Source organism: Paraniabella aurantiaca (assembly GCF_050309965.1).
Lineage (GTDB): Bacteria > Bacteroidota > Bacteroidia > Chitinophagales > Chitinophagaceae > Niabella.
Genome location: NZ_JBLOSY010000001.1, coordinates 865,071 through 922,741, shown reverse-complemented (window position 1 = coordinate 922,741; position 57,671 = coordinate 865,071). Strand labels below are relative to the sequence as shown.

The following is a 57,671-nucleotide window of genomic DNA, read 5'->3' as shown; positions in this document are numbered from 1 at the left end:
ACTCGCTTTGGGAGATCTACCTTAGGGAAAAGGGTTGCGACGCTAAAATACTCTTTTGAAATTGTCGAAGGAAGGAGTATGCTGGCTTTGGCTAATTGAATAGCCGATTGGTATACCTCGGCGTACTGCCGGGGCTTTGCAATCAGTTTTAAAGGTATTGCTACCCTGATCATGCCGGCATTTTCGCTTTGAAACAGGTCCAATTGCTGCCAGTTTTTCCCGTTCATGGAGGCGATTATAGCCTCCTGCAGTTCCTTGATCAGGCATACGAATATCCTTGCCTGTAAAAGGGTTAATCCACTGGACCGACTATGAGTGACGCGGTTACTTTGATATATTGTTGTTTTATCGGGGAGGGAGATTTCGATGTTATTTTTCCTGGGCGCCTTTTTTGGGTTAGGCATTGTTGAAATAGATAAACGGATCAAAGAGCTCATCATTTGTCATAAAAAACACCAGGTTTTGCAATTCATGAAAATACTTCAGGGAAAAATCAAGGGAATCATCAACAATGACGAAAAGTCGGTTTCTCGACAAGTTCATTTCAAATGTCCGGCCACCAAAAGAAAAGGGGCTGGCAATGCGGTAGCGCTCCAAAAGGTTCTTGTTGAATGTTATTCCATCAAGATCTAACATCTCTTCCGGAAACTCCCGATCATGAAGATGGGCCGTTTTCACCCAATCAAGCGCAATTACAATACCATGGTCAAATGGTGCGTACTTACGTGTAACAATATTCCCCAGCCTTAAGTCCTGAATGCGCATGGTGTTTACCGTTTTTTTTGATTTTTAATTTTCATATGCTCCTCTTCTAATTCAGCCCTCAGCACCGCTTCTTCAATGGTTTCTTTTTTGCCACTTAGTCGCCACTCAATTAAGTCCTTCTTTGAGAAAAAAAGGGGCTTTCCTTTTTTCATAAATGGAATTTCTCTTTTGTGGGTTTTTTGATAAAGCGTTGCCTTTTTCATCTTCAGAAAAGCGCAAGCCTCCTCAACGTTTAAGAGCTCATCCTCAGTGGAATCATTATTGGAGTTGACCGCGAAACCCTGCAACACATTACGAACTGCCTCTTGGACAATTTCTTTGAGTTCTTCCTGGTCAATTTCGATAATAATTCTCCCCATCTATTCCAATTTTGGATGATTTTGTTTGTTTTTGTATTTTTTTTGTTATTTTTATACAAAATATAACATGCTATATACCGTATTGGTATAAATTTAACTAAAATTTGTTTTAAAAGCAATTTTTTTCCATGGATACTACTATAGCGCAGAAGTTAAAAAATGCAAGGATATTATTGGGTGAAAATCAAACAGATGCAGGCATCAAAAGCGGAATACATCAAAAAACGATTTCGTTAATGGAGGCCGGTAAGCGTAAAGAAATTAACCTTAGCTATTTAATTTATTTGCAAAACCGTGGTATTGACTTAAATTCTCTCTTTGATAAAAATCAAGAAATAAAAACTATCGAAAAACAAATAGAAAAATCGGCCCTGGAAAAGAAGATTCAAGAGCAAGAAGAAATGATTCATTTGTTGCGTGATGCAGTAGAACTTAGGAACCGGAAGATCCAGGAATTGATGAGCCTGGATGCCGTGCATCAGTAGCTACATTTTTCTGTTACACGCTTAATAGGCATTCAATTACACAGCTATATAAATTTGGTTGGCGTTATTTAAAAAAGGGTAAACGAAATAATGATATTATTTGAATTTCATTTTATAAAGTTTTGACAATCCGTTGTTTCTGTATTCCCAATCGGAACTGCTTTCTATAATTTTCCTATTATGGCTTGCTTGTCTGTTTTATTCATTAATCTACCAGGTTTTCTTGGTTTAGATTATTTTTTGGTTGCACAAAGAACGATAGAATCGGTAGCGTCAAAAAATTTTACCCACATGCTAACGCAATTGAGGGTAAAATTTATAATCCTAATCTTTCGCCAGGCCAACTACTTACCTGTCATAGGTAATTGTTTTCGGTATAATATTTACCAAGCCTGTAGTTAAAATTTCTTCAATTGTACAGCCAGCACGAATTATCCAAAAGGAGGTCGCTTCCGTTTCAGATTTTGCATAGAATGGAAAGCCTTCTACCCATTCGTCAGTAACAAAACTTTTTGCCCTTGCCTTTAAAAAATTCGGTTGAAGTTGTTTCGCTTCTGTGGGCGTTAAGTTAATCATCCCTCCTGTAGTTAGATCGTCAACTGTAGTTCCTTTGAGTATCATCCAATAGGATTCTTGTCCCAATTTGTTTTTGGCGTGAAAGGGATAACCTTCGACTAGCTCCCCTGTGGCTTTCTTTACCTGAGCTGTTAAAAGCTTTGGTGGTGATGGCTTAAATATGTTTTTCCAGTTACCCATTGTACAAATATAAATAACTGCTACAGAAATTTTAACGGAAAACTGTAATGGATGATTACATTTTTACGAGTTGACCAATAAGTTTTAAGTCATCTACACCAACTTTGAGCTTAACTCCTGATGGATACTCCAAAATAATTTGTTTGGTAATTCCTTTCTGAACATCAAATGGGATTTCAAAATAATGATCAGTAGGAATATCAAATACGGACCTATTTTCGTTTTTCAATACAGCCCCAGCATACTCAAATTCTTTAATTTGCTCGACAGTTTCTCGCAGATTTTCAATTATAGTTCCGGTTTTCAATACCTTTAAATTAGAAAATCGTTTACCTCCCGCATGTTTACTTATTGTGTCTATATAGCGTGAATATGGCCTGAATTTGAAGTCAATTAACCAGGCTAAAAGCTCAATATTCTTTTCCCTCGTGTTTACAGGTTTTTTGAGAAAATTTTGTAGTGGCTTGAATTTGTCAATATCAAACCTTTTTATTCTGCTAGGATGGAGTTCTTCATTTAGGGGACATTCGAAAAATGATTTCAACGTGTGGAGATCAGCTTTGTTGCATTGTTTACTAGTGTATAATAGATGGCATTCCTCCCGCAATTTGGCAGAGGTCGGATACATCAGGTTAATAGAAAGTTCGCCAGACGCTTTTTTTTTTCGAATAATTCCCAAACTTCGATTCTGTAATTGTCCATTTGCTTTTATATTTTTTGTTATTGAATAAAACGCTACCTAAAACAGCTTAATAAAAATGGCCAGCCCTGGACAGAGCCGGCCGTTGCTAACCTATGAAAAACGTATCCATTACTTTCTAATTATCCCTAATGTCTAATATGCTATGCTTTTGGAGCCATTTTCTAAAATCCTTATTGCATTCAGGGGAAAAATGAACGATTTTGCCGTTTTTAAGTAAAATCGTGAAAATACCGGCAGCTTCTATATATTTTTTCAATTCCATAGAACTATGTTCAAAGCCTTGATAGTAGTCATCTTCGAGCATTATTTCTTCAAAAGCTAGTGAAAAACAAATCTACAAAATGACTAATATTAGGAAACGGGAATTTTCCCATTCTTGCTATTATTTAGCACTGTTTTTACTGTTTTTGGCATTTTTCATTTATTACCTTTTTTCTTTGCAATCCCAGATAAGAGCTTTTCTTTTTTTCTTTTAAGAATTGTCTGTTTTCTTATGGCTCTTTCTCTTAGGTTCTCGTCTCTTTTATATGAAAACAGAGAAAGAACATAATGAATTTGTGTTTGTAGCATGACGGAGCAAGTATTCTTCAAACGTGAATATTTCTTTGTGAAAAACTGGCGTTGCAGAATTACTCGGTTTTTTTTAAATGCTGCAATTCGATCAAAGGGAGGTTTGTCATGGTCGGGCTCATTATCTATTTTGCCAAAAAAAGACTTTAAAGAAGGCATTTTCCAATTATATGAAAATTCCTGTCTTTCAACATACGCCCAGGTAACTTCATCCAAAAGGTCAACTGAAAACATATTGCTGGATGCATTTTTAACCAGCGCGATTTCCCGGCTTCCTCCAGAGAATTCGAAGTATCGAGTAAAATAGTCGTATGTCAGCTTTTCTCTATTATCTATAAAAAAGTCGGAAAGGTCAATTTCGATTTCGAAGTTTTCTCTTTTCAACGAATAGATGTACTTTTCTGCAAAGATTTGATATACATTTAATGCCCACTCATTGTATTTAAGTATTTCTTGGCAGATAGCAAGTGCAACTATTTTGGCGCCGGCCCCAGTATTTCCCCAACAAAAATCCTGGTCCTTTGACGCAAGAGATGGGCGCAGCCGTGCAGCAACCTTGTGTGAGATCTTTTTTCCGTTTATCCAAATGGTGCCATTATAACTTTTCTGGCTGTAATAAATTTCTTTTTTTTCAAAAGTGCCCTTATTAAAATCCATGACATACATGTTGTCATTAATTTCATAATCTCCGTCATATACTCCTTTGATAAGGTATTTATTAGATGTTTTACCTATAGCAAGTGGATTTCTCGACATAGGAGGTGGTGTTTACTGTTGAAAGATGTTGTTGACTGTAATTGTAATATAGGAATTTGAAGGGCCTATATCCAAATTTTTAGCCTAAAAATTTGAATATGGTAGTGTCGAATGAACCCATAATATGATCTTTTAGTTTTGAGATCCTTCAACATTCTATTTGGTGATAATGGAACACGGGAAAATCTGACTAATTGTTAAGCCTATAGTTCGTGTAGGATGCGAAAATTGGATGTTGAAAATTTTCGTAGAACAGAATATGAGGGTGAAATAAAAAACGGTGACTATTGGTCACCGTTTTTTGAAGAAAACTTCTGTATATCATATAGGAGGCGGGTGTGAAAGTTGGGGAACAGCGTATAAAACTTTTCCTTGTTCTCTTTCGACATATCCTTTTCGGGATCAATTGCCAATAACTTTATTAAACCGACGTCGGTTCCCAGCGCATCTGCAATTTTTTTCAACGTCGCCTCAGTACCCTGGGTCTTATTAGACTCAAGTAGCGATAAAGAGGTTGGTGAAATATCAGCCAATTTGGCAAGCTCCCCCTGTTTAAGACCAGCTTTCTCCCTAATGGTTGTAATTGCTCTTCCTATACTCATAACATGATTTTTTATAGATTATCGATTATCTCTTCACCTACACGGAATAGCAGGTTTGTTACGATGGACCATATTGGATTCCATGAGGCTTTATAACCTGTTTTACTTAAATTTTCTTTTTCAATGATGAGCTTCTTGTACATTTCACGGTCTTCCGCGCTCATCGTTTTCTTACTTTCTAACTTGGCGATAGCATAATCTACCACCTCTTGCAAATTGTTTTTCTTTTCCATTGATGGAATTTTTTTTAAGGAATGAAATAGTGTTACACCGATCTTTTTTTACGATGCGATCACTGTCTTCATCCTTACCATCATGGTTAGGTGTATGAAGGGATCTTAAGAAAATACGAATCCTGCTGCGCAAATCCGTCTTTGTTGAAGTAAAGACGCTGCCGCGATAGCCGCTTAGCTGTTTATCCAAGATATTTTTTGCTTTCTCCAAAATCCCCTTAAGAATAATGTTGAAATCAACCTGCAGGGCCTCAGAGCCTTGTTTATTAAATTGCTCTCTTAGAGGAAACTTTATGAACAGGTTTGAATCAAAAGACGTGACATTAAGTTCGTGAAATGAGCTCTTTTGATACCAATTTTCAGTTTCCAGAAATGCGGAACCTTCACTAGGAAAAGCGTTTTCCCAATGTTTGTTATAAACATTGCTAGCATTAATTAGTAGGTCTGAAACATAATCATGATTGATGCCGGAATAGGTTTCAATCCTGTTGACTAACGTACTATAGTCAAATACACTAAACTGGTTGGTAGATAAGGTCGAGATATAAAACTTATCGCGATTAGCAATTACGTCATTTAAATGTTCGGTAAAATCCGCCAAAACGCTAGCTTTCTCTTGAAGAAGCTTAGTCACCTCCCTCAGCCGGTCATTATTTGACTTCCAGCTGAGGTACGATATTGATCGTTTATTGTGGTATTTGGAACGTTTAAACATAATTGCTCTGCAAACATACGACAAAAATTTTATAATTCAAAATAATATTTAACCAATGGTTAAAAATGTGTAAGATTGGTTAAAAAAATTTAAGAATAATGACGGCTTTAAACGTAACAAGGACTTTATAATTTTTTGATTATTAATGCTGTATGAAATTTTTTCAGCTTATTGTGGCTTTTACGGCTTAAAAGCCATGAATTGCTTTAGTCATTAAGCTTTTGCCGCTGATTACCAAATCTCACATATTGATAAAAGAATTGTAAAGACACCAAGTTGTTAGCAGGTATTTCAGTTCTCAAATCTTGAAAAAATGCCTTAGCCGTGAACATCTTGGTCCTCAAACGGAATAGAATGGCAGAAGATGGTGTTAAAGTTGTGTTAATAGATTATGTTTCTGCATTGTTTCTGCATGATGACATATAAAAAGGCGTTACTATGTGTAACGTCTTGATTTTTATCGCTCCCCCTGCTGGACTTGAACCAGCGACCCTCTGATTAACAGTCAGATGCTCTAACCAACTGAGCTAAGGAGGAATACCTGTTTTCCCTTTCGGGGTTGCAAAAATAGGGATAATTTTATTTTAAACAACAATTTTTGAAAAATTTTTGAACAACATTTTTCGAGGCATCCGGTCCTATATATCCCCGCTGGCGGCTTCTGCTTCAAGATGTTATTACAACAAATAGCCTGCTCGTGATTCAGATGATTCTAATAAGATATTCTAACTTCGCCTGTCGATTACATACAGATATCCCGGGTTTAGCCAGACAGATCGGGAATTTTTGCAAAAAAGGTTGTTACTGAATGCTTCCACGTCCCGCTTCTGTCGGTTTAAGGTAACAAAGGCAGGTAATTTATTGATGATGATGAAACATTACCGGTGATCCTCATAACGTTTGGCTGGGATTAAACTTTGCAGCCTATTGAGCCAGGCAGTATCGGGCGGGGGCTGTGGGGCAATAGCTTCCTGTAATTGTTCCATGGTCCTGATGCCGGTTACCACGCTGCTCACTGCAGGGTTATAAAGCACGTATTGGGTAGCCAGCGCGGAAGGAATGGTATGGGTTGCCGTTGCTTGTGTCTTCAGGCTGTCGGCTGCGGACTGTACTACTGATGCAGGATGCCCCAAATAGTTCTTTGGCGGCTTACCGGCTAAAAGGCCCTGTGCCAATGCGCCCCTGACCATTACGCCAATCCCATTGGTTTGCAACAGGTCCAGGATGGTTTCTTCGGGCCTTCTATCCAAAAGGCTATACTGCAGCATTACCGAGATGATATTCGATTTATCGACGTAAGCCCTGATTATATTGGGCCGGATACTGCTAATACCATAATGCCGGATCTTTCCACGTTGCACTAACTCCTCAAAAGCCTCAATGGTTTCGTCGATCGGGTCTTCAATAGTTCCTCCATGCAATTGATACAGGTCGATGTAATCCGTCTGCAAACGTCGAAGGCTCTCATCTACTGCCTTCAATATGTAATTTTTAGTAGGGTTCCAGTTCCATCCGCTTCCGTCCTCTTTCCACTGATTACCTACTTTGGTAGCCAGTACAATTTTGCTTCGCACGGGTTTGAGCAGCTTGCCTATCAATTCTTCGTTAGCTCCCTTATCATACAAATCAGCGGTATCAAAATAATTAATACCTGCATCTACAGCGGTATGCACGATAGCTGTAGCTTCTGCATCGGGAGTTTTTGTTAAAGACATGCAGCCGAATGCTATTTCTGAAACGCGCAATCCTGATTTGCCAACCGATCTGTAATCCATGTAAGACTGATGTTATGCTGTTTTTACCGGCAAATTGCCTGCCGTAATATATACCTATATGATGTACCAAGACGTTAAAATTGATTATATTTAGTGGGAGTTATATATATTTACTGGGATTCTAATTATTTAATGCTCACCCTATGACCATAGAGGAAGAAATTAAGCAGAGCAAATTTGTAAGTTCCTACCAGAAACTGGCGTTCAACATTATTCATAGTAGTCGCTGGCTGGAGAATTTTTTGAAAAAACGCTTTAGCGAGCATGATCTTACCATGCAGCAATATAATATATTAAGGATACTGCGCGGCAGTCAGCCCAATCCGCTTTCTACTTTGCAGATAAGGGAACGGATGATCGATAAAATGAGCGACACCAGCCGGATCGTAGACCGTTTGATCCTTAAAAAACTGGTTACCAAAAAAACAAGTAAAACGGATAGCCGTCTCGTAGAGGTTCGTATTACTGAAAAAGGACTGGAACTGCTGACTCAACTCGATGACACTGATGAGAAACTGGCTTCTTATTTATCTAATCTAACTGAAGAAGAAGCTGCGCTCGTGAGTAACCTGTTAGATAAAATGCATACCAAAGCCTAGCCATTAATTCAACTTGGCTATTTTTGTGGCTATGCAAAAGTTGAAAGCCCTGTTATTGGTTGTTTTATGTATTGCCGCAGTTAATCCGGCATGGACCCAGCAATATGAGTTTCGTGGTGTGTGGATCGCTACCGTAATGAATATCGATTGGCCTCCGCAAAATGCAAGTGTAGAAGCTCAAAAAGCAGATTATATAAGGCAATTGGATATGCATCAGCGTAATGGCATGAACGCCGTGATTGTGCAGGTGCGTCCGGCAGGTGATGCTTTTTACCCTTCTCCTTACGAGCCGTGGAGCCAGTGGTTGACCGGAACCCAGGGAAAAGCGCCGGTTCCTTTTTACGATCCGATGGCTTTTATGATACAGGAGGCACATAAAAGAGGCATGGAGTTTCATGCCTGGCTTAATCCTTATCGCGCCGAATTTACCGTGGGCAGATCTTCAATTGCTCCGGATCATATCATGCGCAAGCATCCCGATTGGTTCCTTACTTACGGTACTACCAAATATTTTAATCCTGCTAATATGCAGGTACAGAATTTTGTAATAGATGTAATTAAAGATATTGTAAGGCGTTATGATGTGGATGCCATACACATGGATGATTATTTTTATCCTTATCCGGTAGGGGGCAAACCTTTTCCCGATGACTATGCTTACCAACGCTCCGGTACCAGCCTGAGTAAAAACGACTGGCGCAGAAGCAATGTAGATTCTATCATTAAAAACATCAATATCGCAATAAAAGCCACCAAACCTTATGTGAAATTTGGTGTCAGCCCCTTTAGCGTATGGCGCAATTTGTCTGATGATACACAGGGCAGCGATAGCAAAGGCGGTCTGACCAACTATGATCATTTATATGCAGATATTCTTTTGTGGATGCGCAAAGGGTGGGTTGATTATGTAACACCGCAATTATACCGCGAGATCAATGATCGCCTGATTCCCTACGAAAAAATGGTGAACTGGTGGGCAGCGCATAGTTTTGGCCGCCACGTTTATATCGGTCATGGTATTTACAGGGCTACCGAAGCCAATACCACAGCTGCCTGGAAAAACCCCAACCAGTTGCCGGACCAGATCAAAATCGCACGCTACACACCAGGGATAGAAGGCAGTGTTTTTTACAGTAGTAAGATCTTTAAAAATAACCCGCTGGGTTGGAACGATTCACTCAGGAACAATTACTACCGTGTGCCTGCCAAAGTACCGGTAATGCCCTGGTTGCCCAAACGACCGGCCTGGGAATAAAAACCTCCTGCCATTAATATGTAATGCTTTTGTTTACAGATGCAACGATAATAGCGGGATACTGTTGCCTGCCGCCATTATCCGCGTCTTACTTTTGTGCACCAGGGAGCTCCAGAACCCGTATTGATAGGGAACCATAATCAGCAGATCGGGCTTTTGCACTATTATTTCTTCTTTTATAGCGCTTATGACATCATCTGAAGCTACATCGTGGTAATAATAAGGTACACCGGTCATTGATTCATCAATATCCTTTCTGTGGTTATCTGCGGGTGTTTTAATGACATTTGCTACATTAAAAATTTCTACGCTGGCGCCAATTTCTGCGGCGATATCATGTACTTTTCTCAATACTTGTTTATGCACACCGCGCAATATGTCACAGGCAAAAATGATATGCTTAATTCCGTTGTAAGAAGCACCAACCGGAACCGCAAGAACCGGCACCTGAATCTGGTGCAGGGCTGCGGTTGTGGTATTACCCATTAGCTCTTGTTCAATCGAATGGGGAGCCATTCCCATTACCACCATATCTGCACCTGTGCGATCAATACACTGCTTTAACTCGTCGAAAAAAACGCCGGTGGCAAAATAGGGTAATACTTCAATCCCGAATTTTTGATGTACCGCTTTCGCCTTTTCTTTCAGGTATTCTTTTTTAGCAGTAATGTGGGCATGTAAACTGTCGGCCGGGAGCCTGGCATTCAATACATGTATTGATGCGTTTTGCAGGGAAAAAAGAATGAGTTCATATCCCATTGTTGCTGCAGCCCCGGCTGCGTATTGCATAGCGTTTTCTGCTTCAAGGGAATAATCTGTTGCCACAATTATTTTTTTCATATACGCTGGATTTGTGTTTGTGATAAAATCGATTCCTGATGCCGCTTACTTCATGTTCTGGTTAAGAATGAATATCCCGGTCTGGTAGTTTAAAAATAATGGGAATCCGGCCCGGCTAATCTGATTCCGGTCACCTATACAAAGGATATTGATCACCCACCTGGTATTGGCTGCGCTGCATTATTTATTTGTAACTAATTTGGTGCCTTTGCCACCGGGCTCTATATTCGTGAAAAATTAAAACCTTTTGAAATGAGAAACCTGGCCTATCCCTTACAATTTACTTTTAAGGTTACGACCATTGCGAACGATTTCCAGGCAGTAGATGCTCATGGCAATACAATAGCGTATGTGCGGGAAAAGATCTTTAAGCTGAAAGATAATGTGGACGTGTATGCTGACGAAACCAAGTCGCAGAGACTGTTTAATATCAAAGCCAATCAATGGATCGACTGGAGTACCAGTTATAAAATGACCACTGATGACGGGTTGCCTTTAGGCCGTATTGGTCGCAAAGGCTGGCGCAGCATGTGGAAGGCTACTTATGAAATTTTTGATGGTCAGGATCAGAAAGAATTTCATGTATCGGAAGATAATGGCTGGGTGAAAGTGGCAGATGGCATGCTGAGCGAGATACCTCTTTTAGGTCTTTTTTCAGGTTACTTTTTTAATCCGGGTTATTCAGTTTATGACAACCACGGCACTAAAGTAGCGCAGATCAAAAAGCAAAAATCTTTCTGGGGCCGCCGCTTCACAGTGGATCAGCTCATGCCTATGAACCCCGCGCAGGAAGAACGCGTTGCCCTGGGCCTGATGATGATGATCTTGCTGGAAAGAAGAAGGGGTTAAAAATTCAAAGTTTAAGGTTTGGGGTTAGTAGAATTCGGTTAAAAGTCTGGATATGAATATTACTTATTAACCTATCAACTAATCAACCAGTCATCTTTCCTCACCCCATCAACTCCTTCATCAGCTTGTCAAAGTCTGCTTTTAAACTAGCCAGTTCCTGTTCAACGGTGCTCAGGCGTTCTTCAAGATTTGTTTGGGTTGGAGAAGCCGCCGCCGGAGTGCTTTCTGTAGTATAAGTATCCAGTATATTGGCGTCACCAAACAAATGCATATAACGAGCCTCTTTCTGGCCGGGTTGCCGCTCCAGCTGTTTCATATAGGGCTGGTCGCCAGATGATAATTTTTCAATCACGGCCTGCACTTCGGCGAGGTCGTCAAATTCATATAGCCTGCCCGAGTTACTGTTGATCTCACCCGGTGTAAGCGGTCCTCTTAAAAATAACAAACAGAGCACAGCCAGCTCATCCGGCGTAAACTCATAGTTTAGTGCAATGGTATGACGGTATTTAATTACGCGACTTCCGCCACCGGTTACCGTAGCTGCCAGTCCTTTTCGCTTCAGACGATCCAGTATCAGGGTCACGATCTGCTCATCGTAATTGACCACCGGGTTGCGCGAGGTTTTTTGATTGCAGGCAGCTGTAAGCCCGTTTAATGTCATGGGATAATACTCAGGCGTTGTTTTGGATTTTTCCATCAAAGCACCCAGCACACGTAGCTCTTCACTATCTAAAACCGGTAAAGGCTTTTGTTCTGTCAGTTCTGTACTCATAACCGTAAAAATACATTATTGATCATAAACATCCGGGTTTATAATGGTGGGTAATGGAGCCCCTTTTAATCCGGCAATCACATTCTTTGCGGCCATAATCGCCATGCCATTACGGGCTTCCCGTGTAGCTGACCCAATATGTGGCAGCACACAAACATTGGGCATGGTCAGCAGGGGGTTGTTTTTATCCATGGGTTCAGGGTTCGTAACATCCAGTCCCGCACCCCAAATGGTACCGTTGTCTAAAGCTTCTTTCAGGTCGGTTTCGTTATGTAAGCCCCCGCGCCCTGTGTTGATAAATATGGCATTGGGCTTCATTTGGATGAAAGCCTCTTTATTGAAAATGCCTTTTGTTGCATCCGATAAATTAACATGTAGCGTTAATACATCGCTTTGTGCTAATAGTTCTTCAAAGCTTACATAAGTGGCTTCCAGTTCCTGTTCGGCTTTAGCATTGGGCTTACGGTTATGGTAAATGATCTTCATGCCGAATGCTGCTTTACATTTTATGGCCATTTCATACCCTATATTGCCCAACCCAAATACACCCAGTGTTTTGCCGTACAGCTCCTGGCCTAAATCGGCAATGGGTTCAAAGCCCTGCCACTTGCCGTCTAATATTTTCTTATAGTTAAAAAAAGCCTTACGGCTTACGGCCAGCATTAGCAGGAAAGCAATGTCCGCAGTGGCCCTGCTCAATACATCGGGCGTATTACCAACCGGGATTTTTAAACGGGTGGCTACTTCAACATCAACACTGTCGTATCCTACCGAAAATAAAGAAACTACTTTCAGGTGCTTACAGGTTTGGAGGAAATGCGCATCAATCTTATTAAAGCCAGCACTAACCAGCGCATCGTGTTGCAGGCATTGTGCAATCAGCTCTTCCTGTGGCAGGGGCAGGCTTTCATTATGTATGGTTACTTCATGCCCTGCGTCTTTTATTAATTGAATGCCTGTATCGGGTATTTGTTTGGTAATAAATACTTTCATGTTGTGATATTTTAGATTGCCACCGATGTGCGGATTATATGTTGAAGTGTAATGTGATTTATAGAGGCTAATATCGTCTTTAATTCGTTCATGTACGGTGCGCGTTTCAATAATACTGAAAAAATCGTACCTTTGCAGTCTGCAAATCAGATCTGTAGCATGTAATACCAATTTCTTTTTTTGATTGAGACAGGGTCTTAGCGTTAATGACGCTATCCATTTTTTAATTTTTAAAAGAAAGAAGTATGCTTACACTTCACCATATTTCCTATTTACATCCTGATAAAGATCCTCTCTTTAATGATCTCCATTTTTCTCTTCAGAAAGGCCAAAAAGTAGCATTGATCGGCAACAATGGGGCCGGCAAATCAACACTGCTTAAAATAATTGCAGGACAATTAACACCGGCTGCCGGTGAAATTAAATCGGATGCGGTCCCTTATTATATACCCCAGGTATTCGGACAGTACAATCACCTCACTATTGCACAGGCTTTGGGAGTGCATGATCGGTTACAGGCCTTGCATCATATATTAGAGGGTGATGTGTCGGAAGCTAATATGGATATGTTGAACGATGACTGGACGATAGAAGAGCGTTGTGCTGAAGCCTTGGAGCAGTGGGGACTTTGTGGTTTTAGTATGAATCAAGGTATGGCTACTTTAAGCGGCGGCCAGAAAATGAAAGTGTTCCTGGCCGGCATTCACATTCATCAACCTGAATTGGTGCTTATGGATGAGCCGGGCAACCATTTGGATATTGCGGGTAGGCAGCAACTATACGATTTTATCGGCCAGACCTCCAAAACCCTGATCATTGTAAGTCACGACAGGAAACTATTGAACCTGCTCAACACTATGCTTGAATTAAGTGCCGGCGGCATTACCACTTATGGCGGCAATTTTGACTTTTATAAGGAGCAGAAACAATTGGCAGACCAGGCATTGCAGGACCATTTGCAGAGCAAGGAAAAGGCTTTAAGGAAAGCCAAAGAAAAAGAGCGGGAAACCGTAGAGCGGCAGCAAAAGCTGGATGCCCGTGGCAAAAGCAAGCAGGAGAAGGCAGGCGTAGCCCGTATCATGATGAATACCTTACGTAACCAGGCGGAGAACAGTACTTCCAAATTAAAGTCGGCCCATGTAGAGAAAATAAGTGGCATATCGCAGGAGCTGCAACAATTGCGATCGGCGATGCCGGATATGGATAAAATGAAGCTGGGCTTTGATGATTCTGATCTTCATAAAGGAAAGCTTTTGTTTAAGGTGGACGAACTTAACTTTAATTATGGTGCCGAAAAGGTATGGAAGCAGCCACTAAATCTTAGCCTGTTAAGTGGAGAACGACTCGCTTTAAGCGGACCGAACGGCTCGGGTAAAACCACGCTGATCAAAATTATTCTCGGTGATCTGAAGCCGGAGCAAGAAGTGTTTAGCGCTATCCGGCATGCTGTATATATCGACCAGGAATATTCGTTGATTGATAACCACCTGAAAGTATACGAGCAGGCCCAACAATTTAATACCGGGGCTTTGCAGGAACATGAGATTAAAATAAGGCTGAACTGGTTTTTGTTTGGCAAAGATGACTGGGATAAATCCTGTGCGGCCCTGAGTGGTGGTGAAAGAATGCGCTTGCTGCTTTGTTGCTTAACTATTTCAGATCAATCGCCTGATCTTATTGTACTCGATGAGCCCACCAACAACCTGGACATTCAGAATATTGAGATCCTGACGCACGCCGTGAATCAGTATAAAGGCACCCTGTTGGTGGTCTCACATGATGAATATTTTCTGGAACAGACAGGCATTGAGCGAACTATTAATTTGTAATAGCCGGTCTATATAGGATGGGTGATGCATAATAGCACAAGCGAGCCTGCCCGAAAGAATTTCATTCCCGTCCGAACGGATGTTCATCCGGGCGGGCGGGCAGGCGGGCGTGGCAATTTTGTTGACAACTGTTTACTGAAGAGTCCATAAAAAAATCTGCTGTTTACCGGTTCTATTCCGTTATTCACCGAGTTTTTTATGCCACGCACAGTACTTTGTATTGCCTACTACTACTAACTGCCGATATCTTTGTATCACATTATCAAGCAATGAATATCGAAAATACACAAAGCCAGATGCGAAAAGGGATACTTGAATTTTGTATTCTTTCCATCATCAAACGCGGAGAGGCTTATCCCAGTGATATTGCTGAGGAAATGAAAGGAGCAGGTTTACATATATTAGAAGGGACTTTATACCCACTCTTAACACGGCTGAAGAACTCAGAAATGGTAACTTACCGCTGGGAAGAAAGTACTGGCGGGCCTCCCCGTAAATATTTTTCCCTAACCGAAAAAGGGCAAAGTTTTTACCATGAGTTACAGCAAACATGGGACGAACTTTCCGGGGCCGTCAATACATTAACACAAACATCGTCAATATAAACTACTACTACCAACAAACGAGATAACATGAAACAGATAATCAACATAACATTAGGCGGCAGAAGCATTGCAATAGAGGATGCTGCTTATGAAAAAGTACAGGCTTATACCAATAGCCTCCGTGAGTACTTTAAAAATGAAGAGGGTAGGGATGAGATTGTAGCGGATATAGAGGCGCGTTTTGGTGAACTGATGAATGATAAAATACGCAAGGGCGCTCCGCATATTACGGATGCTGATGTAGAAGAAATGATCGCTACTATGGGCCGCCCTGAAGATTTTGATGCAGCTACACAAGGCCCGGGCCAGGGATACACGCCCAACTTCACCGTGAATGAAAAGCGTCGGCTTTACCGTGATTCCAACAACAAAATACTGGGTGGTGTTTGTAGTGGTATCGCCAACTGGTTGAATATTGATCCTACGGTAGTGAGGGTATTATTTGCTATTGTATCGTTTGGAGGTTTTGGTACGGGTATTCTTATTTATATTGGTTTATGGATCTTTTTACCAGCCCGCAACATTGATACGTACAAAGGGAAGAGGATGTTTCGTGATCCGGATAACAAATGGTTTGGCGGTGTAGCCGGTGGCATGAGCGCTTATTTCAACATCAACCCCAATACCATTCGGGGTATATTGGCGTTGCCGCTTATCATAAGCATTTTAAACGGAGTAAATGTGTTCGGTCACGATTTTGATTTTTTTCCTAACCTGATATTTAGTGGTCTGACTGGTACTTTTATTTTCATCTATATCGTTTTGTGGATAGTATTGCCCGAGGCTTTAACGCCATACCAGAAAATGGAAATGCGCGGACAAAATATTGATGTGAACACCATCAAGCAGAATGTACAAAATACAATGGGCGATTTTGGCGAGCGCATGAAGACCTGGAGCAAGGAAGTGCAGGAGTCGGCAGAGAATCTTGGTAAACGTGCCGAAGAGTTTGGGCAAACCAGGGGAAAACAGTTCGGTCGTGAATTTACTTATGTGGCACAGAAGAGTGGCAGAGGTATTGGTTATGTCATTGCCATGATCTTTAAGGCGATCTTTATTGTCATCGGTGGTATCATTGCTGTATCCTTACTGGCTGTATTCCTTACTTTCCTGTTTAGCGGTTTTGCATGGGCGCCGGTAAATAATTTCTTATGGACCAGCGAAACACAGCAAATGCTGGGCTGGGGCACGCTGATCCTTTTCATAGGAGCACCGATAGTGGGTTTGATAATCTGGCTGATCAGAAGAGTAATCAGTATTCGTACACCGGGTAATTATTTAAACTGGACGTTTGGCGGTTTATGGGCTATCGGCTGGGTATGCCTGATGTTCTTCCTCGCCAGCATCTCAACTGATTTTAAAAGATATGAATCAGCAGAAGAAACAGCAATTGTGCAGCAACCATCGCAGGGGAAATTAATTTTTAAGGTAAGTGAGCCGGAGTTGGTATACGAGGGCAATTTTGGCTGGTTGAACGATAACGGCAACGAATTGGAAGGATTTAGTATTACAGCGGACACTTTGAAACTGTCTGCCGTTAATCTTGATTTTCAAAAAAGCGAGGATAGTTTTTATCACGTAACTATTGTAAAACAGGCAATGGGTAAATCAGATGAGGAAGCTTTAGCCCGGGCAAAAAAAATAAAGTATATGGTGAGTTCGGCTGATAGTATATTGGACTTGCCAGCAGGCTTCGCCGTGGATAAGGGTAGTAAATACAGGGCACAGAATGTGTTAGTAGTAGTGCAGGTGCCGGTAGGTAAAAAGGTATATATCGACAACACGGTTTTCTCCAAACTGAGTAATGTTAATATCGAATTTAATAATGGTAGAAGAAGAATTCGAAGCTCGAGAGACATCTCCAACAATATCAGGAGGTATCGTTCTAATACAGACTACACGATGCAAAGCGATGGCAGTCTGAAGAGTGATGATGACACGGTTGTGGTAAAGAATACCGGGAAAGCAGGTGATGATAATTATCGCTGGGATGGTGATTCTACTACAACAGATTCCGCAAAAGTGGTTCCCCCCACTGCGCCGGCGCCTCCACCGCCTCCCGGTGCTGATACGGCCGAAGTGTACCATTATAATCAAAGTCCTTCGAGAAGTAAAAGTAAAGAAGAAATGACCAGAGAGCTGGAGCAAAAGCAAAAAGAGATAGAAGCTTTAAAAAAGAAACTGGCTGAATAATGGGTTTTTTAAACTACAATAAAATGATCAGGGCGTTACTATTGCTAAGTATTGTTATGTTAGCCAACCTGGCTAAGGGACAGGAAAGGAGAACCTCTGAACTTTACAAAACATTAAAGAACAGGGACAGCCTGATTTTTGAAGTAGGGTTTAATCAATGTGATCTTTCTCCCTATGATACATTAGTTAGTGGAGACCTGGAATTTTATCACGATAAGGGAGGTCCTACTTACGGCAAAGCGGCTTTTATCGCATCGGTTCAAAAAAATATATGTAACGGAAATGTAAAGCCTAAACGCGAATTGGTAGATAGCAGCCTCAAAGTATTTCCCATGTACAACAATGGCGTATTGTATGGCGCTATCCAGGAAGGCGTGCATCTTTTTTATATAAAAGAATCTAATGGCTGGAAGCACACCGGAACCGCGGCATTCACCCATTTATGGTTAATAGACGATGGACACTGGAAGCTAAAGCGTGTTTTAAGTTATGATCATCATTGATCAACAAAACAGCCCATGGTTTAAACCATGAGCCGTTTTGTTGATTTCGTTCAAGTTCTAAAATTTATAGGCCAGTCCTAACCCGTTTTTAGTAGGTTGAACGGACATTTGTCCACCGCCGTATTTTTTCATTTTTTTGTTCCCAATCGCCCACATGGTAATACCTCCGCCCACTGAAAGTGCGCCAAAGACAATGCCCACAGCGCCGGCAACTATTTTTCCATCGCCATCGGTAAGGTCACCATCATAATAATCGCCATTGAAGTTGTACCCGCCGTTTTGGTTATTACCATCAATGATCAATGCCGTTCCACCAATGATAAGCCCTGCTCCCACACTTGTAAGAATAATACCTCCTGTACGCATCTTTTTAAACTTGCGGTATTTTTCCTCATTATAATTAAAAGTGGTTGCCGCATTGTTACTGAAAATGCTTTTATTGGAATGCTCAATAGTAAGCTTAGCAAAATCCCGTTGAAAGGCTGTATTGCCGGTACTGTTATTGGTTTGAGCCTGCGCTGTATAAAGGCATAGGCTTGCAATGGTTGCTGTTAGCAGCTGTTTTGTTTTCATGTTGTTAATGTTTAGTTGAGGCACTAAAATAGCAATTATTTATTTTACCATGTGTTAGGGTATTGCTAATGTGCATTTGCGCATACGATTGTGCAGATTGATCAATCCCTTATTGCATTAACTACTTTTGCTATTTACATCTTAATCATCCCGATTGGACCTATTATGTTTCGAAAAGTTTTTAATACGCTATCACTGTTTATCCTTTTGTTTGCCGGTTCAATGTCTTCCACTTCAGCGCAAACTATTAGCAATACGATTATCTCTTCGGCTAAAACGGTTAACCCAACCACAGTGGAACTGCAACTCAGCAATGGCCGGCATATGCTCGTAGATTTTTATGCCGATCATATTTTCAGGTTATTTATTGATAGCGCTGCAAAACAGCTGCGCGTACCAGAAGCGAAACCAGAAGCGCAGATACTCGTGGATCAGCCGCGTAAACCGGTTACGAAACTGTCGCTTACCGATCAGGGACAATATTTTTCAATATCTACCGGCAGTATCACTGTCAGGTTTGATAAAGCGTCATCGCAGTTTTCAATATTAAAGGGTGATGGAACAACTATAGTACAGTCTATTGAACCGGTAAGCTTTGAAGCAGCAAAAACGACTGTAAAGCTGAAGGAAGCTGCTGATGAATATTTTTATGGAGGCGGTGTACAGAATGGCCGTTTTTCTCACAAGGGTAAGGCGATAGCTATTGAAAATCAAAATAGCTGGACAGACGGAGGTGTTGCATCACCTAATCCTTTTTACTGGAGCACGAATGGATATGGCGTAATGGGATACACTTTTAAAAAAGGAAAATATGATTTCGGTTTAAAGGAAAAAGGTGTGGTAACGCTTGATCATGAGACCAATTATCTCGACCTGTTTTTTATGGTGAATAAGGGAGCCGTTGCGTTATTGAATGATTTTTACCAGCTGACCGGTAACCCGGTATTGTTGCCCAAATTTGCCTTTTACCAGGGGCATTTGAATGCCTATAACCGCGACTACTGGAAAGAAGATACGACGGGTATTGTATTTGAAGATGGAAAGAAATATAAAGAAAGTCAGAAGGACAATGGAGGTATCAAAGAATCGCTGAACGGCGAGCTGGCAAACAACTATCCCTTTTCGGCCAGGGCGGTAATTGACCGCTATAAACGCAATGATATGCCACTGGGTTGGGTGCTTCCCAATGACGGATATGGCGCAGGCTATGGCCAAACGGGAACCTTAGATAGTAACGTGTTGAATCTTAAAAATTTTGGGGACTATGCCCGTAAAAATGGCGTGGAGATAGGATTGTGGACACAAAGTGACCTGCACCCGAAAGATGAAGTTAGCGCGTTACTGCAGCGGGATATTGTAAAAGAAGTGAGGGATGCGGGCGTTCGTGTTTTGAAAACAGATGTGGCCTGGGTGGGAGCAGGGTATTCTTTTGGTTTAAATGGTGTGGCGGATGTGGCCAGGATCACTTCTCAATATGGAAAGAATGCACGTCCCTTTATTATTTCGTTAGATGGCTGGGCCGGCACTCAGCGTTATGCAGGCATTTGGAGTGGTGATCAAACCGGGGGACAATGGGAGTATATCCGTTTTCATATTCCTACTTATATCGGATCTGGGTTGTCGGGGAATCCCAATATCAGCTCTGATATGGACGGTATATTCGGAGGCAAAAACATACCGGTTAATGTACGCGATTTTCAATGGAAGACTTTTACACCTATGCAATTGAATATGGATGGATGGGGATCGAATCCCAAGTATCCTGAAGCATTGGGTGAACCTGCTACTTCCATCAACCGCAATTATTTGAAGTGGAAGTCGGAGCTGATACCTTATACCTACTCAATTGCCAGGGAAGCCGTAAACGGGTTGCCGATGATCAGGGCCATGTTTTTAGATGAAACGACTCCTTATACATTAAGTGCTGCTACCCGCTACCAGTTTATGTATGGCCCGTCATTCCTTATAGCTCCTGTATATAAAGATACCAAAGCAGATAAGCAAGGCAACGATATCAGGCACGGCATCTACCTGCCTAAAGGAACCTGGATAGATTATTTCACCGGTGAGCAGTATGAAGGAGGCCGCGTGATCAACTATTTTAACGCACGGCTCTGGAAGCTGCCTGTATTAGTAAAGCCGGGTGCTATTATTCCCCTGGCCAATGCGAATAATAATGTACAGGAGATCAATAAAAATCTACGCATCTATGAGTTATACCCCGCAGGTGTTTCCGCATTTACGGAGTATGATGATGATGGCATAACGGAAGCTTATCGTGCTGGTAAAGGTGTTACAACTGATATTAGTATGAGCGTCGCAAAAGATAAAGTCTCTATTGTTATCAACCCCGCCAAAGGGCATTTTGAAGGCTTTGTAAAAGATAAAGAAACGGTGCTGAGGATCAATGTCTCTCAGCCTGCTAAAAAAATAATGGTCCGTGTAGGTAGTAAGAAAGTGAAATTGAAACAGGTGGCATCTGTAGCTGATTTTAATGTATTATCCAATGTGTATTTTTATAATGCGGCGCCGGAGTTTAACCGTTTTGCTACCAGCAGCAGTGATTTTGCAAAGCAACGAATTACAAGAAATCCACAGGTATGGGTAAAGCTGGCGGCTACGGATATCAGTAAGAATAAAGTGGAAGTGACTTTAAGCGGATTTGCTTTTCATATTGAAAATCAGTTTAAGAAAACAACCGGGGTATTGGGCTCTGTTGCCGGCTTCACTGTTATCGATAGTAATGCAAAGGCATTCAGTTTGCAACCCTCCTGGAAGAAGACATATAATGCTGATTTTTATGAAGTGCTGTTCAATAATATGTTGTATTCACATATTATTGATACCTCCTTTTTACTCGAAGAGCTGCAACCCGAATCTGACTATAGCTTCCAGGTAAGAGCTGTAAATAAAACCGGCTCCTCTGCTTGGACAGCCGCAACAGGCAAAACCAAAATGAACCCCTTGCAGTTTGCTATTAAGGGTATTTCAGGTTATAGTACGGCTGCATCTCAGGGTGGTGAGGGCGTTAGTAAGTTATTTGATTTTGATGAGGATAATAACTGGCATACGAAATACGGAGAAAATGCTATACCATTCGACCTGGTGCTGGATTTGAAAAGCGTTAATCAACTGGATAAGTTGCAATACCTGCCCCGTAACAGTGGTTTTAACGGTGTGATCCTGAAAGGAAAGATCTATTATAGTATGGATAAAAAATCCTGGACAGAAGCCGGTATGATTGAGTGGAAGCGAAGTAACGAGGTTAAAGAATTTGCTTTTGCTGCAAAACCAACAGTCCGATACATTAAAATCCAGGTTACAGAAGGTGTAGGCAATTTTGGATCAGGCAGGGAGATCTATGTATTCAGAGTGCCTGGTAGTGCGAGTTACATTCCGGGCGATATTAACAATGATGGCAAAATCGATCATAATGACCTCACCTCTTATACAAACTATACCGGTTTGCGTAAAGGAGATGGCGACTTTGAAGGCTATATCAGTAATGGTGATATTAATAAAAATGATTTAATAGATGCGTTTGATATTTCCAATGTAACAACACAGCTGGATGGTGGAGTATCACGGGACTCAGTAGGAAAACTGAACGGCAGTTTGGTGTTAACCGCTGATAAGGCCAGCTATAAAAAAAGCGATAACATTGAAATAACAATAAAAGGGCAGAACCTGGCCAGTGTAAATGCTTTGAGTTTTGCATTGCCTTATGATGCACAGAAGTATGAATACATTGGAACACAAACGATCAACACCGGAGCAATGGAGAACCTTACTTACGACCGGTTGCATACGAATGGTACAAAAGCCCTGTATCCTACTTTCATTAACGTGGGTAAAAAGCAACTGTTAAACGGCAATACCGAATTATTGATCATTAAGATGAAGGCTAAACAGGATCTGAAATTTGATTTGAAAGCAACAGATGGCATACTTGTGGGCAAAGACCTGGATACAGTTAGATTTTAAGTTCACTATATGACAACAAAGGCGATATGCGTTTTAATGCATATCGCCTTTTTAATTAAATGAGCCGCCTTATTGCTTTACGGCAAAGGTATATTTACCCGAACCGGTTTCCACCACCGTATAACCATCTTCCTGGCCTGTAATTTTAACGCCTTTTGATGAAGATAAGGGCGCGTTGTTCTCTGTTATCTTGCCTATATCAGTCCCGGGAATATAGATAGTCGCTCTGGTGTTAGCAGGAATTTCAACCTGCATACTTATCTGGGTACTGTCTTTTTTCCATGCATTACTTAAGGTGCCGTAATAAGTTTGTAACGATGCACTGGCATGTGTGAATTTGCCACCGATATGCGGTTTCACCTGTATATGCTTATAGCCCACGCCATCTTCATAGGTGTCCAGCCCAACCATTTTCCTGTACATCCAGTCTCCAATAGCACCATAGGCGTAATGGTTAAAAGAGTTCATCGTGGGTGTTTGGAAAGAACCATCTGTTTTAATACCGTCCCATCTTTCCCAGATGGTGGTAGCACCCATCTTCACCGGGTAAAGCCAGGACGGGTAGCTATCCTGCATCAACAAAGTATAAGCCAAATCGCTATGTCCGAATCGGGTCAAAACGTGACATAAATAGGGCGTGCCCAGAAATCCTGTTGTGAGGTGGTTGCCGTACCTTTTAATGTTTTCTACCAATCGATCGGAGGCTTGTTGGCGGCTGTTTTCGGGCAGCATGTCAAACTGCAAGGCCAAAACATAGGCTGTCTGCGTTCCTGAAACCAACCGGCCGGTTGCTGTAACATATTCTTTATTAAAGGCGGCTTTTATTCTTTGTAACAAGTCTGTATAAGTGGTCACATCTGCATTATTTCCCAGCACCTTAGCGGTATTGATCAGTAGCTGTGTAGAGTGCGCATAAAAACATTGGGCAATCAGGTGTTTATCTGTAACAGCACTGCTACCATCGTTATCATCAAAGGGACGGTAAAATAACCAGTCACCAAAATGCCAGGTAGTGTTCCACAGGTCATCTTTTGTAGTGCGTCGTACACTTTCTACAAAGGCTTTCATGCTATTGTATTGAGTGGCTAATATGCGTTTGTCTCCGTAAGCGATGTACATATCCCAGGGTACAATAGTGGCTACATCGGCCCAACCCGCGCTATTACCGTCTTTACCTAAAGCGTTGGGGATTACATGCGGTACCAGTCCATCTATCTGGTCTGCCTCCACATCGCGCATCCATTTGGCAAAGAAATTATTGACGTTCATATTGAAGGAAGCTGTTCTTGAAAATGCCTGCGCATCACCGGTCCAGCCCAGGCGCTCATCCCTTTGCGGACAATCGGTAGGCACATCCAGGAAATTGCCTTTTTGCCCCCATTGAATATTGTGTTGCAGCTGGTTGATCAGCGAGTCTGAACTATTGAAAATGCCTGTTGGTTTCATATCCGAATACAGGGCGTAGGCGGTAAAGTTCTCCGGTTTCAATTCGCCGGGGTAACCTTCTACTTTCACATACCTGAATCCCTGCCAGGTAAAGTAAGGATGAAAGGTTTCTGCACTTCCACCTTTTAAGATGTACTTATTTTGAGCTTTCGCGGCGCGCAGGTTTTCTGTATAAAAGTTTCCCTTTTTGTCCAATACTTCTGCATGAGATAATAACACGGAATCGCCCGCTTTACCGGTTACCCTCATCTCTACCCATCCAACCAGGTTCTGTCCGAAGTCGATAACTTTTTCACCCGCAGGCGTCGTGATTATTTTAAGTGCTTTAAACGATTCCTGCTTTTTAACCGGTTCGTTTACGGTAGTGACAATATTGGTAAGCGGGTAATCTTTTACCTGTACGGCAGTCCAGTTATCGTCGTCATAGTCATTCGTATTCCAGTTTAATTTTTCTTTACGGGCATCAATAGTTTCGCCGTTATAGATCTCCGAATAGGTAACAGCGCCTGTTTCCGATTTCCAGCTGCCGTCGGTAGCAACCGTTTCTTTACTGCCGTCAGTATACTCAACATTAACCTGCATCAGCAGCCCCAGTGTTTTACCGTAAATATTACCATTGTTCTGCCATCCCAATACGCTACGGTACCAGCCGTTGCCCAGCATTGCGCCAACGGTATTAACGCCTTGTTGTAAAAGATGGGTCACATCATAAGATTGGTATTGTAATCTCTTGTTGTAAGAGGTCCAGCCCGGAGTGAGCCAGGCATCGCCAATGCGTTTGCCGTTAAGGTAGGCTTCATACATGCCATGTGATGTGATATAGGCAGTAGCTGATTTTACTTTTTTACCGGTAGAAAAGCTCTTGCGGAAAAGCTGCGAAGGTCTTGATGGCGTCTCTGTTATGCGAGATTCAATCCACCGGGCTTTCCAGTCAGCCGGGCTTATTAATCCCATTTGAAACGAAGCAGGGGCGCTCCAGGCAGAGCCTTTGCCGTTCTGATCCCACACTTTTACCTGCCATTGATATTTCTCATTGGTCAGTAAGGGGCTTCCTTTGTAAGCTACATGGACGGATGAATCGGAGTTGACCCTGCCTGAACTCCACACGGTGTTCTTACCATTGCTGACTTTGATCTCGTAAGCACTTTGTACGGTATTTCTTTGTGGGCTCCTGATCTGCCAGCTAAAACGGGGATCAGTAGTGGTTAATCCCAAAGGATTGGTTTCATTTTCGGTCAGGAGCTGGCTTACGGAAGCCTGTCCTGAACATACGGCGCCGAAAGCGACCAGCGCGGAAGCAAGCACGACAAGTTTTTTCATCAGCAATAATGTTTATACGATTTAAGAGGAATTGTATAAAAATAAAGCAATAATGCAATAACCTGTCGTTCTTTACTAAAATGATTTATTCCTCTTCTTTGGTATTCAGTGCCTTCCACAGGGCATCCTTCAGTTCTACCAATCCCTTCTGTGCTACAGATGAAATAAAGAAATGGGGTATATTATCAGGCATCTCAGCGCTGATGGCTTGTTTCAGTTCCTCATCCAGCATATCACTTTTACTGATGGCAATCAGCATCTCTTTATGTAACAGCTCTTCGTTATACTGTTCGAGCTCGTTCAACAGGATCTCGAATTCTTTCCGATGGTCGTTGCTGTCTGCCGGTATCAGGAATAGTAATACAGGGTTTCGCTCTATATGACGAAGGAAACGATGTCCCAGTCCCTTACCTTCTGCTGCGCCCTCAATGATACCCGGTAAATCAGCAATGCAGAAGCTGCGCCCATCGCGGTATTCCACAATACCCAGGTTAGGAGTGATAGTGGTAAATGCATAATCGGCGATTTTGGGTTTCGCTGCAGTGATAACTGAAAGTAGTGTAGACTTGCCGGCATTGGGAAATCCTACCAGTCCTACATCTGCCAGCACTTTTAATTCTAATACTTTCCAGCCTTCAACACCCGGCATGCCTGGCTGCGCATGTTCCGGTGCCTGGTTAGTGGGAGTGGCAAAATTGTGATTACCCAATCCCCCCTTTCCTCCTGGCAACCAAATTACCTGCTGACCATCTTCCAGTACTTCTGCCTCTTTTTCGCCCGTTTCTTCATCAATAACAATGGTACCCAGCGGCACTTCCAGGATAATATCTTTACCGCTACGACCTGTGCATTTATTATGACCGCCACTTTCACCGTCTTCTGCCAATATGTTTTTGTGATAACGCAAATGCAATAAGGTCCATAGGTTGCGGTTCCCTCTTAAAATAATATGGGCACCCCGACCGCCATCGCCTCCGTCAGGTCCGCCTTTGGCAGTAAATTTATCTCTTAAAAAATGCTTAATACCAGCTCCACCATGCCCACTGCGGCAATAAACACGTATCTGGTCTACAAAGTTACTTTTCTCCACGTTCTAATAATTAATAGGCGGCAAAGATACGCCGAACCTTCAAAGTGAGGGATAAAAGCCTGAAATGCCTATTGCATTCCTGCATATTCAAACCCTTTTTCAGTAAGCCGGTAGATGAATTTGCGTTGGCTAACCTGGTTGTTTTTGTCAACAAAAGGAATATGAAGTTCATGTTTGGACTCGTTGTAAGCTATTAATTTCAATGGCCTTTCAGGACGATCGACCACACTAAAAAAGTCAAAATTGATACTTATAGAGCTGAGGGCGTTGCCGTTAGTGTGAAAAATTGCGGCTTTATCTTCCAGTTGGTTACCATTAATAGTGTAAGCTGTAATAGTTTGGCTATGGTCTTTATTTGAAAAAATGGCATTGGTAATTACCAGGTAATAACACTTTCCCGCAATCGCCACATTATATATATTAGAACAATAACTCCCGATGTCGCCATTAACAGGGCGCATTTTTGAGTGTACAATACCCTTATGTTTCCATTGGTAGATGGTTCGGAACTCGTGCATAGTACCACCCAGCCAGGTGCCCCAGCTATAAATTTTCAGGTTTTTGTCTGGTGATGTTTGGATAAAACAAAAGTTGCTATCAACAAGTTGCGAAAAAGGGTATTTGAATGTTGCAGGCTGAGTTGTAATCAGGTGTTTAAACTCATTTTCAAACTTATTGGAATATATAGCGGCACTATCGGGGTCCGAATAATGAAGCCCCAAAATTTTTGAGTACAGGTTGGCGCAATGCAATTCCTTTTCGGCCATACGGGTTGCCTGTGATGAACCCTGGTAGCCCATTCCTGTAAAAAAAATCAAAAAGACCAGGAATCGCCAGTTCATGTACGGATTTTGTTACCGGGTTGCTTGGATAGGGTACTGTTTCCTGCAGCGTCGGCAGTTATTTACCTTTCTTTTTTGCTGCAGCATCCAGTTTAATATTATCTCTTACCTGGTTCCAGTAGTCCCTGCCGTAAGAAACAAAAATTTCACTTCCCGCCGGAATAGCTGCTTTGGCTTTAATATAAACCCGGTTATCTTCTTCGTAGTATTCTGCATTGTTCTTTAGTCCGGATACCCGCGTAAGACCTGCTGCGTCATTGGCATAGCGTCCCAGGGACTTTAGATCCTTTGATGCGTCAATTACATTTTGCTCGTCAATAAAGTAAATGTAGGGGTTGTCTGCATCGTCTTCTACATCAGCCCAGGTGGCACGGCGACCAATATACTCGGTGATGACGGCTCCTTTAGGAACATCAACAGCTGTAAATAATCCTTTACCTGATTGTGGGATCGTTGAGGTTTTAACTTTTAAATGCTTCGCGGGTAAACTCATGCAGTACCAATATTTGCTTGCGAATATATTACAATGTTCTGCACAAACGCATTACCCGGCTAATAAGTTTTTCCGACGGCATCACAAGCCACTTTAAGCAAGGCGTTATCGTCGTTGGCATCATGTCCCATTTCCCAGAACATGAACCCGCCCCCGTTGGTTTTCACCGATAAAGCTTTTTGTTTAGTGCTTTCGTGGCCTGTATAGTAAGTGGTAAAGGTTGTGCCATCGGTACGGGTAATAGTGGCCGAATCTGATAAGTGAACAGGCGAAGGTCCAAGCTGGGCGCCCGTTGATAATATTGTTTTAAATGAGGTAGATACCTGTGTTGCACCGGAGTTGCGACCATAAGCAGGTATGCCCAGCACAAATTTTTCTTTAGGCATACCACGGGTGTTGATCCAGTAGTTGGTGCAATAATTGACCAGGTCCATATTACTATGGTGTTTATACGGAACACTAGTGCTGAAATCGTCGTACACCATTACATTAAAAAAGTCGGTATACGCAAATACCTCATTTTTCAACCCATCTCTTACCGCACCTGCATATCTGCCCGGGGTAATGGCGGCAGAGAGGTAATATTTGCCATCGGTATGTAGCGAGTCTGAAAGTTCCTTCATCAACAACGCAAATACCGTATCCGTACCGTCGGTGGTTCTTGGGTACTCATAATCCATATCTATACCGTCCAGGCTCAGGCTGCGGGCTTTATTCATCAGGTCTTTTACCAGGGTCGATCGCCGGGTAGCGTCTCTTAGCAGGATAAAATTAGCAGCTGTGGCATTAACAGACAGGAACACTTTGGCCCCATTGGTTTTGGCCTTCGTGTACAGTGCATTGAATGTAGCGGAAGCCGGCACATCTACTGTAGATGATGCATTAATGGGCGCAAATGCATAATTGACCACATTGCACATTTTGAACATACGGTCAGGGTATTCCGTCACACTCCTGTAACTAGGAAAGTACTGGATCACCATAAAGCCCATTGCCGGAGGTGGTGTTATTAAATGGTATTTAAACGAGGTGGCCGTTGTTGCAGGGTTTTGTGCATTACCCAGGCTGTTTTTAGGCTGTACATACCAATAATAGTTGTTGGATAAAGTACCGGCCGGGAGGTTATACACATAGAAGCTATCGGTTAGATTGCTGGCAATGACGGTTGCTGTGGCAGCGCTGGTACCTAAAAACAGGTCATAGGCCGTAGCGCCATTTGCATGCTTCCATTGTAACGTTATGCTGTTCGTTAAAGTAGTTGCACCGTTAGCCGGACTAATATTAGTCGTCGTTGCAGGAGCGGTGCCATAGGTAAAAGAGGTGACAGATGAAGCGCATCCGGTAGCTTCTTTATTATTGGCTTTAGGAACTACGTACCAATGGTAAGTAGCATTAGCGCCTGAAGGCAAAGTATAATTATAAGAAGAGCCTGAAACGTCGGGAGCGACCAGGTTAATTGCTGAGGGTGAAGTTCCTATGTAAATGTCATAGGAGGTGGCGCCGCTTACCGCCTTCCAGCTAAGGGTTACAGTGGGTGTGCTTACACTGCTGCCATTGGCCGGGGCTGTATTGGAGGTGCAAGATAGTAGTGCGTTATCAATCACGTCTTTCTTACTACATGAGTAAAGCACAAGGCTTATTATTGACGCAGCCGCCAAAAAATTAAATATTTTCTTAATCATAAGGTAAAAGGGTTGGTAGCCCTATAAAAATAAATCATTTTAGGTGAAATAAATGCAGCAAAAGGCCCTGATTGTGAAATTGTATTCAAACGTGGATATTTGATGAGCGGTTCGGGTTAAACCGATCATTTCGTTTTCTTTGTAAGTTTGATGCGCTATTTTATAATGTGCACGCGTTTTCTATTCAATTCAAATTATATGATAATGTTTAAAAGATCTCTTGTGGTGGTGCTGTTGCTGATAGCAACGGTTTTTAAATCCTTCGCAGATGAAGGCATGTGGTTGCCCCATTTATTAGGGCAGCAGGTGTATAACGATATGGTGAAAAAAGGCCTGAAGCTGACTAAGGAGCAATTATATAGCGTTAATAAAAGCTCGTTGAAAGATGCGATCATCATTTTCGGTGGCGGATGTACGGGTGAAATAGTAAGTGCAGAAGGTCTGATCTTTACTAACCACCACTGTGGCTACGGGGCTATTGCGGGAGCCAGCACCGTTGATCATAACTATCTGAGGGATGGTTTTTATGCAAAAAACAAGGCCGAGGAAATTAAAACGGCATTAACGGTTCAGTTCCTGGTGCGTATAGAAGACGTGACCAAAGAGGTGACGGATGCACTTGGAAATTTGTCTGGCGCTGAGCGGGCCAACAAGCAAATGGAGGTCGTAATGGCCATCAATAAAAGATTCAGCGATGCAGATAAAAGCATCGAGTGCCGTGTTAGCCCCATGTTTAAAGGCAACCAGTACCTGGCTTTTGTTTACGAAATATATAAAGACATTCGCCTGGTAGGCACACCTCCGGAGAGTGTAGGTAAATTTGGTGGCGATACCGATAACTGGGAGTGGCCCAGACATACAGGCGACTATTCTATTTTCCGTGTATATGCGAACAAAGACAATAAGCCCGCTACTTATGATGCGGCAAATGTGCCTTTAAAGCCGAAATGGTTTTTACCGGTTTCGCTAAAAGGGGTGAAAGAAAATGACTTTGCGATGATCTGGGGGTACCCCGGCGGTACCAATCGCTATGAGTCTTCTTACGGTATTAAGCTGGCTACAGATGTAAATAACCCTACCTTGGTTAAGGCCCGTGACATGCGGTTGAAATACATGTTTGAGGAAATGAAAAAAGATCCGGCAACAAAACTGAAACTGGCTTCCAGCTATGCTGGTATTGCCAACTACTGGAAGTTTTTTGATGGAGAAACCAAGCAATTGCTGAAATATGATATTTATGGCCAGAAGAAAGCGGCAGAAGAGAAGTTTAATACCTGGGCAAAAGGCAAGCCTGAATACCAGAATCTTTTTGCAGACTGGGCAAAAGCATATGAGGATTGGAAGCCTTATGCGGAAGAAAGAGTGTACCTGAATGAAGGTATTTTAGGTTCTCCCTTAGCGGCTTTTGCTGCAAGTGCAAGAATGGCTGCTACCGCCAAAAATGCAGGAACAGACGAGGCAAAAAAACAGCTCAATACCCGGAGGGCTGCCTTCCTGGAAGCCGAGGACAGGCCTTCTGATGAAAACATACTGGCCGCATCCACTAAAATGTTTTATGATAATGTAGAAAAAGACCAGCAGCCTAAAGGCTTTTTTGAAGCTTTACAACAGAAGTATGGCTCGCTGGATGACATGACTACTTACAAAAAATACGCAGCTGACGTATTTAAAAATGCTGCAGTATTTGATGATGTTAAATGGGCCGCATTGGTAAACTCTGGTAATGCAGAGCAAATCAATAACGATCCTGCCGTTAAACATGCTGCCGCATTTATTGATAACTATCGTTCACGTTTTGATCCGGCGTATCAGCAATTCACTATTAAAAACAATGACTATGGAAGAATATACCTGAAGGGTGTATTAGAGATGGATGCTGCTAAAGCAAAGATGATGTATCCCGATGCTACATTTACGATGCGCGTAAGCTATGGACAGGTAAAACCTTACAAGCCCAAAGATGCTGTTTCGTATGACTACGTTACTACATCTAAAGGTTTATTGGAGAAATATGTAGCGGGCGATTACGAATTTGACCTTCCTGCAAAGCAGATTGAGTTGATTAAGAAGAAAGATTTTGGTCAGTATGCAGACCCGGTTCGTAAAGACCTGGTGATCGGCTTTATATCTTCCAACGATATCACCGGTGGTAACTCCGGTTCTCCGGTGATCAATGCTAATGGAGAGTTGATCGGTTTGGCTTTCGATGGTAACTATGAGGCTTTAAGCCATAAACTGGCTTTTGACAAAGATCTGAACAGAACCATTAATGTTGATATCCGCTATGTATTATGGTGTATTGATAAATTAGGTGGTGCTTCCAATATCATCAAAGAACTGAAACTCGTTAAATAGTTTAATTTTTCGTACTCTTTTGGAGAAAGGATAGGCTTCGGCCTGTCTTTTGTTTTATGGGCATCGTGTTTTAGAATGTTGGTTAACCGCAGGAGAACGGGAGAGGCGGAGGTAACGCAGGATAAGCGGAGACAACGCAGAGGGGTTGAATTACGTATTTTACTTTCCTGGGTAGCACGATAATCTCTGCGTATCCTTCTCGTCCTCGTTTCTTCGCGGTTAAGATATTTACCGTCGGAAAACAAACATAGGAAATCAGGTTCAGCTATATCAGAAACAGTGATACCTCAGCGTAAATCTCTGCGCGTTCATTTCTTTGCGGTGAAAAAAATGAAGATATCTGCATTTTAGCACGTCTGTTGTTTCGAATAAAAAATTTCATGTAAGTTTAGCGTATGGATAAAGCACTGATCACGAAAATAGAACTGCACAAACTATCTGTTCCTTTAAAAGAGCCATTTATTATATCATTAGGACCGATTTATAGCGCCGATAATGTGGTAGTAGTAGTTCATACCGAAACAGGTATTACCGGCTGGGGAGAATGCAGCCCGTTTATGAGTATTAACGGGGAAAGTGCGGATACTGCCCTTGTAGTAGCAAAATATTTTGAGAAGATATGGATAGGGAAAGATGCCTTACAAATTGAGGATCGTGTAAATGAATTGGATAGTATTATCTATGGTAACAACAGCGTCAAGAGCGCATTTGATATGGCGTTATACGATATTGCTGCGCAGGTAGCCGGTCTACCTTTGTATCAATACCTGGGTGGATCGAAAAGCAAAGTAATTGAAACAGATTATACGGTAAGTGTTGGAGATGCAACAAAGATGGCCGCGGATGCATTAAAAATAAAGCAGGCAGGTTTCCCGGTTATCAAAGTAAAAATAGGGAAGGGTGGTGCCAGTGATGTAGAGCGCATCCGGGCTATACGTGAAGCAGTGGGATATGAAATACCTTTAAGGGTAGATGCCAACCAGGGATGGGGATTTGAGGAAGCCATTACTACATTAAAAGCTTTGGCACCCTTTAATATACAGCACTGTGAAGAGCCGTTGCCCCGATGGGCCTTTATGCAATTGCCCGAAATACGCAGGCAAAGTCCCGTTCGTATTATGAGCGATGAGACCTGCTGCGATCACAATGATGTGCAAAGGTTGATTGACTTAAAGGCCTGTGACCTGATCAATATTAAATTAGGTAAAAGCGGGGGCATTTTTAAAGCCTTAAAGATGATCAGGCTGGCTGAAGCTTATGATATCAAGATCCAGATCGGCGCTTTCCTGGAGTCGCGTATTGCTATGACGGCTTTTGCACACCTGGCTTTATCGAGCGATCAGATCATTTATTTTGATTTTGATACAGCACTGATGTTTAGTGAAGATCCTGTTGAAGGGGGAATGATATACAAAGAAAACGGGGTGATTGAAGTGCCTGAAGAGGCTGGTATTGGTGCCCGGTTAAAAAACAAGTGATGATCAATCAGCCTTTCTAAACTACCCGGTAATTTTGTTTTGTGGACTATATAAAGGAATATAAACAATTTGTAAGCAGCTACTATTTTAATGAAGCCATTCGTATTACCATTGGTATTACGTTGCCGGCAATCGTGTTCAGCTATTTTGGTAAGCTTGAAATAGGTTTGATACTTTCTCTCGGCGCAATGGCCGTTAGTGCTTCGGATATACCCGGTCCCATACACCAGCGACGCAATGGCATGCTGGCAACGGTGGCGCTTATTTTTCTCTCATCGGTAATAACCGGTTATATCAATCACCATCCCCTTTTACTGGGAATAGGACTCACTATATTCTGTTTTTCCCTGAGTTTTATTGGCGCTTATGGCGCGCGGGTTAATGCTATTGGTTTCGCAGGTATCCTTATCATGATCTTAACCCTCGATATGCGTGCCGAAGGAGCAGACGTGCTTATTCACGGGCTATTCCTGATCGCGGGGGGGCTCTGGTATACTATGCTTAGTTTGGCGTTATTTGGCGTGCGACCTTATAAGATCATCCAGCAGGCATTGGGTGATAATATTATTGCCATTGGTGATTATTTTGGCACAAGGGCGCTTTTTTATGATAAAGACGCCGATTACGATAAGATCTATAAGATGCTGATGGAAGAGCAGCAGCAGATACAGGATAAGCAAACCTTGCTGCGCGAAATGCTTTTCAAGAGCCGCAATATTGTAAAAGAGTCCACCGTTACGGGCCGCACGCTCCTGATCATCTTCACAGAATCGATTGATCTGTTCGAAAAATCATCTGCCACCTTTTATAATTACGAGGCAATGCATAAGCGCTTCGATGATAGTGGCATTTTAAGCGATTTCCAGCGGATGATCTATGTAATAGTAGATGAGTTACACCAGATAGGCCTGGCCGTGCAAAGCGGTCGTCCGCCGCGGGCTACCCGGAAACTTAATAACGAGCTGAAACTATTACAAACCAGGTTCGAGGAATTTGCCAATCAATACCGGAACCCCGAAACCTTCGACTCACTGGTAAATATGCGTAAATTGCTTCAGTCCGTTGAGGAGATTACATTACGTATTTATACCCTGCACCATTACACCCGTTATGATCGTAAGAAGATCAAGGAATATAAGCTGTCTGGCAATTATGAGCATTTTGTAACCAAAACAGACCTGGATATTGAAATACTGAAAGAAAACTTTTCTTTAAAATCCAATAGCTTCAGGCATGCCATCCGGGTAACGCTGGCTTGTATACTGGGTTATGGGGTAGCTAATTTGCTGGAGCTGCAATATAGTTACTGGGTGTTGCTTACGATCATCGTTATTTTAAAACCTACCTATAGTGTTACCCGCCAGAGAAATTACCAAAGGTTGATAGGAACTTTTGTGGGCGCGTTGGGCGGGTTAGCGCTATTATATCTTATCCCAACGCAAAATGGCAAGTTTGCTGCCATGATCTTTTTGATGATCATCACCTATAGCTTTATGCGCACCAAGTACCTGGTGAGTGTGATTTTCATGACAGCGTTTATCATGATCTTTTTTTACCTGCTCAATAGCCATAACTTTTACGAGATATTCAAAAGCCGGTTAATTGATACTACGGTAGGATCGATCATTGCTTTTATAGCTGCTTATGTTTTGGTGCCTTCCTGGGAAAAAACGCAGTTGAATACCTATATTACCAGTGCATTAAAAACATCAAAAAAGTACTTTGAAACAGTGGCTGCTACGTTCGCAACCGGGGCATTGAACGACCTGGAGTATAAGCTGAGCAGGAAAGAGGCGTTTATAGAACAGGCCAATTTATCCGGCGGTTTTACCCGCATGATGAACGAGCCTAAAAGTAAGCAAGGCGATTTGAAAAAGATCCATCAAATGGTGGTATTGATTTACACTTTGAATTCACATATTGTATCATTGGCCGGCTTTGCCAGGGGCTTTAAGAATAAGTATGGCGACGAAGATTTTCATGCTATTAAAGATGATATTACGGCGGAGCTCAATGAAGCATTACTGCACATAGAGCACAAAGAAGTTACTGAAGCTCAGCATCATGCCCCCATAGAATTAAAGGAGGAATTGGATGAACTGGTATCTAAACGAAGGCTGGAACTGCAACAGGGCCTCGTTGAAACCGAGACCCGCAAAGTGCTGGTAGAATTTAAGCCCGTTGTAGATCAGTTCCTGTTTATCAGCCGTATTGCGGGTGATATTAAAAAACTGGCCAAGAGCTTTTAGCGTTTAAATGTAAGCAGTCCGTGTTGGCTACCTGTAAAGATGTCTCTGAACACCCTGTTGATATCGGAAGAGGGGTTTGTAGCTGCAAGCCCGCAGTAAGGGTAAATAGCTGTTACCGCAGTTCTGCAATGATGCACCAGGTCCCGGCTTTTATCTGAGATCCTAGTGATACTTTTTTTGGAAGGCTGCCCTTTGGAAGTAAGTTCGTTCCAGGATATTTGAACCCATTGATAAAGCAGCTCTGCCAGCCGGTCTGTTTTTTGTTGTTCTGAATGAATACGCTCTGTCGCAATAGTATAAGCTGCCTCACCTATTTTTGATTGTCTCTTTTGAACGATTTCGAGAGCCAGTTCTATGAAGCGTCGCGTCATACCTAATGTGTTAACGGCTATGGTAGATTCAGCCAGCGGCATAAACGGGTATTGGTAAATGCTGTCCTTTAAACTTGCGTGAGCGGCATCAATAACAAAGCTCTGTCCGAAAGGTACTTTGAGGTTTTTAACACTGAAGCTATGTCCGGCGGTAGCAACCAGTCCCATAGCGTACCAGTCTTCGTGGATGATAACATCTTTTTTATTAAAGAAGAATGATCTCACTACCGGGCTATTGTCTTCATTTAATAATGGCTGCCCGTCTTCTTCAATAGTACAGTTCGCGGTAAAATGAGTAAGATGGGGTGCGCCGGTAGCATACCGCCAGAACCCGTTTACAATGTATCCATCTTTAACTTTTGCAGCTACCCCGCTTACTGCGCCGCTGCCACCAAAACATACTTTGGGAGAGGAGAAAATAGAGGTAGCTTTCTTGTTGTGTATATAGCCTGCAAAAAGATTCGCACCTGCGCACAATGTTATGGCCCATCCCAGGCTGCCGTCAATATAAGCCAGTTGCTCTTCATATCTTAATGCTTCAGGGAGATCCAGCTCAAGCCCGCCATAAGCCTTGGGTAGAAAAAGTTTAAACCATTTTTCTTCGTAGACGATCTTTAAAACAGCATTAGATAAATATCCTTTTTTTTCGGCTTCTTTGCACAATCTTCTTAATACATCAATTCGCTCTTTATTCAAAGCTAAGGGCTGTTTTTTGTTCATTCTTTTTAATGGTTTTATTCCAGTCGATATAACCTAATACCGCAATAATGAAAAGGAAAAGGGTTAAAAGGGCGTAGAGGGGCAATCCTTTATAAAACAATAACGGAATAGCAAATGCATTACTGATGTTCAACAGGATCCAGTTCTCAATTTTTCTTTTTGCCAGCAGCCACATACCCGCCCAGGCGGTGGCACTCACCCAGGAATCAAATACAGGTACCGTTGAATCGGTAAATTTTGTTAATACGGTGTATAAGATCGCAAATGCAATTACAACAATGCCCACCGTTTTAAACCATTCTACTTTGGTTGCGCGGGTAATGGGAGGCGCTTCATGATCTTTTCTTCTTTGCCACCACCACCAGCCATATATACTCATAACCAGGTAGTACATATTCAGGGCGCTTTCAGCATACAATCCCGAATGGAAAAAGATATAGGTAGATATGATAACAGAAACAATACCGCAGGGATACAACCATATCTTATTGGCGCGCGCCAACAGCACTTCAGCCACGCCAAAACTTACACCCAGCCATTCCAGAACCGGTACGGCTTTTAGCTGCTGTAAAAAAAGTTGAAACCATTCACTCCCGTTCATAACAATGCATATTAAAACCCACGGAAGTATAATAGAAACGGTACAATCTATTCCCTACGCCGGCATTACCCGGATCAGGTTATTGGGTATGATCTCAGCCCGTAATATTAAGGCACCCCATGAGCAGGACAAAGATAAGTGATGATTATTAAGAATGCCGATTTTTGAGGAGCAATCCAAATTTTAGCTAACATCATACCGATTCAAGTGAAGACATCTCCTGAAATACGGGAGCTTTGCCCTTACATACGGAGGTCCGGTCAGGCGGGCTTCGGACAAAATTTAAATTACACCCATTTTTTTATAGCTTTCTACCGGCGGGATTTTGCCTGTTGGAGAAAAAAGACAGGATTTCGACTGTCTCAGCATTTATTCTAAAGTAAAGCGTATTTAACTTTAAGACATTTACTTTTCTAACGCCTTTAAATTCCGACTCTGAAAATAGATAAGGGTTATGCTGAAGAAGTATTACTACAGATTCGATTTTATGGGCAAGGTGGTTTAACTCTTTTACTCCGAATTCAGATTCGAGATATTCTACTGTATTTTGTAATTCGCTGATGGCATTGTCAGTCCATACTATTTTATAGCCACTTTTCATATAGTTTGCGTACAGTAGAATGGTTGGTTAGCTTTCCCTGGTTTGCATCTGCTATTCCTTTTTTTATCGATTCTTTTTCAACATCAGCAATCAGGTCCCATTGCAAAGCCGTTTCACCATTTTTTAACTCGATGAGCTTATTCAGAGTAATATCATCCTCTAATGTCGAGAGCCATTGAATCAACTCTAATTTTTTATCTGCAATTTGCCCTTCCATACTTTAAAGTTACATTTTTCTATTTATAAAATGAAATGCCATCTGGATATGGTGGGCATTAATAGCAATGAAATCTTACCCTGGCATGGAAAAAGATGACAGCACTTTGAAAGAGCGCGATACTAATAATTGAATTAAAGCCAGGCAATAAAACTATAGAATAGTGCTGCCTTTCAGTACTTTAATCAATGACCCTTCTGCTAAAAGCACCGATTGCGGCTGAAGATGATTCAGAAAAGTAAACACAGGTCCGTATGACAATTCAAAGTCAACACTAATCGTATAATCAGTTACTTCGTAGGTTTGCCAGCGGGGATGTTGCACTTCATATTCGCCTGTTTTTGACAATCCTGTTTGAGTGTAGCCCCAGTAATGTTCGGTTATAAATTCGGCCTCACTACCTGTTGTAATGTCCTCTGGTGTTGGGCTGGCACGAATGATCATCTCATGCCATTGCTGCTTTTTCCATCCGTAGCTGACTATCTGCTTGTCAGTGCCGAGCTGCCAGTTATGGCGCATAGGGAGCGCTTCATAGTTTTCGCCATACACGTTATTGGCCACCCAGGCGATCATGGTTTTGGGAACAATCTCTTTAATGAATACAACACCGCGTTTCCAGTTATTGCCGTCTTTATACCGTACATAAAAGCGCAGGTTCACCTCTTCAAAATTTACATGGCCGGGTATTTTCATGCCCAGCAATTGGGTTTGTAGAAACATGAAGCCCACCAGGCTCACATAACAGGTATTATTCCAGGTATCCAGCTCTGTTTTATACGGAACAAATGCCTTTAGGATATCCGGGTCAATCGCATAATTAGCCATTGCCAATTTGCGCCATTCGGCTGATAGAAAAGTAGACATGCAGACTTTTAATTATTACGCGCTCAACATTTTAATAGGCTAAAGTGTGAGTAGTTCAAACCAATTTACTTCGTCACTTCATTCCTTCTAATTCCTTTTGTAACCTGAACCCGCCTGCTACGCATTTGGGCAGGCATTTCAGTATTACTTCATTGCCTCTAACTCTTTTTGTAACCTGAACATCTCGTCTCTTAACTTGGCGGCTTCCATGAAATCCAGATCACGTGCCGCTTTCTCCATATCTTTTTTAGTTTTGGCAATGGCCTTCTCCATCTGTGGAATGGTTTTATACACCACTTCCTCTTCAGCGGCCACCGTTACCAGGTCCTCATCAAAACCAATAGCCAAAGGCTCTTTTTCATCAAATCCTTTAATGTCTAAAACGCTGGTCTGCTTAAATACATCTTCTTTAGACTTCACTACAGTACGTGGCGTGATATTATGTTCAATATTATAAGCAATCTGCTTTTCACGACGTCGGTTAGTCTCATCAATGGTACGTTGCATACTGCCCGTCATCGTATCGGCATAAAAAATCACCTTGCCATCTACATTCCTTGCCGCACGACCCGCTGTCTGTGTCAATGATTTTTCATTACGTAAAAAACCTTCCTTGTCTGCATCCAGTATGGCTACCAGACTTACTTCCGGCAGATCCAGGCCTTCTCTTAAAAGATTTACACCTACCAATACATCAATCTCTCCCAGCCGCAGCTGGCGCAATATCTCTACCCGCTCAAGGGTATCCACTTCGCTATGGATATACTTCGACTTAATATTAATGCGATGCAGGTATTTGTCCATCTCTTCAGCCATACGCTTGGTCAGAGTTGTTACCAGCACACGATCGCCCTTCTTTACTGTTTTATCGATTTCGTCCAGTAAATCATCTATCTGGTTAATACTGGGGCGCACTTCAATAGGAGGATCAAGGAGACCTGTAGGTCGCACCACCTGTTCAGCAATCACGCCGCCCGTTTTCTCCAGCTCATAAGTGTCCGGAGTGGCAGATACATAAATCACCTGGTTCTGCAGGCTTTCAAATTCATGGAAATTCAACGGACGGTTATCCAGTGCTGATGGGATACGGAACCCATAATCCACCAGGATCAGTTTCCGGCTTCGGTCACCGCCATACATACCACTGATCTGTGGCATGGTCTGGTGGCTCTCATCCACGATCATCAGGTAGTCTTTTGGAAAATAGTCCAGCAGGCAGAACGAACGCGTGCCTGGTTGCCTCCGGTCAAAAAAGCGGGAGTAGTTCTCGATACCATTACAGTATCCCAATTCCTTGATCATCTCAATATCATACTCCACACGCTCCTTAATACGCTGGGCTTCTATCATCTTGCCGGTACTGGTAAAATATTCAACCTGGGCCGTCATTTCATCCTGGATCTCATAGATCACCTGCTGTATCATATCCTTAGGAGCCACATAAAGGTTGGCCGGGAAAATGGCAGCATTCCCTATGGTGGAAATCCGTTTATTCGTTGTTACTTCAATGGTCTCGATCTCTTCAATTTCATCTCCAAAAAAAGTAATCCTGTAGCCATAATCTACATAGGGAAGATTGATATCCACCGTGTCTCCCTTCACCCTGAAAGTGCCTCGGTTAAATTCGATGGTAGTGCGTGTGTATAAGGAGTTAACCAGCCCATGTAAAAATGCCTGGCGCGAAATGGTCTGACCCCGTTCAATACGTATAATACTGTTTTCATAATCAGCCGGGTTTCCGGCACCGTAAATACAGCTTACAGATGCTACCACAATGATATCTCTTCTGCCACTTAATAAACTGGTGATGGTGCGGAGTCTGAGTTTATCAAGTTCCTCATTAATGGCCAGATCTTTTTCAATATAAGTGTCACTTACCGGCAAGTAGGCCTCGGGTTGATAATAATCATAGTAAGAGACAAAGTACTCAACCGCGTTTTCAGGGAAAAACTGGCGGAACTCACCATATAACTGGGCTACAAGAGTCTTGTTATGAGTAATAATTAGTGTGGGCCGCTGTGTGTTTTGTATCACATTGGCCATAGTATACGTTTTACCACTGCCTGTTACGCCAAGCAGGGTTTGATATTTTTCTCCATCAAAAACGCCTTCTGTTAATTGTGCGATGGCTGTAGGCTGATCGCCGGCTGGTTGAAACGGGGTATGTAATTTAAACGGCACGGATAAAAATTGTATTTGGATAACAAACCTACACTAAATTTTTTGTCCATTAATTTCACAAACGATGGATTAAAAATTTAATCGGAGCTCCCCTTGTTCTTAAAAGGTAATAATATACAAGGGAAATTAAGGAAAAATAAAGTCGGGATACCTTACCTTCTTTATTTTATAAAAAGGGCCATTTGACTACTTACAAAACTAAAAGGTTGCATTGTTAAGATTTCTTTAAGAAAAAAATGACAATCAGCTGATTATATATGACTCTTTTAATGTGGTTTTAATAAGAATATGTTTTTTTCTAATTGAATTCTAATTTGACCTTTATATCGTTCTAATACTGCTGCGGTAGCTTTGTTCAAGGTTAAAGAGGTAAAAGTAATAATGATTTTACCGTATAAAAAAGAAAAACAATGAAGAAAACATTTATCATAATAGCAGCAGTTTTTGCAATGCTTGCTTGTTTATCGTTCACTATCAAAGCATATCACGATCCGGAGACTGTTATCCTCGGATCCTGGAAAGAAGTGCATTGGGAGTACGAACGGGTGTATCACAGCGCTCATATTGACAGGGCTATCACATCTGATCCTAAGGAGGTAAAAGAGATGTCTACTACAGATCTGGGCATTATTGATGCAGAAAGCTGGGTTTTTAATCCCGATGGGAGCCTTATTTTAAGTAGTCAGAATATTAAAAAGCAGGCCAGCTGGAAGATTAAAGGCCGTGGTAATATTTTGATGATCACTTATGATGATAACCGGGTAGAACGGTACAATATTGCCAGCCTTACAAAAGGTAAGCTGGAGTTAAACTTTGATACAGACGCAAACATTCGTGGTATTGCGAAAGTGAGTTGCGTGAAAATCTAAAAAAATTATGTTGCGTAAATATAGTAATAGCAGAACATTAGGAGATAACGTAAGGTTAGGGATACTAACTGCTCTGGTAGCAGGTATGGTCAATGTGGCTTCACTATTATTATTCCTGTCCTTCTCATCTAACGTTACCGGGTATTTTGCCATTTTCGCATCGGAGCTGGTAAATGGTAATATATACCAGATTGCGCTGGTAGGCTCATGGATATTTCTTTTCTTCTTTGGCAGTTTTGTATCCAATTTCCTGGTTATAAATCTGTCCGAAAAAAATAAATACCTGGCACACGCGCTTCCGCTACTGTTGGAGTTGGCTTGTATCCTGGCGGTGGGCATATATGGCACTTATGGGTATAAAGGTTCGCTACATGAGTCGGAGCTGATGCTGTCCCTGCTCTTGTTTGCTATGGGCTTACAGAATGGGCTCACGGCCAGCATTTCCAATTTCGCCGTAAAAACTACCCACCTGACAGGCGCTACTACCGATCTGGGTGTACTGGCCTCCATGTTCACTAATAAAAAATTCCGGAATAAAAGAGAGCTGAGAGATAAAGCCACTTTGATCTTCTCTATTTTTATATCTTATGTGGTAGGTGGTGTATTGTTCGCATTATTTTACAAGACGCTACAGTTTAAAATGTTCTTTATTATCAGTGCATTTTTACTGGTTGTAATCTTATACGATTCTTACAAGGTTTGGATATTGAAATTAAAGCGCTTTCGCATTAACAGGAAGCAAAAGAGTAGTATGCTGGTGCCGTCTTATAGCAAAGAGCATCACAGCTAAAAGTGATGCTGGTATTAAATGATAACAATTAAGAAGGCAGGCCGATATACCAACCTTCCTCCCTTTCTTCTATAGGATATGTCTTTAAAAAATATCCTTCACCGGAAACATTTCTGCCATTCTCCAGGCTGAACTTGTACCGGTGCAGGGGGCATACGATCTGTTGTTGCACGTTTACGTAGCCACCTACCAAAGGCACGGCTGCATGCGGGCATTGGGCCGCGCAGGCAAAAGCTTTATCTGCCACACGGGCAATACAGATCTTTTTACCGGCTACCTTTATCTCCGCCAGGTTTTCATGATTAAATGGTATTTCGTTTAAGTGCAAGGCAAATAAATGCCAGGTATATTGTCTGTCCATCTTAGATAAGAGTGCAGGAAGTGATGAAATTTCTATCCGAATAAATCGGGTAGAAAATGCAGAGATGTAATATGTATTGCATTGTTTATTTCACGCCGAGCGCGCAAAGAAACGGAGACGTAGGGGAATTAATAAGTATTGACATATTGAAAATCGAATGCCGATTTTTTATCACTACACTGCCAGGAGTTACTAAAACATTGTTTACTCACCAACAACTATTCTTTTCTCTCAATTCCTACTCACTACTAGTTAATTACCCATTTACTAGTAAAACATCGTCTTATAAGGATAACGTATTGCGTACAATTCTTTCACTTTATTCAGAATCGTTTCCCGCAGCCCTTCCACGTTGCGTCTTTCTGTTGCCGAAACAAACACCACATTGCCCTGTAACTCATTGCTCCAGCGGTCATATAGATCACGCAATATTTCTTCCTTTGTTTCGTCTCCCAGCCATTCGTCAAAGGTCTGCGTTTCGTAAAGGTCCATCTTATTAAAAATGGTAATGGTAGGTTTGTCAAAAGCCTTTAACTCCTGCAGCGTTTTGTTTACCACAGCTAACTGGTCTTCGTAATTAGGATGGGAAATATCTACCACATGCATGAGAATATCTGCCTCACGCACTTCATCCAGTGTGCTTTTGAAACTCTCTACCAGGTGGTGAGGAAGTTTTCGTATAAATCCAACGGTATCGCTTAATAGAAAGGGTGTGGTTTCAAAAACCACCTTACTGGTCGTAGTATCCAATGTGGCAAATAACTTATTTTCAGCAAAAACATCACGTTTGCTGAGCAGGTTCATGATAGTGCTCTTACCTACATTTGTATATCCCACTAATGCCACCCGTATGAACTCGCCCCGTTCTTTACGCTGTGTAAAGGACTGTTTATCTATTTCGGCCAGTTTTTTACGGAGTAAGGTGATCTTATCACGAACAATACGACGGTCGGTTTCAATCTCAGTTTCACCGGGTCCGCGCGAACCAATACCAGCGCCCTGTCTTTCCAGGTGACTCCACATACCGCGAAGGCGGGGCAATATGTATTGATATTGAGCCAGCTCTACCTGGGTACGTGCCTGCGCCGTTTTGGCACGACGGGCAAAAATGTCCAGGATCAGATCTGAGCGATCAATCACTTTTATTTTCAGCTCCTTCTGGATATTATTGATCTGCGCACCGCTCAATTCATCATCGAAAATCACCAGGTCGATACCATTAAATGAGATATACTGCCGAATTTCTTCCAGCTTACCCTTACCTACAAAAGTGCGCGAATCCGGATGTTGCAACTTCTGAATAAACCGCTTACGTGTAACAGCCCCTGCGGTTTCTGCCAGGAACTCCAGCTCGTCGAGGTAATCTTTTACCTGCTGTTCGGTTTGATCTTTTTGTACCACGCCTACAATAACGGCCGTTTGTTGGTCTTGTATAATATTCTGCTTTTCTAACATATTTCACTTCAAAGTTAACAAAAATGTTGCCGGTTAAAGGTTTATGACAAACTGTACGTTTTCATGAAAGCTCATGTTCGGTAACAACGGCCCCAATCGTTTGTATTTAACAGACGAAATATGCCAATTACCTGTTAACTCGTAAGCTTTACTAGTTCTTTATTACCACAGAATGTGTAAATGGTTACCTTTGTGGGCTTTAAAAATTTAAATCAATTGAAAAAATTCAGGAGAATATTTAAATACATCGGTTTATATAAGGGCAAAATTGCATTGTATATTTCTTTGACCATCTTGGGGTCATCATTGTCAGTTGTTTCGTTAGGGATGCTGGCGCCACTTATGTCTATTATTTTTAACGAACCCGGTATAGGCGGACAGAACATTCTAAAGAAGTTGCCCGGGGGGGATTTTCTGGGAAAGGAACTGGTGCGGTTAGTAAATGAAGGACACCAGATGCAAGCTGTTTTAATATGTTGTATTCTGGTTATTGTCTCAATATTTTTAAAAAACTTACTCTTATATCTTTCTTCTCTTCTGTCGGTGCCTGTCAGAAGTTCTATTACGATTCATTTAAAAAATGATATGTATGCAAAGGTTTTGACACTACCTGTAGGATATTTTTCAGAACAGAGAAAGGGCGATATTATGAGCCGCATGACTAATGATGCAGCGATGGTTGAAAGTTCTATTATCAATACTATGGAGGGGTTGATCAAAGATCCGGTGTCGGTTATCAGCTACCTGGTAGCGATGGTTGCCATCAGTCCAAGCCTCGCCATGTTTTTATTGATTCTTTTACCAGCAACCGCTTTCATCATCGGAAGAATTAGCCGTACTTTAAAAAAGCAAAGCAATGCGGCCTCATTAAGAGTTGGCGATACATTATCTATATTAGACGAAACATTAAGTGGTATTCGTATTATTAAAGCTTTTTGTGCCGAGAAGATCATGAATAATCGTTTTGTAACATTGAATAATACCTTACTTGGCATTAATAAAAAAATGGCAGCCAGAAGGGATTTGGCGTCTCCTCTTACTGAGTTACTCGGCGTAGCTGTTTTATGTATTATTATATATTTCGGAGCGAACCTGATATTAACCGGCGATTCGCTTACAGCGGGAGACCTGATTGCATTTATTGCCATCTTCGCTATGATGATCAATCCGGCAAAGTCCCTGTCTACATCATTCTTTAATGTGCAGGCTGGTGCGGCAGCGGTTGAACGTATTGAAGATCTATTAAACACCCCGGTTAATGTGGAAGATAACGGCAAACAGCAGCTCACATCATTCGAACAGAGTATCGAGTTTAGAAACGTATCTTTTTCTTACAATGAAACCCCCATTCTCAAAAACATCAGCCTGACCATCCCCAAAGGAAAAACTGTGGCCCTGGTAGGAAGCAGCGGGGCGGGTAAAAGTACCCTGGCCGACTTAGTGCCGCGTTTTCATGATGTGACGGATGGCGAGATACTGGTGGATGGTGTAAATATCAAAGACTATAGCATTCAAAGCGTACGGGAACAGATCGGAATTGTAAGCCAGGAGCCTATCTTATTTAATGATACCATTGGCAACAATATAACACTGGCTCATCCCGACGCTTCGCAGGATGAGATAGAAAGCGCTGCTAAAGTGGCCAATGCCTTACGCTTTATCGAGGATAAGCCGGAGAAATTTGAAACCAATATCGGAGATAGGGGAGCGAAACTAAGTGGCGGAGAGAAGCAACGTGTAACGATTGCGCGTGCGGTATTAAAAAACCCTCCAATCCTTATTTTGGATGAAGCAACTTCTTCCCTGGATACAGAAAGTGAGAGGTTGGTACAGGATGCCATCAATAATATGATGCAAAACAGAACCTCCCTGGTTATTGCTCACCGGTTAAGTACTGTTCGTAACGCAGATGAAATTATTGTACTGAATAAGGGCGAAATTGCAGAACGGGGTAAGCATCATGAGCTGATGCAAATTGAAGGGGGCATTTACCGCAAGCTGGTGGACATGCAGGAAATGGGTAAAAAGCTTGCTTAAAAGGACGATATTAGCGTTATAGATTGTTTATTAAAAGAAAGAATGAAGGCCTTACGGGAAAAAATAGAAAATGCGGAAACAGGGTTGCTGCTGTATAGTTTCACACCACCCAAAATTACAACTGAGCAGGAAAAGCTGGAGGTTATTGCTGCCAAGCAGTTGGAACGCATGAGAAATCTGGATGTGGATGGTATTATACTCTATGATATCCAGGATGAAAGTGACAGAACAAGTGAGCAACGTATCTATCCGTTTATACGTACCGTTGCGCCGGAAACCTATTACAGGAACTATTTAAGTGAAGTTGGCCAACCGGTTATTGTATATAAAAGTATTGCTAACCAAACCAGTGATAGTTTTAATAGCTGGTTGAGCAATAACAAGGACCTGGAGCATTTTGTGTTTGTAGGTGCTTCTTCAAAGGAGCAGGTAGATAAAACCAACTTTAGCCTGACAGACGCATATGATCTGAAAAGAACACATCATGATCAGCTGTTATTGGGCGGTGTAACTATCCCCGAGCGACATTCAAAAAAGGGTGATGAGAACAAAAGGATCTTCAGTAAAATACAAAATGGCTGTAGCTTTTTTGTGTCTCAATGCGTTTACAATGTGTTCGACTCCAAGAACCTGTTATCTGATTACTATTACGATGCCCTTGAAAATGCCTATGAAATGAAACCCATCTTCTTTACGCTCAGTCCCTGTGGTTCTATTAAAACCCTGGAGTTTATGAAATGGCTGGGCATAGAAGTGCCCAAATGGTTATACAATGATCTCAAACATTCCAAGGACATACTGGAGACATCGGTTCGTACTTCGGTAATGATCGCTAATGAGCTGATAGACTTTGCGGCATCCAAACAAATTCCTATTGGATTTAATGTGGAAAGCATCTCTAATAAAAAAGATGAGATAGACGCGGCTACTGAAATACTGAATAGGATTTCCGGTCGTTTGGGACGATAATATTTTCACGCCCGTAATCTAATATTATTTCACGCAGAGAACGCTAAGGAACAGAGGCGCAGAGAGATGATAGAGGCGCAGCGGTTATTACATTGTTAATTAAACATTGAATATCGAAATATTTTCTAAAGGCTAATCCCACTAGCAACTTGCTATTCCTCATTTCTATTCCCTACCCGCTTCGTATCAGCAATCCTTACAAAATCTCCTGTAAATAGCTTCGTATTGCGGAATGATGGCGTCCATATTGAATTGCTGGGCATGATCGAAAGCACCCTGGCGGAACTTTTGTAAAGTGGCGTCATCTTTCAAAATCTCAATAGCCCTTTCGCTCATTGTTTTCACGTCGCCTACATCGGCTGTATAGCCGGTAATGCCATCGATGTTTACTTCTTTTAAGCCTCCTGCATTGCTGGAAATAACAGGTACTTTAGAAGCCATAGCCTCCAGTGCAGCCAATCCGAAGCTTTCATATTCGGAGGGGAGTAGAAATAAATCTGCAATAGCAAATACATCTTCAATCTGCTCCTGCTTACCTACAAAAATCATTTTTTCAAAAATACCCAATTTACGACCAAGGTCTTCTGCCGGTAACCTTTCGGGCCCATCACCCACAAACAACAGTTTGGAAGGTATTTCTTTTTGCACTTCGTAAAAAATCTCCACTACGTCAGGCACCCTTTTCACCTGTCTGAAGTTGGACGCATGTAATAAGACTTTTTCGCCGTTGGGAGCCAGCACTTTTTTGAAAGCGTCAAAAGGTTTCCGGTTGAACCTCTTTACATCAATAAAATTATATACAACCTCTATTTCCTTCTTGATATCAAAAGTACTATGGGTTTCCTCGCGCAGGTTTTGCGATACTGCTGTAATCACATCGCTTTTATTAATGGAAAAAGCCACTACAGGCGAATACATCTTATCCTTACCCACCAGTGTAATATCTGTTCCATGTAATGTAGTAATGACCGGGATTTCATATCCTTCATCGTGCAGTATTTTCTTGGCCATGTATGCCGCCGATGCATGGGGAATGGCATAGTGTACATGCAGCAGGTCGAGGTTATAGTTTTTTATGACATTAACCATTGTACTGGCCAGCGCTGTTTCATAAGGGGGGAAGTCAAAAAGCGGGTAAGTAGGTACCTGTACTTCGTGATAATAAATATTGGGATTAAAAGCGCTTAGCCTTACCGGCTGCTGATATGTTATAAAATGCACCTGGTGGCCTTTTTGAGCCAGGGCCTTACCTAATTCTGTGGCCAATACGCCACTGCCACCAAATGTTGGATAGCAAACAATACCTATTCGCATGTGTTAAAGATAGCCGTTTCTGTATTTATTAGTTTTTTCTGCATTGTCGCAGTTTGTTATTTTTATGTCCTGGGCAAAATGAAAACCGGGGAATGCATGCCGCTGGAACCCAGGCATACTTCACCCTGTATATTTGACAATCTGTAAAGAGGCCTGTTCCTGTAAATCAGGTCCAGACTTTTTATCTTTACTCAAAACACATACCATAACAGCATGAAACATAAATTGTTTGTAGCCGCATCTTTATTTTTTAGCATGAGCCTGGCAGCCCAGAATGCTGATGAGCAGTTTATTCGTAAAATAGCCGATGAAGTGCTCACCAACAGCAAAGCCTACGATAATTTGCGTACGCTTACCAAGACCATTGGCGCCAGGTTGGCCGGATCTCCCCAAATGTATAAGGCGGAAAACTGGGGGTACCAGTTGCTGCAGCAATCAGGAAGCGACAAAGTGTTGAAACAGCCCGTAATGGTACCCCATTGGGTACGTGGCGGAAAAGATGAGGCTACGGCCATATTAAATGATAATAAAAAGAAAGCGCTTAATGTGATTGCATTAGGCAATTCAATAGGTACGGCATCCAAATTGCTTACAGCACCCGTAGTATTGATCAATAATTTTGATGAACTGGAAGAGAAAAAGGATCAGTTAAGGGGAAAGATCGTTTTTTATAACTATAAGTTCAATCCCCGGTTTATACGCACTTTTGAGGCTTATGGAGATGCGGCGAAGTATCGTTCGCAGGGACCATCGCGGGCTGCGAAATACGGCGCTATAGGTGTGGTAGTGCGTAGCATGAGCCATAGTGTAGACAATGTGCCTCATACCGGGGGAACGCGCTATGATTCCATGTATGCCAAAATTCCGGCAGTGGCATTAGGCTTACGCGATGCCGACTGGCTGGCAGCTGAACTGGAAAAGAATGCTCCGGTCAAAATCTCATTGAAAACAAATGGATACTTTCTGCCGGATGCAGAGGGTAATAATATTATTGGCGAATTAAAAGGCACAGCATTTCCTGACCAGTATATCACCATTGGCGGTCACCTGGATAGTTGGGACAATTGTGAAGGCGCGCATGACGACGGGGCTGGTATTACCCAAACTATTGAAGTTTTAAGGACTTTAAAAGCTTTGGGCTATAAACCCCGGTATACCATCAGGTTTGTATTATTTGCCAATGAAGAGAACGGTGTGCGCGGTGGCGACAAATATGCAGAACTGGCAAAGTCCCGTAACGAAAAGCACATACTGGCCATAGAAAGTGATGCAGGCGGGTTTACTCCGAGAGCTTTCAGTATTAATGGCAGCGATGCTGTTTTTGAAAAGGTTAAAAGCTGGTTGCCGCTGATCGGTCCTTACGGTTGTAATGAACTGGTGCGTGGCGGTGGCGGCACCGATATAGCACCCTTAAAAGAGCATTTGGGCACGCCATTATGTGGCTTTTTACCCGATTCCCAACGCTATTTTGATATTCACCATGCCAGCACCGATACTTTTGAGTCGGTGAATAAAAGGGAGCTGGAGCTGGGTGCGGTGAATATGGCGGCCCTGGTTTACCTGGTGGATAAATATGGGTTGTAGATAGCAGGTGCAACGAAAAGGTTTTTCAACACATTTCTTCTTTACTTTGGATGTATTGATTTTCTTTTTACTGGTCGTCGTTTTAAATCTTTCCAGTTTACCCAGCCACCCTCGGGCGGTTGTCTCTTTGTTTCATCACCGCCAATTACAATATCGTCTACAATAGCATTTTTATAATTTATTATTGCAGCGCCGCTCCAACCGCCAAAAGTAGCAGATCTGCTTGCTATTGCAGCAGAAGCGTCGAAATCTAAAGGAGATCGCCAGATAATACTCATATGCGGGTATTGATAATCTTTAGCAGTCGTTGGTACTAAAAACATGAAAGTAGTCGAAGGTTCTTTTGACACATCACTAGGATTGGACATTATCGGACCGAAAGTAACTATTCCTATTTTGAGTTCGCTCAGTAAATTTGAAAAAGGCTGCCCGATAAACTCAGCCTTACGAGCTTCAATATGCTTCAAATAACCCAGGGTGTCAGATATGATCTTCTTTTGAGCCCCGGCCTGCATAAGGGTACCAAAGTAGAGTACAACAAGGGATGTCAAAAATTTCACGAACATCTATTGTATTTTAATTACAGTGTGTGATTATCCTCTGTGAAGTTAACAATATTGGGACATTTGTAATAAAAAAGAGGTGCATGAAGCTCCTTATCACGCACCTCCTTTTTGACCATCACCTGGAAATATTGTTAAGGCGCTGGTACCCTTACCGCATCCGGCAACTGGTATTCTATAATAAAAGTACCTTCCATTTTAATGGTGAAGGCAAATCTTAAATTAGCGTTTAATGTTCCCAGGGAAGATCCGTCAAAAATGATGTTTTTTTCCGGGATACGATAGTAGATCAGGTGGCCCCAGTCGGTACCGCCGGCTATATATTTCGCCAGTGGGAAAGGGGCTACTTCGAAATCGCAAACCAATGCTGTATCCGTAAAAACAACCGGGTTAAATTTGGCATAGCTTAAAAATGTAGGACGGTCGCCTCTTGCAATTACTTCTCCCTTGCGGGGATTAAATGCCGAACCATTCTTATCCGATATCTTTAAGATAATCCTTGCGCCGTCTGCCGATACCCTTGTGAACTTTAATATAGGATTTCTTTTGGCGAAAGTAGTACCCGCCAGGTCAAATGCATTGTTGACATTATCTTCTATTAAAAACATATCCTCCTGTGTAGGATCAACCACATGAATCCTTCCAAATGAAGGATAAACTCTTGAACCGGCACTGTTGGTTGCTTTAATATCAAAATTGTAAATACCCAGAGGAATGTTCAATGCTGCTTTATTGAATGAGAGCTGTCCGCTGGCCTTATTGAAGTCCATGGGAAAAACAGAAACGGTTTCTCTTTTGGCATTTAACAACGCAACGGTCGTATCTGTTGCTGCATTAAAGGACATGCCTGGCTTAAAAACGGTTACATCGTACTTAGTGTTAAAAGCCTCCGGTAAAGGCTTTCCGGAGCTGTCCCTCAGGTTGAGCAGCTCGAAACTAATAGGAGGTGTGGAGCCATCAGCAAAAATTTTAGCTGATTGAACCAATGCCAGGCCTCTTTGTGCATAAAGGTCGGGCGATGTATACCGTAGCGTTTCGCTTAAAAAACCTTGTTGTATTTTTTTACAATTGATCGCGCCCAAAACAAGCAAGGTAAAAGCGGGTATTAAATATTTTCTCATTATTTACCTGTTTTAAATTTAAACTGAATATAACTGCCGTTAATTGGCATTATTGGTATTAAAGAATAAACGGTGAAAGCCATCCAACACATGCACCACCCCGTTTGTGGTAATAATGCCCGACGATTGAACATATACGACCCGGTCCACTTCTGTCGGTGGAATACCGGACGGGACCAGCACTTCGGTGTCGTCACCGCCTATCACTTTTGTATACGTTACATAGTCTACATAATCCACGTAAACTCCGTAGCTATAGGTTCTGGCAAGGCCCAGTTTAATGCGGGTATTGGTCATATCTCCAAAGCTGGACTGATAAAAAGCACCTTTAGTAGTTAATACATTTCTGCTAACTTTTTCGGGGAATATATAAGTCTTTAAAGAATCAAGCCGCCATAGGGGAATGCTGTCCAGGGTATAGGTAATATTTTCATTACCTAATTCAATGGCCCTGATATTCTTCATCGCTTTTAAATACTCGTCTACCCCGTAATTGGTCGTGGCAAAAAAAGTGGTTTGCTGATTTATTGCATCTTTAAGTCCTGCCCTGTCAATCAGGCGAACCAATGATGAAAAGATAGGCTTTGACTTCAGATAGTCATAAGTGGTCATATTTACATTTTCGTCGGACTTACCGCCATCTACCGCATAATCTTTTTTACAGGAGGCTGTTAAAAGAATAATCCCGGCTATAATGACTGTTAACATTTTATTTTTCATTATTACAGTTTTTAGGTGAATGAATGATCATTATACTTTACCGCGCCAGTATAATGTTTGTGTCAGGAATTTGTTATCGTTAAACAGCAGCGGGTAAACAGGCCAGTAAAAGCCCTCACCTCTAAACCGGGTGGTACTCATCCAACCAATAAACTCCGTATACATCCTGGTGCGCAACAGGTCAAAGTATACCTGCCCCTCCATATACAGTTCTTTACCTCTTTCGAGCATGTATTCCCTGGTCAGATTAAACTTGCCGTCTGTAGCGCTTACTCTAACTGATGAAGAATTATTCCTGTCCCTGAAGAAATTGATGATCTGCGCAGCAGTAGATAGGTCATTTTTATACAAAGCTACTTCTGCCTGTAATAAACGCATATCGCTCAGCCTGAAAACAGGAAGGTTGTTGCTCAGGTATGCATTGGTGCGATTGCCCGGGTTACGGTAAATAATATTCCTGTATTTAATAAGATTAGAACCCTGGGCGCCAACCTTTACAAAGTTGTTCCGATACCTTACTTCGCCTAAATCAGGGCCATAACCACCCACCAGCTCCAGTTTGTAATCATCGATATCTGCATAATACACGTAAGCATTGCCATTAGACAGATCCGCATCATCGGTAACGTTAATTTCTACTCCATTTTCTACAATGTAATATTGAATACCTACTACTTTTACCGGTAACCACTCCCATCCGCCGGGGCGGAAAACCCAACCTTCTCCATACCCTGTTCGCTCTACGCCATAATGGTTGTCGATATATTGGTCGGGTACCCAGAACCTGGGACTAAAGCCCAGCCCCTCTACTAAAGAGCCGGTAAGAAATCCGAGGCCAATATGATAGTAAGCACCTTCCTGGTTGTTCTCACTCATGGCAACTTCAAAAATGCTCTCGGTAGAGGGATTATTAAACTGGTCGCCATATTTAGCGGTATCTACCAGCGAGTATCCGCCACGCGCCATCAGCGTACTAAGGGTGGTATCCGCGTTGGTTACATCACTCATAATGGGCGTGTCGCTGTTAACATTCGTCATGGTTGCACGCCATAAATATAAATGAGCTAAAAGTGCGTAAACAGATCCTCTATTGGCAATAACACCCCGTTCCTGTACGGATTCGTTGCCCCAGTTGAGCATGCCCATTGCCGCATGACAGTCGTTTTCAATTTGTTTCATAACATCCGCTTTGGCAGATCTTGGCAATTGCGGAGCGCTTAGTACGTCATCATAGGCCTCTGTTACAATGGGTACATCTCCCCAAACCTTCACCAGCTGGAAATAACTCAATGCCCTTATAAAAAGGGCCTGACCCATGATCTTGTTCTTAAAGGTTTGAACATTCACCACATCTTTGGCTAACTTTTCATCAGGGATGGATGGTATCTTTTTAAGGATAATATTACTGTAGGCAATGGTCTTATAAAACACGGTCCAGTCTCCCAGTGTTTGAATATTATACTGGAACGTAAAGTCTCCTCCCTGTATGCCTTCTAATCCGTCCCCATTGTAGTTGATCGTAAAATAGCTGGTAGAGGTGGTTTGCGCATCTCCATACATATTATAGCGGAACGCATTTTCTTCGTAAGCAGAAGTGGCGGTAAATGAAGCCCTTAAAAGGGAATAATTACCTGCAATGGCAGACTCGCAGTCCTTTGCTGTTTGCCAGAAAACCTGGTCGTATGTAGAGTTCTGGGGTTCCTGTTCCAGTATTTTTTTACAGGAACTATTGCTGATAACCCAACCTAACATCAACAGGGTTAAAAGATATCGGTATTGATTTGTGTATTGCATTTTTTTAATTATTTGGAATTAAAAAATTCTATTGAAACGCCAGGATTAAAACAGTACCTGCAGTCCTATTGTATATTTTTTAGGGATGGGATAGCCGTCACCTGCATACTCACCATAGGAGTTTACGTTTTCTGCATCCGGCAGCAGTTTTGAAGATTGCCACCTCGCAGCATTATCAAGTGTTCCGAATATTTTAAAACCGCCCAGGCCCCATTTATTAATGATAGGTGCCGGCACATTATATTGGACATTAATGTTTTTGAGTCTTACAAAATCTCCCTTGGTTAAGAAAAAGCTTTGAGCGGACGTATAGTAATACAAATAAGTGCCTAAGTCATATTTGGCATAAGTTGCCTGGTCTCCCGGCTTACGCCAGATATTAACTGCATCCAGGTTGGGTGTGGAGTATTGAGCGAAATTGTTCTGCGGATCTCCGGCAGTAGAGTTGCTGAATTGATCTGCCAGGAAGAGGTTTAATATATCTCGTTTAAATACGAAATTGAAGAACAAGCCCACTGTAAAATTCTTCCATGTGACATTATTGGTCCATCCACCCGTTATCCTTGGGTTAGGGTCGCCCATCGGGATCTTATCCGGGTTGATGCCGCTGTTAAACACATCGGTGAAGTAATCTCCGTCTACGTCCTGTATATAAAAAGAGCCTGCGGTGAACGTACCGTTTGAGTTCCGGTATTTAGCACCGGTGAAAGGATTAACAGGGATATCATCGTCTGTAGCAAAAACGCCTAATGTGCGGTACAGGTAGAACGCATTGATAGGGCTACCTACTGAAAGGATATGCGATTTGTCAAACCGGTCGCCATCCATTACCAGGTCTCTGTTATTGTTAGGCAGGTTCATGATCGCGTTTTTATTGTAGCTGATATTCAGCCGGCTAAACCATTTAACGGGACTGCTTTGTGGCAGAGGGTTAGCAGCCAGTGTTAATTCAACCCCGGCATTTCTTACACCAATAGCATTGGTTAAGGCTTTGGAGTAGCCCGTGGTTACCGGCAGGTTTACTGAGAACAGCTGTAAAGAACTCTCTTTATTATAAACATCAATGGATCCGGAGTATTTTCCTTTTTCAACTTCAAAGTCAAGCCCGATATTCCATTGTTTTGATTTCTCCCAGGACAGGCTCGATTGCGCAGCGCCATCTTTCAGGTTGGGCGTAATAGCCGTTACGCCATTATAAGAACTGGAACCCAGGTTGCCTGGGTAAGAGCCCGCGTTTACACTGTAAAGATTGTATTGCAGGTAATTCTTAGATGGCAGACTTCCTGATGTACCGAAGGAACCTCTGATTTTAAAAAGGTTGATTGCCGAGGAAAAGTTCTGGAAAAATTTTTCTTCCGACAGTATCCAGGCCGCTGAGGCAGAGGGGAAGAAGCCCCATTTATTACCCGCCCCAAACCTGGAAGAGCCGTCCCATCTTCCGGCAAAGGAGAACAGGTAACGATCTTTGAAATCATAAGAAAGGCGACTGTAGTAAGATAACAGACCATACGCCTGGTAATCAGAATAACCTGCCAGGTTTTTTTGAAGGAAGCCCTGTACCACTTTAATATTGTCTGCTGACCCAAAGGCGCCGGAAACGGATGTATTTTCAAAAACATTAAACTGGATGTCCTGACCTATAACGCCGCTAAAATTATGCTCGCCCCATGTATTGGTATACGATAAGTAATTGGAGGTAAGCATATCCTCTACCTGGTCGCTGTAAGTATAGGAATAGTTGCCGAGGAAACTTTCCATAGCGCTGGTGCGGTTATAATTTCTCCTGGACGTAGTATATCGGTAAGAACTGAGTGAATTAAGCTTCAGGTGATCGGTAAAAGTATAAGAGAGGTTTAAATTCATGTTAAAGACATTGGAAAGGTTCTTGTCCAGGCTCTCATCATATGCAGCCAGTATCGATTCCTTTTTGGCCTCACTTAAGTTAAATAGGGAAGAGGGCATGTTGCCTGCGCCTAAGCTAAACGGATTAATACTCAGGTTTTCTAATCTTGGGTCAGCGCCTAAGCCCCGGCTTCTTGTAGTACGTGTAAAGAATAAGATAGGATTGATCTCCAGTTTACCCTTCATTGCTTTAGTAAGCATATTTAACCGGGCTGAGTATCTCTTGAAGCCTGTGGCTTTAATAATACCCTGCTCATCATAGTATCCGGTACTAAAGCGATAGGTAGATCCGTTTTCGCTTCCCCCCGAAATTCCAAGGTCTGCATTAGTTACAGAGCCTGCTTGGTAAAACAGGTCTTGCCAATCGGTGTTACCGTTATATGCCGGGTTAAGACTGTCTGTTAGCAAATACGGCAACTGTTGTTGTTGTGTGTAGGTAAGCTGATCCTGAAGTACTCTTAATTTCTGCCTTCTCTCTGTAGTGCCAAGGGTTACTTCCCTTAGTTTAGGGCGTTCTGTATATCCTGTAAAGCCAGACAAGGTTACTCTGGGTGCCCCGCTTCTACCTTTTCGGGTAGTGATAAGTATAACACCGTTAGCTGCTCTTGATCCGTAGATAGCTGCCGCAGACGCGTCTTTGAGCACATCAATAGACTCAATGTCATTAGGGTTGATACCGGCCAGGTAATTCATTCCGGTGCCCGATCCGGGCGTTACATACTCTTCATTTGATTGTGGCACACCATCTATAACATATAATGGAGAACTTACTACATTATTTTGATCCCATTGAGAGCTAACGAGTGAACTACCGCGAACACTTACGGCAGCTCTTGCGCCGGGGTCACCACTAAAGTTCTGCACATTTACGCCTGATAAGCGTCCCTGCATTAACTGGTCGAAGCTCGACATCGGCAGGTTCTCTATTTCCTTGCCTGAAATACTTGCAATGGATGCTGTAGACTTTT

Annotated in this window: 50 protein-coding genes, 1 tRNA gene and 1 riboswitch (2 of these 52 cut by a window edge); of the genes, 17 read left to right on the top strand and 34 right to left on the bottom strand. The window is 42.2% G+C overall.

The window, feature by feature from the left end:
- The 3 genes in view from ACLOAU_RS04110 to ACLOAU_RS04100 are tightly spaced (at most 5 nt apart) and all read right to left on the bottom strand, a layout consistent with a single transcriptional unit that may run on beyond the window.
- Positions 1-404 carry the beginning of a replication initiation protein gene (locus ACLOAU_RS04110; RefSeq protein WP_427860573.1) on the bottom strand. Its footprint begins 649 nt before the window's first position, so the window shows 404 of its 1,053 coding nt (coding positions 1-404); it begins with the start codon at positions 402-404; the stop codon falls past the left edge of the window.
- Positions 397-765, bottom strand: a complete 369-nt coding sequence (locus tag ACLOAU_RS04105) for a hypothetical protein (protein ID WP_427860572.1) — start codon at positions 763-765, stop codon at positions 397-399. The genes ACLOAU_RS04110 and ACLOAU_RS04105 overlap by 8 nt, the downstream gene beginning before the upstream one ends.
- A gap of 5 nt (positions 766-770) precedes the next feature.
- Positions 771-1,124 (bottom strand): helix-turn-helix domain-containing protein, encoded by a 354-nt coding sequence (locus ACLOAU_RS04100; RefSeq protein ID WP_427860571.1) that lies wholly within the window; start codon positions 1,122-1,124, stop codon positions 771-773.
- A gap of 128 nt (positions 1,125-1,252) precedes the next feature.
- Between ACLOAU_RS04100 and ACLOAU_RS04095 the strand changes: the two genes are divergently transcribed.
- Positions 1,253-1,609 carry a hypothetical protein gene (locus tag ACLOAU_RS04095; RefSeq protein ID WP_427860570.1) on the top strand — a complete coding sequence of 119 codons (357 nt, stop codon included), beginning with the start codon at positions 1,253-1,255 and terminating at the stop codon, positions 1,607-1,609.
- Positions 1,610-1,957: 348 nt separating this feature from the next.
- Here the strand turns inward: ACLOAU_RS04095 and ACLOAU_RS04090 are convergent, their stop codons facing one another.
- From ACLOAU_RS04090 to ACLOAU_RS04055, 8 genes are all read right to left on the bottom strand, one after another.
- Positions 1,958-2,365: a hypothetical protein gene (locus ACLOAU_RS04090; RefSeq protein ID WP_427860569.1), complete on the bottom strand. Its 408-nt coding sequence runs from the start codon at positions 2,363-2,365 to the stop codon at positions 1,958-1,960.
- 55 nt (positions 2,366-2,420) lie between these two features.
- Complete coding sequence (locus tag ACLOAU_RS04085; protein WP_427860568.1) at positions 2,421-2,909, bottom strand: hypothetical protein; 489 nt, start codon at positions 2,907-2,909, stop codon at positions 2,421-2,423.
- 576 nt (positions 2,910-3,485) lie between these two features.
- The gene (locus ACLOAU_RS04080; RefSeq protein ID WP_427860567.1) at positions 3,486-4,394 is read right to left on the bottom strand and encodes a DUF6166 domain-containing protein; all 909 of its coding nucleotides are present in this window, start codon (positions 4,392-4,394) and stop codon (positions 3,486-3,488) included.
- 284 nt (positions 4,395-4,678) lie between these two features.
- Positions 4,679-4,996 (bottom strand): helix-turn-helix domain-containing protein, encoded by a 318-nt coding sequence (locus tag ACLOAU_RS04075; protein ID WP_427860566.1) that lies wholly within the window; start codon positions 4,994-4,996, stop codon positions 4,679-4,681.
- A gap of 11 nt (positions 4,997-5,007) precedes the next feature.
- Positions 5,008-5,229 (bottom strand): hypothetical protein, encoded by a 222-nt coding sequence (locus ACLOAU_RS04070; RefSeq protein WP_427860565.1) that lies wholly within the window; start codon positions 5,227-5,229, stop codon positions 5,008-5,010.
- Entirely contained in the window at positions 5,168-5,863 is a 696-nt protein-coding gene (locus tag ACLOAU_RS04065) for a hypothetical protein (protein ID WP_427860564.1), read from the bottom strand. The genes ACLOAU_RS04070 and ACLOAU_RS04065 overlap by 62 nt, the downstream gene beginning before the upstream one ends.
- A gap of 544 nt (positions 5,864-6,407) precedes the next feature.
- Positions 6,408-6,481, bottom strand: a tRNA-Asn gene (locus ACLOAU_RS04060).
- A gap of 341 nt (positions 6,482-6,822) precedes the next feature.
- Positions 6,823-7,719 carry an aldo/keto reductase gene (locus ACLOAU_RS04055; RefSeq protein WP_427860563.1) on the bottom strand — a complete coding sequence of 299 codons (897 nt, stop codon included), beginning with the start codon at positions 7,717-7,719 and terminating at the stop codon, positions 6,823-6,825.
- Between the two features lie 143 nt (positions 7,720-7,862).
- Here ACLOAU_RS04055 and ACLOAU_RS04050 point away from each other — a divergent pair, with 143 nt between their 5' ends.
- Together ACLOAU_RS04050 and ACLOAU_RS04045 are read left to right on the top strand one after the other, a co-directional pair.
- On the top strand, positions 7,863-8,318 hold the full coding sequence (locus ACLOAU_RS04050) for a MarR family winged helix-turn-helix transcriptional regulator (RefSeq protein WP_427860562.1): 456 nt from the start codon (positions 7,863-7,865) through the stop codon (positions 8,316-8,318).
- 31 nt (positions 8,319-8,349) lie between these two features.
- A complete protein-coding gene (locus ACLOAU_RS04045) occupies positions 8,350-9,573 on the top strand; it encodes a glycoside hydrolase family 10-like protein (protein ID WP_427860561.1) in 1,224 nt (407 codons plus the stop codon).
- A gap of 33 nt (positions 9,574-9,606) precedes the next feature.
- On the opposite strand, the gene ACLOAU_RS04040 is transcribed toward ACLOAU_RS04045, so the two are convergent.
- Positions 9,607-10,413 (bottom strand): universal stress protein, encoded by an 807-nt coding sequence (locus ACLOAU_RS04040; RefSeq protein ID WP_427860560.1) that lies wholly within the window; start codon positions 10,411-10,413, stop codon positions 9,607-9,609.
- Between the two features lie 252 nt (positions 10,414-10,665).
- Between ACLOAU_RS04040 and ACLOAU_RS04035 the strand changes: the two genes are divergently transcribed.
- A complete protein-coding gene (locus tag ACLOAU_RS04035; protein WP_427860559.1) occupies positions 10,666-11,262 on the top strand; it encodes an LURP-one-related family protein in 597 nt (198 codons plus the stop codon).
- Positions 11,263-11,362: 100 nt separating this feature from the next.
- Here ACLOAU_RS04035 and ACLOAU_RS04030 read toward each other — a convergent pair whose 3' ends face one another.
- Positions 11,363-12,034 carry a YceH family protein gene (locus ACLOAU_RS04030; RefSeq protein WP_427860558.1) on the bottom strand — a complete coding sequence of 224 codons (672 nt, stop codon included), beginning with the start codon at positions 12,032-12,034 and terminating at the stop codon, positions 11,363-11,365.
- 15 nt (positions 12,035-12,049) lie between these two features.
- On the bottom strand, positions 12,050-13,027 hold the full coding sequence (locus ACLOAU_RS04025; protein WP_427860557.1) for a 2-hydroxyacid dehydrogenase: 978 nt from the start codon (positions 13,025-13,027) through the stop codon (positions 12,050-12,052).
- A 245-nt stretch (positions 13,028-13,272) separates the two neighbouring features.
- Between ACLOAU_RS04025 and ACLOAU_RS04020 the strand changes: the two genes are divergently transcribed.
- The 4 genes from ACLOAU_RS04020 (at position 13,273) to ACLOAU_RS04005 (ending at position 18,157) form a co-directional block, all read left to right on the top strand.
- Positions 13,273-14,856 (top strand): ABC-F family ATP-binding cassette domain-containing protein, encoded by a 1,584-nt coding sequence (locus ACLOAU_RS04020; RefSeq protein WP_427860556.1) that lies wholly within the window; start codon positions 13,273-13,275, stop codon positions 14,854-14,856.
- Between the two features lie 269 nt (positions 14,857-15,125).
- Complete coding sequence (locus ACLOAU_RS04015) at positions 15,126-15,461, top strand: PadR family transcriptional regulator (protein ID WP_427860555.1); 336 nt, start codon at positions 15,126-15,128, stop codon at positions 15,459-15,461.
- A 27-nt stretch (positions 15,462-15,488) separates the two neighbouring features.
- The gene (locus ACLOAU_RS04010) at positions 15,489-17,654 is read left to right on the top strand and encodes a PspC domain-containing protein (RefSeq protein ID WP_427860554.1); all 2,166 of its coding nucleotides are present in this window, start codon (positions 15,489-15,491) and stop codon (positions 17,652-17,654) included.
- Positions 17,654-18,157: a nuclear transport factor 2 family protein gene (locus tag ACLOAU_RS04005; protein ID WP_427860553.1), complete on the top strand. Its 504-nt coding sequence runs from the start codon at positions 17,654-17,656 to the stop codon at positions 18,155-18,157. Before ACLOAU_RS04010 ends, ACLOAU_RS04005 begins: the two co-directional genes overlap by 1 nt.
- Before the next feature lie 57 nt (positions 18,158-18,214).
- Here the strand turns inward: ACLOAU_RS04005 and ACLOAU_RS04000 are convergent, their stop codons facing one another.
- Positions 18,215-18,730, bottom strand: a complete 516-nt coding sequence (locus ACLOAU_RS04000; protein WP_427860552.1) for a hypothetical protein — start codon at positions 18,728-18,730, stop codon at positions 18,215-18,217.
- A gap of 222 nt (positions 18,731-18,952) precedes the next feature.
- Here ACLOAU_RS04000 and ACLOAU_RS03995 point away from each other — a divergent pair, with 222 nt between their 5' ends.
- On the top strand, positions 18,953-22,714 hold the full coding sequence (locus ACLOAU_RS03995) for a TIM-barrel domain-containing protein (protein ID WP_427860551.1): 3,762 nt from the start codon (positions 18,953-18,955) through the stop codon (positions 22,712-22,714).
- A gap of 69 nt (positions 22,715-22,783) precedes the next feature.
- Here ACLOAU_RS03995 and ACLOAU_RS03990 read toward each other — a convergent pair whose 3' ends face one another.
- The 5 genes from ACLOAU_RS03990 to ACLOAU_RS03970 all read right to left on the bottom strand — a co-directional run bounded on the left by ACLOAU_RS03990 (position 22,784) and on the right by ACLOAU_RS03970 (position 29,587).
- Positions 22,784-25,480, bottom strand: coding sequence for a family 78 glycoside hydrolase catalytic domain (locus ACLOAU_RS03990; protein WP_427860550.1), 2,697 nt, complete (start codon positions 25,478-25,480; stop codon positions 22,784-22,786).
- An 85-nt stretch (positions 25,481-25,565) separates the two neighbouring features.
- Positions 25,566-26,570, bottom strand: a complete 1,005-nt coding sequence (gene obgE / locus ACLOAU_RS03985) for a GTPase ObgE (RefSeq protein ID WP_427860549.1) — start codon at positions 26,568-26,570, stop codon at positions 25,566-25,568.
- A gap of 68 nt (positions 26,571-26,638) precedes the next feature.
- The gene (locus ACLOAU_RS03980; RefSeq protein ID WP_427860548.1) at positions 26,639-27,412 is read right to left on the bottom strand and encodes a hypothetical protein; all 774 of its coding nucleotides are present in this window, start codon (positions 27,410-27,412) and stop codon (positions 26,639-26,641) included.
- A 58-nt stretch (positions 27,413-27,470) separates the two neighbouring features.
- Positions 27,471-27,905: an SET domain-containing protein gene (locus ACLOAU_RS03975; RefSeq protein ID WP_427860547.1), complete on the bottom strand. Its 435-nt coding sequence runs from the start codon at positions 27,903-27,905 to the stop codon at positions 27,471-27,473.
- 59 nt (positions 27,906-27,964) lie between these two features.
- Entirely contained in the window at positions 27,965-29,587 is a 1,623-nt protein-coding gene (locus ACLOAU_RS03970; protein WP_427860546.1) for a glycosyl hydrolase family 18 protein, read from the bottom strand.
- Between the two features lie 204 nt (positions 29,588-29,791).
- Between ACLOAU_RS03970 and ACLOAU_RS03965 the strand changes: the two genes are divergently transcribed.
- The 3 genes from ACLOAU_RS03965 to ACLOAU_RS03955 all read left to right on the top strand — a co-directional run bounded on the left by ACLOAU_RS03965 (position 29,792) and on the right by ACLOAU_RS03955 (position 35,669).
- Positions 29,792-31,942, top strand: a complete 2,151-nt coding sequence (locus ACLOAU_RS03965; protein ID WP_427860545.1) for a S46 family peptidase — start codon at positions 29,792-29,794, stop codon at positions 31,940-31,942.
- A gap of 395 nt (positions 31,943-32,337) precedes the next feature.
- Complete coding sequence (locus ACLOAU_RS03960) at positions 32,338-33,420, top strand: mandelate racemase/muconate lactonizing enzyme family protein (protein ID WP_427860544.1); 1,083 nt, start codon at positions 32,338-32,340, stop codon at positions 33,418-33,420.
- A 41-nt stretch (positions 33,421-33,461) separates the two neighbouring features.
- A complete protein-coding gene (locus ACLOAU_RS03955; protein ID WP_427860543.1) occupies positions 33,462-35,669 on the top strand; it encodes an FUSC family membrane protein in 2,208 nt (735 codons plus the stop codon).
- Here ACLOAU_RS03955 and ACLOAU_RS03950 read toward each other — a convergent pair.
- From ACLOAU_RS03950 to uvrB, 6 genes are all read right to left on the bottom strand, one after another.
- Positions 35,666-36,760 carry an acyl-CoA dehydrogenase family protein gene (locus tag ACLOAU_RS03950; RefSeq protein ID WP_427860542.1) on the bottom strand — a complete coding sequence of 365 codons (1,095 nt, stop codon included), beginning with the start codon at positions 36,758-36,760 and terminating at the stop codon, positions 35,666-35,668. The two genes, ACLOAU_RS03955 and ACLOAU_RS03950, sit on opposite strands and share 4 nt — an antisense overlap.
- On the bottom strand, positions 36,729-37,361 hold the full coding sequence (pnuC, locus tag ACLOAU_RS03945) for a nicotinamide riboside transporter PnuC (protein WP_427860541.1): 633 nt from the start codon (positions 37,359-37,361) through the stop codon (positions 36,729-36,731). Before pnuC ends, ACLOAU_RS03950 begins: the two co-directional genes overlap by 32 nt.
- A 34-nt stretch (positions 37,362-37,395) precedes the next feature.
- A riboswitch (TPP riboswitch) is annotated at positions 37,396-37,491 on the bottom strand.
- 171 nt (positions 37,492-37,662) lie between these two features.
- Positions 37,663-37,962 (bottom strand): type II toxin-antitoxin system RelE/ParE family toxin, encoded by a 300-nt coding sequence (locus ACLOAU_RS03940; protein WP_427860540.1) that lies wholly within the window; start codon positions 37,960-37,962, stop codon positions 37,663-37,665.
- Positions 37,946-38,179, bottom strand: coding sequence for a hypothetical protein (locus tag ACLOAU_RS03935; RefSeq protein ID WP_427860539.1), 234 nt, complete (start codon positions 38,177-38,179; stop codon positions 37,946-37,948). The genes ACLOAU_RS03940 and ACLOAU_RS03935 overlap by 17 nt, the downstream gene beginning before the upstream one ends.
- Before the next feature lie 153 nt (positions 38,180-38,332).
- Positions 38,333-39,043 carry a YqjF family protein gene (locus ACLOAU_RS03930; protein WP_427860538.1) on the bottom strand — a complete coding sequence of 237 codons (711 nt, stop codon included), beginning with the start codon at positions 39,041-39,043 and terminating at the stop codon, positions 38,333-38,335.
- Between the two features lie 144 nt (positions 39,044-39,187).
- A complete protein-coding gene (gene uvrB / locus ACLOAU_RS03925) occupies positions 39,188-41,224 on the bottom strand; it encodes an excinuclease ABC subunit UvrB (RefSeq protein ID WP_427860537.1) in 2,037 nt (678 codons plus the stop codon).
- Between the two features lie 410 nt (positions 41,225-41,634).
- Here uvrB and ACLOAU_RS03920 point away from each other — a divergent pair, with 410 nt between their 5' ends.
- Together ACLOAU_RS03920 and ACLOAU_RS03915 are read left to right on the top strand one after the other, a co-directional pair.
- Positions 41,635-42,093 carry a hypothetical protein gene (locus tag ACLOAU_RS03920; RefSeq protein WP_427860536.1) on the top strand — a complete coding sequence of 153 codons (459 nt, stop codon included), beginning with the start codon at positions 41,635-41,637 and terminating at the stop codon, positions 42,091-42,093.
- Positions 42,094-42,100: 7 nt separating this feature from the next.
- Positions 42,101-42,883, top strand: coding sequence for a YoaK family protein (locus tag ACLOAU_RS03915; protein WP_427860535.1), 783 nt, complete (start codon positions 42,101-42,103; stop codon positions 42,881-42,883).
- Positions 42,884-42,911: 28 nt separating this feature from the next.
- Here ACLOAU_RS03915 and ACLOAU_RS03910 read toward each other — a convergent pair whose 3' ends face one another.
- Together ACLOAU_RS03910 and hflX are read right to left on the bottom strand one after the other, a co-directional pair.
- Positions 42,912-43,244 carry a Rieske (2Fe-2S) protein gene (locus ACLOAU_RS03910; RefSeq protein WP_427860534.1) on the bottom strand — a complete coding sequence of 111 codons (333 nt, stop codon included), beginning with the start codon at positions 43,242-43,244 and terminating at the stop codon, positions 42,912-42,914.
- 267 nt (positions 43,245-43,511) lie between these two features.
- Positions 43,512-44,699 (bottom strand): GTPase HflX, encoded by a 1,188-nt coding sequence (hflX, locus tag ACLOAU_RS03905; RefSeq protein ID WP_427860533.1) that lies wholly within the window; start codon positions 44,697-44,699, stop codon positions 43,512-43,514.
- 342 nt (positions 44,700-45,041) lie between these two features.
- On the opposite strand from hflX, the gene ACLOAU_RS03900 reads away from it, so the two are divergent.
- Together ACLOAU_RS03900 and ACLOAU_RS03895 are read left to right on the top strand one after the other, a co-directional pair.
- The gene (locus ACLOAU_RS03900; RefSeq protein WP_427860532.1) at positions 45,042-46,736 is read left to right on the top strand and encodes an ABC transporter ATP-binding protein; all 1,695 of its coding nucleotides are present in this window, start codon (positions 45,042-45,044) and stop codon (positions 46,734-46,736) included.
- A gap of 42 nt (positions 46,737-46,778) precedes the next feature.
- Positions 46,779-47,705, top strand: a complete 927-nt coding sequence (locus ACLOAU_RS03895) for a methylenetetrahydrofolate reductase (RefSeq protein ID WP_427860531.1) — start codon at positions 46,779-46,781, stop codon at positions 47,703-47,705.
- A 186-nt stretch (positions 47,706-47,891) separates the two neighbouring features.
- On the opposite strand, the gene bshA is transcribed toward ACLOAU_RS03895, so the two are convergent.
- Entirely contained in the window at positions 47,892-49,019 is a 1,128-nt protein-coding gene (bshA, locus tag ACLOAU_RS03890; protein WP_427860530.1) for an N-acetyl-alpha-D-glucosaminyl L-malate synthase BshA, read from the bottom strand.
- Between the two features lie 213 nt (positions 49,020-49,232).
- On the opposite strand from bshA, the gene ACLOAU_RS03885 reads away from it, so the two are divergent.
- Positions 49,233-50,603: a M20/M25/M40 family metallo-hydrolase gene (locus tag ACLOAU_RS03885; protein ID WP_427860529.1), complete on the top strand. Its 1,371-nt coding sequence runs from the start codon at positions 49,233-49,235 to the stop codon at positions 50,601-50,603.
- 41 nt (positions 50,604-50,644) lie between these two features.
- On the opposite strand, the gene ACLOAU_RS03880 is transcribed toward ACLOAU_RS03885, so the two are convergent.
- From ACLOAU_RS03880 to ACLOAU_RS03860, 5 genes are all read right to left on the bottom strand, one after another.
- Positions 50,645-51,169: a hypothetical protein gene (locus ACLOAU_RS03880; protein WP_427860528.1), complete on the bottom strand. Its 525-nt coding sequence runs from the start codon at positions 51,167-51,169 to the stop codon at positions 50,645-50,647.
- A 131-nt stretch (positions 51,170-51,300) separates the two neighbouring features.
- Positions 51,301-52,287: a hypothetical protein gene (locus tag ACLOAU_RS03875; RefSeq protein WP_427860527.1), complete on the bottom strand. Its 987-nt coding sequence runs from the start codon at positions 52,285-52,287 to the stop codon at positions 51,301-51,303.
- 39 nt (positions 52,288-52,326) lie between these two features.
- Positions 52,327-53,007: a hypothetical protein gene (locus ACLOAU_RS03870; protein WP_427860526.1), complete on the bottom strand. Its 681-nt coding sequence runs from the start codon at positions 53,005-53,007 to the stop codon at positions 52,327-52,329.
- A 30-nt stretch (positions 53,008-53,037) separates the two neighbouring features.
- Positions 53,038-54,801, bottom strand: coding sequence for a RagB/SusD family nutrient uptake outer membrane protein (locus ACLOAU_RS03865; RefSeq protein WP_427860525.1), 1,764 nt, complete (start codon positions 54,799-54,801; stop codon positions 53,038-53,040).
- A 45-nt stretch (positions 54,802-54,846) separates the two neighbouring features.
- A protein-coding gene (locus ACLOAU_RS03860) for a SusC/RagA family TonB-linked outer membrane protein (RefSeq protein ID WP_427860524.1) crosses the window boundary here: on the bottom strand, positions 54,847-57,671 show its 3' portion. 349 nt of this gene lie beyond the right edge of the window; the window shows 2,825 of its 3,174 coding nt (coding positions 350-3,174); its start codon lies off the right edge, out of view; its stop codon occupies positions 54,847-54,849.

Bases quoted from the DNA above. Each gene is read 5' to 3' on its own strand.
- hflX (WP_427860533.1), bottom strand. From the start codon at position 44,699: ATGTTAGAAAAGCAGAATATTATACAAGACCAACAAACGGCCGTTATT.
- ACLOAU_RS03870 (WP_427860526.1), bottom strand. From the start codon at position 53,007: ATGAAAAATAAAATGTTAACAGTCATTATAGCCGGGATTATTCTTTTA.
- ACLOAU_RS03995 (WP_427860551.1), top strand. From the start codon at position 18,953: ATGTCTTCCACTTCAGCGCAAACTATTAGCAATACGATTATCTCTTCG.
- pnuC (WP_427860541.1), bottom strand. From the start codon at position 37,361: ATGAACGGGAGTGAATGGTTTCAACTTTTTTTACAGCAGCTAAAAGCC.
- bshA (WP_427860530.1), bottom strand. From the start codon at position 49,019: ATGCGAATAGGTATTGTTTGCTATCCAACATTTGGTGGCAGTGGCGTA.
- ACLOAU_RS04100 (WP_427860571.1), bottom strand. From the start codon at position 1,124: ATGGGGAGAATTATTATCGAAATTGACCAGGAAGAACTCAAAGAAATT.
- ACLOAU_RS04040 (WP_427860560.1), bottom strand. From the start codon at position 10,413: ATGAAAAAAATAATTGTGGCAACAGATTATTCCCTTGAAGCAGAAAAC.
- ACLOAU_RS03975 (WP_427860547.1), bottom strand. From the start codon at position 27,905: ATGAGTTTACCCGCGAAGCATTTAAAAGTTAAAACCTCAACGATCCCA.
- ACLOAU_RS04025 (WP_427860557.1), bottom strand. From the start codon at position 13,027: ATGAAAGTATTTATTACCAAACAAATACCCGATACAGGCATTCAATTA.
- ACLOAU_RS04030 (WP_427860558.1), bottom strand. From the start codon at position 12,034: ATGAGTACAGAACTGACAGAACAAAAGCCTTTACCGGTTTTAGATAGT.
- ACLOAU_RS04020 (WP_427860556.1), top strand. From the start codon at position 13,273: ATGCTTACACTTCACCATATTTCCTATTTACATCCTGATAAAGATCCT.
- ACLOAU_RS04070 (WP_427860565.1), bottom strand. From the start codon at position 5,229: ATGGAAAAGAAAAACAATTTGCAAGAGGTGGTAGATTATGCTATCGCC.
- ACLOAU_RS03895 (WP_427860531.1), top strand. From the start codon at position 46,779: ATGAAGGCCTTACGGGAAAAAATAGAAAATGCGGAAACAGGGTTGCTG.
- ACLOAU_RS04105 (WP_427860572.1), bottom strand. From the start codon at position 765: ATGCGCATTCAGGACTTAAGGCTGGGGAATATTGTTACACGTAAGTAC.
- ACLOAU_RS04045 (WP_427860561.1), top strand. From the start codon at position 8,350: ATGCAAAAGTTGAAAGCCCTGTTATTGGTTGTTTTATGTATTGCCGCA.
- ACLOAU_RS04010 (WP_427860554.1), top strand. From the start codon at position 15,489: ATGAAACAGATAATCAACATAACATTAGGCGGCAGAAGCATTGCAATA.
- ACLOAU_RS03940 (WP_427860540.1), bottom strand. From the start codon at position 37,962: ATGAAAAGTGGCTATAAAATAGTATGGACTGACAATGCCATCAGCGAA.
- ACLOAU_RS04090 (WP_427860569.1), bottom strand. From the start codon at position 2,365: ATGGGTAACTGGAAAAACATATTTAAGCCATCACCACCAAAGCTTTTA.
- ACLOAU_RS03900 (WP_427860532.1), top strand. From the start codon at position 45,042: ATGTCTATTATTTTTAACGAACCCGGTATAGGCGGACAGAACATTCTA.
- ACLOAU_RS04035 (WP_427860559.1), top strand. From the start codon at position 10,666: ATGAGAAACCTGGCCTATCCCTTACAATTTACTTTTAAGGTTACGACC.
- ACLOAU_RS03885 (WP_427860529.1), top strand. From the start codon at position 49,233: ATGAAACATAAATTGTTTGTAGCCGCATCTTTATTTTTTAGCATGAGC.
- ACLOAU_RS03970 (WP_427860546.1), bottom strand. From the start codon at position 29,587: ATGATTAAGAAAATATTTAATTTTTTGGCGGCTGCGTCAATAATAAGC.
- ACLOAU_RS03920 (WP_427860536.1), top strand. From the start codon at position 41,635: ATGAAGAAAACATTTATCATAATAGCAGCAGTTTTTGCAATGCTTGCT.
- ACLOAU_RS04095 (WP_427860570.1), top strand. From the start codon at position 1,253: ATGGATACTACTATAGCGCAGAAGTTAAAAAATGCAAGGATATTATTG.
- ACLOAU_RS04080 (WP_427860567.1), bottom strand. From the start codon at position 4,394: ATGTCGAGAAATCCACTTGCTATAGGTAAAACATCTAATAAATACCTT.
- ACLOAU_RS03880 (WP_427860528.1), bottom strand. From the start codon at position 51,169: ATGTTCGTGAAATTTTTGACATCCCTTGTTGTACTCTACTTTGGTACC.
- ACLOAU_RS03965 (WP_427860545.1), top strand. From the start codon at position 29,792: ATGTTTAAAAGATCTCTTGTGGTGGTGCTGTTGCTGATAGCAACGGTT.
- ACLOAU_RS03930 (WP_427860538.1), bottom strand. From the start codon at position 39,043: ATGTCTACTTTTCTATCAGCCGAATGGCGCAAATTGGCAATGGCTAAT.
- ACLOAU_RS04055 (WP_427860563.1), bottom strand. From the start codon at position 7,719: ATGGATTACAGATCGGTTGGCAAATCAGGATTGCGCGTTTCAGAAATA.
- ACLOAU_RS04050 (WP_427860562.1), top strand. From the start codon at position 7,863: ATGACCATAGAGGAAGAAATTAAGCAGAGCAAATTTGTAAGTTCCTAC.
- ACLOAU_RS03950 (WP_427860542.1), bottom strand. From the start codon at position 36,760: ATGAACAAAAAACAGCCCTTAGCTTTGAATAAAGAGCGAATTGATGTA.
- ACLOAU_RS04075 (WP_427860566.1), bottom strand. From the start codon at position 4,996: ATGAGTATAGGAAGAGCAATTACAACCATTAGGGAGAAAGCTGGTCTT.
- ACLOAU_RS03960 (WP_427860544.1), top strand. From the start codon at position 32,338: ATGGATAAAGCACTGATCACGAAAATAGAACTGCACAAACTATCTGTT.
- ACLOAU_RS03935 (WP_427860539.1), bottom strand. From the start codon at position 38,179: ATGGAAGGGCAAATTGCAGATAAAAAATTAGAGTTGATTCAATGGCTC.
- ACLOAU_RS04000 (WP_427860552.1), bottom strand. From the start codon at position 18,730: ATGAAAACAAAACAGCTGCTAACAGCAACCATTGCAAGCCTATGCCTT.
- ACLOAU_RS03875 (WP_427860527.1), bottom strand. From the start codon at position 52,287: ATGAGAAAATATTTAATACCCGCTTTTACCTTGCTTGTTTTGGGCGCG.
- ACLOAU_RS04015 (WP_427860555.1), top strand. From the start codon at position 15,126: ATGAATATCGAAAATACACAAAGCCAGATGCGAAAAGGGATACTTGAA.
- ACLOAU_RS03980 (WP_427860548.1), bottom strand. From the start codon at position 27,412: ATGAACTGGCGATTCCTGGTCTTTTTGATTTTTTTTACAGGAATGGGC.
- ACLOAU_RS03865 (WP_427860525.1), bottom strand. From the start codon at position 54,801: ATGCAATACACAAATCAATACCGATATCTTTTAACCCTGTTGATGTTA.
- ACLOAU_RS03915 (WP_427860535.1), top strand. From the start codon at position 42,101: ATGTTGCGTAAATATAGTAATAGCAGAACATTAGGAGATAACGTAAGG.
- ACLOAU_RS04005 (WP_427860553.1), top strand. From the start codon at position 17,654: ATGGGTTTTTTAAACTACAATAAAATGATCAGGGCGTTACTATTGCTA.
- ACLOAU_RS03910 (WP_427860534.1), bottom strand. From the start codon at position 43,244: ATGGACAGACAATATACCTGGCATTTATTTGCCTTGCACTTAAACGAA.
- ACLOAU_RS03990 (WP_427860550.1), bottom strand. From the start codon at position 25,480: ATGAAAAAACTTGTCGTGCTTGCTTCCGCGCTGGTCGCTTTCGGCGCC.